We start from the raw sequence: 57,671 nt of genomic DNA on the forward strand, positions 1-57,671 counted from the left end.
ACCACACCCTGCACAGCATCCGCAAGGTGGTCTCGGGCGACGACGCGGCCACCCTGGACAAGGTGGCGGCCCTGTACGAAGGTGTGGTCGAGGCGGGCGTGCACCGGGCTTCGAGCATCAGGGTGGCCGAGGCGGCCAAGGTCATCGAAAACACGCAGCGCGACCTGAACATCGCGTTGATGAACGAGCTGGCCATCATCTTCGACCGCATCGGCATCGACACGCTGGAGGTGCTGCAGGCGGCGGGCACGAAATGGAATTTTTTACCGTTCCGTCCCGGTCTCGTGGGCGGCCACTGCATCGGCGTCGACCCCTATTATTTGACGCACAAGGCGGAAATGCTCGGTTACCACCCGCACGTGATCCTGGCCGGGCGCCGCATCAACGATGGTATGGCCAAGTTCGTGGCGGAAAAAACCATCAAGGAAATGGTGCGCGCCGGCTTCAAATTGAAAGGCTCGCACGTCAACGTGCTGGGCCTGACCTTCAAGGAAAATTGCCCGGACCTGCGCAATTCGAAAGTGGTCGACATGATCCACGAGCTGCAATCGTACGGTGTGCAGGTGCACGTGCACGACCCCGTCGCCGATGGGCGCGAGGCGCTGGAAGAGTACGGTCTATTGCTGGAAAGCTGGGAGCAGCTGCCGCGGGCCGAGGCCATCATCAGCGCCGTTTCGCACCAGGCCCTGCTGGCCCGCCCGCTGGCCGACTTCCAGGCCAAGGTGCTGGAAAACGGTTGCTTCATCGACATCAAGTCGCATTTCGACCCCCGTCCGCTGCAGGACGGCGGCTTGCACGTGTGGCGGCTGTGATGGCGGCCGCTACCATCGGTCCCGCCGGCGGCGACAGCGCGTATGCCCGGGCCTGCGCGCAGCTGGCGCAAACGCCGCGCCGCTGGCTGGTGACGGGCGTGGCCGGCTTCATCGGTTCGCACCTGCTGGAAACCTTGCTGAACCTGGGCCAGGAAGTGCGCGGCCTGGACAACTTCATGACGGGCCACCGCCACAACCTGGAGCAGGTGCGCGCCAGCGTGGGCGAAGCGGCATGGCGGCGCTTCACCTTCATCGAAGGCGATATCCGCGACCCGCAGGCGTGCGCGCGCGCGTGCGGCGCGCCGGTACTGATCGCCAGCGGTGGCGACGGCGACGGTGAGGCAGACGGTGAAGCCGGCGGCGGGACAACTACGGCCGACGGTGGCGGCGGCGCCAGCGACCCCGGCGGCAGCCGGGCCGCGTGCGGCCGTGCCGATCCGGGCGGCTCCGTCGCCGTCGACTACGTGCTGCACCAGGCGGCGCTCGGTTCCGTCTCGCGTTCGCTGGAAGACCCGCTGCTGTGCCACGCCGTCAATGTCAGCGGCTTCCTGAACATGCTGGCCGCCGCGCGCGACGCGGGCGTGCGGCGCTTCGTGTATGCGGCCTCGAGCGCCACGTATGGCGACCATCCGGCCTTGCCGAAAGTGGAGCAGCACATCGGCGCGCCCCTGTCGCCATATGCCTTGAGCAAATATGTCAACGAGCTGTATGCGCAGGTGTACGCGCGCTGCTACACCATGCAGACGGTGGGACTGCGCTACTTCAATGTCTTCGGTCCGAGACAAGACCCGCTGGGCGCCTACGCGGCCGTCATTCCCCGCTGGATCGCCGCCATGCTGGACAATCAGGCCGTGCGCATCCATGGCGACGGCGCTACCAGCCGCGACTTTTGCTTCGTGCACAATGCCGTGCAAGCCAATATCCTCGCCGCCACCGGGACCGACCCGGCGGCCGTCAACCAGGTCTACAACGTGGCCGTCAACGCCCGCACCAGCCTGACCCAGTTGCACGCCACCATGCAGCAGATGCTGCTGGCCGTGCGCCCGCAGCACGTGCCCCAGGCGCCGCACTACGGCGAGTTTCGCGCCGGCGACGTACGCCATTCGCAGGCGGACATCGCCAAGGCGGCCCGCTTGCTCGGCTATGTGCCCACGCACAACCTGGCGCAAGGCTTGCGGCAGACCATCGCCTGGTATGTGGCACAGGCTGGCCGGGCCTGAATCGCGCCCATCCTGCAGGCAAGTCTTGCCGGCAAGTTCCGCCTGCAAGTTCCGCCTCTTAGCGCCGGACGGGCGCCGCCGTCGGTGCCGGTGGTGCTGTCGGGGCGAGCGGCGCGGGCGGCTCCGGTACGCCGTCGGCCTTGCTGCGCAGGACCCGCGGCGTGCCCCGGAAATCGGCCGTATGCAGGGTGACGGGGCGGCGCCAGACGCGGGCGATATACGCCAGCACCTGTTCCGCCCGCTCCAGGTCGAGGCCGCGCCCGTCGCGCTGGTGATCGTGGCGCAGCACCAGGCTGCCGTCGTCGTTGAGCAGGGTGACGGCCACGCATGGCGCGCCATAGTTATATTTGGGCGCCAGGATGGCTTCGCGGATGGCCGTCAAGTCGCGGCTGGCCAGGCGCGTTTCGCCGTCAAGGCGGCTTTCATGCACGAACAGGCCCAGGCGGTCAGCCAGTTCGCCGTCCAGATAATTGCGTATGAAACTGCAGTCGTCGTCGTCGCGGCAGATCTGGCGCGCCCGCGCCAGTCCTTCGCGCTCGATGATGTGTTCCCACATGCAAAAGCCCAAATGATAGGGGTTGACGGCCAGCGCCTGCTGGTGCTCGCCCGCGTAAGGGCGCACCACGTCCGAATGCGACTTGATGGCGGACAGATACAGCGCCGGCGGCAGGAAGTGGGCTTCGCGCAGCAGCCGCGCATGCCAGTACGAGGCCCAGCCTTCGTTCATGATCTGGCAGGCATATACGGGATAGAAGTAAAACGACTCTTCGCGCACGGCGAGGAAAATGTCGCGTTCCCAGTCGGCCAGCTCCGGCCCGTATTGTGCGATGAACCACAGCAAGTCGTACTCCGCTTGCGGCGGCACGAGCGGGCGCTGGGTCAGGCGCGCCCTGGCCGCCCCGTGCGCCGCCAGCGCGGCCGCTTCGCCGGGCAGGCGCTGCCAGCGCCGGGCAAAAGGTTCGTCATCGGCAGCGTTGTCTGGCGTGCCCCCCGCGCCGGCTGGCGCCGATGCCGCGGCATACGGCGGGCGGTGCAGTTCGGCGTGGATGTCCACGTGCTGTTCCAGCGCCAGTGCCGCGTCGAGCACGGCCTCGACCTGTTCCTGCCCGTGGCGCTGCAGCGCCAGTTCGAGACGCTGCGCCCGCGCCGCGCTTTGTTCCAGGATGCGCTGGCCCGCCATGGCGCCGAAACGCAGGAACAGGGCATTGCGGCTGGCAAAGTCGGCATGGCCCAGCACGTGGGCCGTGACGAGGGTGTTTTCCGCCACGGAATTGTGTTCAGCCATGTAGGCATGGCATGGGTCGCCGGGAAACATGACTTCGAACATGTGCGAGTTGCCCATCTTTTGATGCACGAGCTGGTGGATGTAGCGCACGCCGAAGGACCAGTGGCGCATGCGCACGGGCAAACCATAGATGGCGATCTCGGCCATGAAACTGTCCGGCACCAGTTCGAACTCGACGGGGGCAAATTCCAGGCCCAGTTTCCGCGCCAGCGCTTCGATGCGCGCCGCGTAGGCGTCCAGGCCGGGTTTGTCTGGCGCGCTGCCGTGGCGCTGTGCGTCATGCCGCGTCATGCCGCTTCCTCCGTATCGGCCGCCTCGTGCTGGAAAAAGGTGCGGATGGCCGCCCAGATATCGTCATTCCTGCTCAGGATGCTGCTGTGCAAGGGCAAGCCCCGCCTTTCCTGCTCGGCGCACAGGCTGTGCATTTCCGTTTCCAGGCTGCGCGGCACGCCGGGCACGGTTTCCACATAGCCCATGTAGTTGAGCAAGGCGGCCAGCTCACCGAGGGCCAGGCTGGCCGCCGCCCGGTCTTCGCTGAAATTCTCGCCATCGGAGGCATAGAACAGGTAGGCGTTGTAGCGGCCCGGCGCATAGTGTTCCTGCAGCAGTTCGCGGCTCAGGCGAAAGGCGGTGGAGGCCATGGTGCCGCCCATGCCATTGACCTGGAAGAACTCGGCTTCGGAAAATTCCCAGGCCCGCGTCGTATGGGCGATAAAACGTGTTTCCACGCGCGCATACCTGCGGCGCAAGCCCTGCAAGGCAAAGAAAAAGAAGGATTTGGCCAGCTTGCGCTCGGCCTGCGCCATGCTGGCCGACACGTCCAGCACGAAAAACACGACGGCATTCGCGCTGGGCCGTGGCTGTAGCAGCACCTGGCGGTAACGCAAGTCGTCATTGGTGAACGGCACGGGCCGCGCCTGCAAGGCGCGCCGCTTGATGGCTTCCTTGACGGTGCGCCGGCGGTCCAGCCGCGAACGGGCGCCATGACGGTCCAGTCCACTACGCACGAGCCGCACCTCGTCGATGGCGCCCAGGTGGCGCGGTTTCAGGTCCGGCAACTCGAAGGTCTCCCACAGCCAGTCGAGAATGTCGTCGATGGGAAACTCCAGCAACAGGCGCACGGCGCCCTCGCCATTGCCGCCTTCGCCTTGCGCCCCGGCCCCGTCCGTGGCGGGACGCGCCGCGCGCAGGAGATCGCCGGGCTGGCCGTCGCCCTGTCCCGCGCCCACGCTGTTGCGCGCGGGCGCCAGACGGAAGCGCGCATGTTCGAGCAGACGCAGGGGCACTTGCACCGTGCGCTGCTGCGGTCCGCCGATCAGGTCCGGCGTGGCGATCAGCTCGGGCAAATGCGCCTGCACGGCGTCGCGCACTTTCTGGTTGTGGCGCAGCCAGTCGCGCGCGCCGCGCGAGAACAGCGCATACCAGGGCCGGGCCAGGGCAGGCGCGGCGCCCGCCGGTGCTGCCGCGCCGGTGGCGCCGTTGCAGCTCGTGGCGCCAGCCGTGTTTGCCGTGCCAGTCATGCCTGTCGGGCCGTCGCGTACCGGAGGACCCTGTTGCTTGCCGCTGTCTGGCGTGGTCGTGGCGGACATGGCTATTCCTGCGCCAGCAAGGTGGTCACGTAGTTGAGCGCTTCGCGCGCGCTATGGGCGTCGTAGCCGTATTCGTCGACCAGGCGCTGCTCGACGGCGGAGATCCTGGCCCGCACGTCGTCGTCGGGGCGTTTGGCCGAGCCGACCAGGCGCAGCACGTCGCGCCGCTGTTCGAACAGATATTGCTGGATGGCGTCGTGCAATTGGGCATGGCTGCCCAGGCCGAACGCCTCGCCCCGCTTGAAGGCGCTCATGGCCTTGCGCACCACTTCTTGGCGGAAAGACTGCTTGCCCGAATCGCTGATGTGGATTTTTTCTTCCACGGCGCGCAGGAAGCGCTCGTCGGGACGGCGCTCTTCGCTGGTGATGGGATCGCGGATCTGGCGGTTGTCGAGCATGGCTTCGACTTCATCGAGATATTTGTTCAGCAAGTCCTGTGCTTCTTGCTCGAATGACACGAACAAGGCCTTGTGCACGTCGGCCTTGACCCAGCGGTTATAAAAATCCTTGCGCGTGAGCACCAGATAATCGACCCATTTGCGCTTGCGCCGCGGCTCGATGCGCGCATCGCTTTCGATGCCGTCCTTCAGGGCCAGCAGCACGTCCATGGTCGACAGGCTGTTGCGCTGGGCGGAAATGATGGCGTGCGACAGGGCGTTGATGACGAAACGGGGCGACACGCCCGACAGGCCCTCGTCGGGCGCCTTGTCGCGCTCGCGCAGGCGGCGCAGGTCGGCCGGTTGCAGGTCGTCGACGTCCTCGTTGGCATACACGCGCAGCTTCTTGACCAGTTCCGCTTCCTTGTCGTCGCCCTCGGGCAGGCGGCTCAGGATGGCAAACACGGCGGCCGCATGCAGCACGTGCGGATCGAGGTGCACGTCGCGGAAGGCGGGCGCGGCCGCCTGGATCAGCTTGCGGTAGATGCGCGCTTCTTCGCGGTAATTGAGCGTGTACGGCACTTGCACGATGACCATGCGGTCGAGCAGCGCCTCGTTCTCGCTTTCTTGCAGGAATTTACGAAATTCGGCCAGGTTGGTGTGCGCGAGGATGGTTTCATCGAGGTATATCAGGGGAAAGCGCGACACCTTGACATTCTTTTCCTGCGTCAGGGTCAGCAGCAGGTAGAGGAATTCCCGCTTGACCTTGAGGATTTCGATCATTTCCAGCATGCCGCGGCTGGCCGCATACACGGCGCCGGACCAGGACCAGGCGCGCGGGTCGCCTTCGTCGCCGTATTGCGCCACTTTCGACAGGTCGACGGAACCGACGAGGTCGGCCAGGTCGGCCGTCGTGGGATCGTGCGGCGCATACGTGCCGATGCCGCAGCGGCCGGCCTCGGACAGGTGGATGCGTTCGACGGGCATGCGCAGGAAGTCGCCGGCGTACTGCTCTTCCAGGCGGGCGCGGCAATGGGGGCACAGTTCGCCATGCAGTTCGGCATCATAGCTGGCGCGAAAATCGGCGCGCATGCTGTGCGGCACCAGATGCAGCGGCGATTCGTGCACGGGACAGCCGGCGATGCCGTACAGCGCGCCTTCGCTGCTGTGGCTGTACTCTTCCAGCCCCCGCTTGAGCAGGATCACCATGGTCGACTTGCCGCCCGACGGCGGGCCCAGCAGCAACAGCATGCGCCGGCCCACCTCGGAGCCGGCGGCGGCCGCCTTGAAGTAGGCGGCGACCCGGTCGATCGCCTCGTCGATGCCGAACAGTTCGTCGTCGAACAGGCGGCAGCGGAAGCGCCCGGCGGCGTCGGTCTGGCCATTCCAGCGCATCATGTCCCACAGGTACTGGTGCGCGCTGCGCGTCAGCAAGGCGGCGCGGCCGGGCAGGATCTGTTCGATGAAGTCGGCAAAACTGCCGCGCCAGGGGCTGATGCGGTGCTTTTCCGCCCATGCCGCCATGCCGTGCACAAAACCCGCATGCTGGCCTGCGTCTGGGCCGCCGGCATCCGCGGCGCTGTGGCCTGCCTGTCCGCCCGCAGGCGCCTCGTCGTGGCTTGTCGTACCAGGGCTCGTCATTGTTTTCCCATCCATACCGTTGCTGGCGTTGCCGCGTTGTTGCCAACCCTGCCAACCTTGCCGGCCTTGCTGCCGTGGAACAGGCCCGCTTCCCGCCTGTCAGTCAAGTATACGGCGGCGACTCCGGCCGCACGCCTGATCTTGCTCAACCTTGGCAAGGGAACTATTTTTTCCTTTGCTGTCTCCTGCGGCGCAGGGCGGCCATGCGTCCGCGCGGTTCAATCCAGATCAATACCGGCCCGCGCGGGCCGTCCACACTGGTGGTTTGCGGCGACCCACGAGGAGAACACGATGACAGGCAACGAGAATGGTTTCAGCGCCCCGCCTGGCGGCAGCGGCAGGGGGCAAAGCGCGGACGATGAAGAGGCCGTCGGCCAATTCGCCGTCCCCGGCGCAGACGACAATACGATCGAGAGCGCATCCGTCGCGGACGTGCCCGACGCCTTGAGCGGCGTCAGCATGGAATTGCTGGAAATCAAGCGTAGCATCGAAGACGGCATGCGCCAAAGTATCACCCAGGCGGGCGGCGTGCGCGCGGCCGATGCCTTCAGCGACGGCGGCAATATCCAGGGCGTGTCCATCGGCCTGGGCGAGGGCGCCAGCGACAGCTCGTCCGGCGAGCCGGGCTTGCCGGCCCTGACCCTGTACGTGGCCGAAGCCACCTCCGTCGACCGCGCCAAGGCTGCCATCGTGGGCGCCATGGGCGTGCGCGCCGTGGCCAGCGACCATGTCCCCGTGAATATTGTCGTCACGGGCGTGATCGATGCGCAGCCGCACCGGTTCCGCCTGCGCCCGGCGCCGGGCGGCGTGTCGGTCGGGCATTTCCGCATCACGGCCGGCACCATCGGCTGCCTGGCCGTGGGACGCAGCGCGCCGCGCAACGGTCGTTTGATGATTCTTAGCAATAATCACGTGCTGGCCAATTCCAATGGCGGCGTGTTCAACGATTGTATCGTGCAGCCTGGCCCCGTCGACGGCGGCCGCTGCCCGCAAGACCAGGTGGCCGTGCTCGAGCGCTTCGTGCCCATCAATTTCAGCGGCGGCGTCAATTATGTCGATTGCGCCACCGGCTGGGCCTGGCCAGACCGCGTGCGGCCCGAACTGGTCTACCTGAGCGGCGGCGTACCCGCGTATTTCCGCATCAGCAATGCGCTGGTGGCGCCCGCGCTAGGCATGATGGTCGGCAAGTCCGGCCGCACGACGCAATTGACGCAGGGCCGCATCACGGGCCTTGGCGCCACCATCAACGTCAATTACGGCGGCGGCAGGATCGCGCTGTTCCAGGACCAGATCGCCATCACGGGCGTGAGCGGGGCCTTCAGCGCGGGCGGCGATTCCGGCTCGTCCATCTGGACCTGGAACCAGCAGCGCAATCCCGTCGGCCTGCTGTTTGCGGGCGGTAACAACATCACGTTCGCCAACCAGATGCGGCGCGTCGTGGCGGCGCTCGACATCAATTTGTACACCTGAGCACGCTGCCAGGACCGGGCAAGGCGGTGGCGCGCCGCCTTGCCTGACGCCGCTTTTTGCACGATGATGGTGTAGTGGCCACGCATGCTTGCGCCCGGCGAAGGGTGCTGCAGCGCCGGATGGCCGGGTGTATCATGGAATGCATCAGGAGGGTGTGTCATGTCAAACAGTAAATTCGCACAATCGCCATATGCCGTCTTCGAGGACGCCGCCATGCCGTATTTGCCGGATGAGGCTACTGGACAGGGCATGGGGCAGTACGCGCCTGCCGCGCCGCACGGCCGCCTGGAAGCGGCACGACGGCGCAATGAGCGGGCGCTGATGGCCATCGACGGCGTGGAAGGCGTCAGCCTGGGGCAGACGGCCGTGGGCAAGGAGGCGCTCGTCGTGTATCTGCGCGACTCGTCCGTCAAGCGGCGCGTACCGTTGCAGATTGAGGGCTATCCGGTGGAAACGAGCATCACGGGCCAGATCGATATCCAGCGCTGGTAGGCCGCAAGCGGGCCTGCCGGCTGGTATGCCTGCCAGAAAGTATTGCATGGAAGGCCTGTTGCCAGGCCCTCCACGCAGTCTTGCGGCCTGCCTTATTTGCTCAGGCGGGCTATCGCTTCGGCCACGCCCGCGCCATAGGCGGGGTCGCACAGGGTGCAGTTGCCGATGTGGCGTTGCTTGACTTGCTCCGAGGCACCCGAGATGGCGCGCGCCGTGTTGTCGAACAAGGCTTGCTGCTGCGCCGCGGTCATCAGGCGGAACAGGGCGCGCGGCTGCGAATAGTAATCCTCGTCAACCCTGTGGTTCCAGTGGTCGGCCGCGCCCTCGATGCTCAATGGCGGCTCGCGGAAATCGGGTTGCTCGGCCCATTCCTGCGCGCTGTTCGGTTCATAGCCCAGGGTGCCGCCCTGGTTGCCGTCGACGCGCATCTGGCCGTCGCGGTGATAGCTGTGGAACGGGCATTTCGGCGCATTGACGGGAATATGGCTGTGGTTGACGCCGAGGCGGTAACGCTGCGCGTCGCCATACGAAAACAGCCGGCCTTGCAGCATCTTGTCCGGCGAAAAACTGATGCCCGGCACCACGTTGGCCGGGTTGAAGGCCGCCTGTTCCACTTCCGCGAAATGGTTGTCCGCATTGCGGTTCAGTTCCAGCACGCCCACTTCGATCAGCGGATAGTCGCCGTGCGGCCACACTTTCGACAGGTCGAAGGGGTTGAGGTGATACGTGCCTGCCTCTTTTTCCGGCATGATCTGCACGTACAGGGTCCAGCGGGGGAAATCCTTGTTTTCGATGCTGTCATACAGGTCGCGGTGCGAGCTTTCGCGGTCCTTGCCGACCAGTTCCTCCGCTTCCGCATCCGTCAGGTTTTGTATCCCTTGCTGGGTTTTGAACGTGAACTTGACCCAGAAACGCTCGTTTTGCGCATTCAGGAAGCTGAAGGTATGGCTGCCGAAGCCATGCATGTGGCGGAAGCTGCGCGGCAAGCCACGGTCGCTCATCACCACCGTCACCTGGTGCAGCGCTTCCGGCAGCGAGGTCCAGAAATCCCAGTTGCTGTTGGCGCTGCGCAAGCCGGTGCGCGGGTCGCGCTTGATGGCATGGTTCAGATCGGGAAATTTCAATGGGTCGCGCATGAAAAACACGGGCGTATTGTTGCCGACCAGGTCCCAGTTGCCTTCTTCGGTATAGAACTTCAGGGCGAAGCCGCGGATATCGCGTTCCGCATCGGCCGCGCCCCGTTCGCCGGCCACCGTGGAAAAGCGTGCAAACATGGGCGTTTGCTTGCCCACTGCGCCAAAGATTTTCGCCCGCGTGTAGCGCGTGATGTCGTGCGTGACGGTAAACGTGCCGTGCGCGCCCGATCCCTTGGCATGCATGCGGCGCTCGGGAATCACTTCGCGGTCGAAGTGGGCCAGCTTTTCCAGGAACCAGACATCTTGCAGCAGGGCGGGGCCGCGGGGGCCGGCCGTCTGGATATTCTGGTTGTCGACGACAGGCGCGCCAAAGGCGGTGGTCAGCTTTTTCATTGGACTCTTTCTTTCATGGCTAGGCAGAGCAATGGACGCACCGGCGCTACTCAAACACTGGCTGGGTTGAATGCACACTCACCGGGGCTGGTCCAGAGTAAAATTTCTAAAATGCAAATTAGTGTAAACCTTTTCTTGCAGGGCGGCATGTCACGCCGCCTGGGCAAGCTCAGGCGGTGCACTTGCATCATAAGCGCTGAATGGCTTGCGCTCCCGCACGCTTGCAAGTTGCAAGTATATAAAGGCGGGCACCGCTCACGCCACTGGCCTTTTGTCCAGGCCCTAGAACTTGTTCCAGTTGTTATGCCGGTGCTCCGTCGCTTCCTTCATCAGGTGGCCCGCGCGCAGGGCGTCGTCGGCCTGCACCGTCATCGCCAGCTCCTGGAGGGCGGGCGGGTATTCGTGGTGGGCCGCTTCTTCCAGCAACTCACGGCCCTTGGCCAAGTCGCGCGGCACGCCGCGGCCTTCGCGGTAGGCGTTGTACAGCAGGAACATGGCGTGTGGATTGCCCAGTTCGCTGGACTTGGCCAGCCAGTGCGCCGCTATGACGGGATCTTGCGGCACGCCTTCGCCATTCGCCGCCAGCAGGCCCAGCATCAGAGCCGCCTTCGCATGGCCCTGCTGCGCCGCTTGCCGGTACCACAGCCACGCTTGGGCCGGCGTAGCCGCGCGCAGCATCTGGCCCAGCTCGAAGGCCGCTTCCGTGTCGCCGGCGCGGGCCGCCTGTTCGAACAGGCTCAGCGCCTCGGCGCGGCGCTCGGGACGGGACTGGTAGATCAGCGCCAGTTCGCGCTCGGCGACGGGCATGTCCTTGCCGGCCCAGCTGCGCACACGGCGCTCGGCCTGCCGGTCGCCCGCCTGCCGCGCGAGCATGGCCACGGCTTCGATTTCGGCCGCCGTGGGCGGCGGTGACGCCTGGCAGGCGGCCAGGACGCTAGCCAGCACGACGGCGGGGAGGGAGAGTGCGTGTTTCATCTGGATACCTTTCATCAAGACAGGCCGGAACTGCGGCAGTTCCGGCCCATGGACCTTATTTGCTCAGGTCGATGCGGTACTTGGCGAAGCCGCTGGCGTCGAGCCCGCCTTCGGCCGCCACGTTGGCGATGCCGCTGCCTTGCGCCAATGCCAGGTGGCCCGGCGCCGAGCGCAGGATCACGGGGCCGGCCGTGGCCGTCTTGACGAAGCTCCAGCTGCGCGCGCTGCCATTGGCCGCCAGTGTCACCTTGCCGCCCTTGGTGCTGAGCGACGCCAGGTAGTTGCTGACCACGGCCTGGTTCGCATCGGGCGACTTGATGATGGTCTTGCTGCCGTCGATGCCCGGCACGGCGCCGCCGCCGCCGGCGCGGTAATCGTTGGTGGCGACGATGAAATCATCGCCATCGGCGACCGGCGCGCCCTTGTACGCGAGATTGACGATGCGGCTGCCCGGCTTTTTCGTCACGTCGATCTGGTACGTGAGCGCATTGTTTTCCGCGTAGAACACATCATAGTTGTAGATCGTGCCATACGACGGCACCAGGTCCTGCTCGGCCGTGGCGCTCGGGTCGATCTGGGCGAATTGCCTGGCCGACGTTTCCAGCCAGGCCTTCAAGTCCGCGCCCTTGATCTTCACGGCTTGCAAGTTGTTATTGCTATATAAATACAGGTCGCCCGGATTGCGCACCTGCAAGCCGATTGGTGCGGCCGGCGTCGCGCCCGCGGCCACGTCCGTGAAGTCCGACGGCCCGTTGCGGCCCGCCTTGAATGGCGCGCTGCACGAGATGACGGGGATATTCTTGTAGCTGGACAAGGTCGCATCCGTGCTGGTGGCGATGAAGTTCTTCACATAATCGAGCTGCGCCTGGTTCACCAGCTGGATGGCGCTGACGTCGCCCACCAGCGCGAAGTAGGCGGACATCTCGAAATCCGTGCTGATGCCCAGCGGATGCTTGGCGTAGGCGATGGTGGCCGCGTGCTCGGTGGCCACCAGCGGGGCGATGGCCGGGTCGGCTTTCACGAGGGTCGTGCCATCCGTGTACTTGAAGCCGCGCGATTCCACCGTCGTCCTGGCCGGCTGCACCACCCACTTGCCGCCCTGATACGCCAGCGTCAGCTTGATGATGCCCAGGCGGCGCCCCCAGCTTTGCGCCATGACGGTGGGCACGCCGTTCACAAATCCGTTGATGGCGTCGATCTTCGCGCTGGCGGGGAAGGCGGCGAACGAGGCGTCCAGCGCGGCCGCGCCCGTCTCTTTGCCTTTCGGGAAGATCAGGTGCGAGTGGCCGATCATCAGCGCGTCGATGCCCGTGCTGGTCAAGTGATAGCTGCCGTTTTCCATCTTCGGGCTGTAGGCGCTCGTGTCCAGGCCGCCATGCGACAGGGCCACGACGAGGTCGGCGCCCTTGTTGCGCAATTCCGGCACATACTGTTTCGCCGCTTCCTGCACGCCCGTCACGCTGACTTTGCCGGCGAGCACTTTCTGGTCCCATTCGAGGATTTGCGGCGGCACAAAGCTCAGCACGCCCACATTGATTTTCACGGTCAGCTTGCTGCCGTCGGGCGCCGTGGCGGCGAAATCGCGGGGCAGCAGGGCGTAGGGCTGGAAGACGGGCTTGCCGCTGGCCACGCCTACGACATTGCTCAGCACGGAAGGGAAGGCGGGCGCGCCGCAGGTCCCCGTCGGCTTGGCCACGCCGGGAATGCCGAAATCCGTGTTGGTGATCTGGCTCAGGTAAGGCAAGCCATAGTTGAATTCATGGTTGCCCATGCCGCCCGCGTCGTATTTCAGCGCGTTCATGGCCTTGTGCACGGCCAGCGTCCCGGAACAGGGCACGGGCGCGGCCACGGCCTGCAGGTCGGCCAGCAAGGTGCCCTGGATGACGTCGCCATCGTCGAGCAAGACGTTGTTCGGGTTTTCCGCGCGCGCCGCCTGGATCAGGGTCGACGTGCGCTCCAGGCCCAGGCTCGTGTCTTCGGCCAGCGCGTAATAATTGTAGCTCAACACGTTCGAGTGGATATCGGTGGTTTCCAGCAATGCTACGGTGACCGTCGTACCCTCGGGAATGGCTGGCGCCGTGTTGGAACTGCCATTGCAACCGACCAGCCCCGCACTTGCCAGCGCCGCCAGCATGACCCAATTTGTTTTCATTACCGCCCTCGGAAAGATTCAAAGGACGCGACTGTAACGCCGCCATATGACGCGGCGATGACAGCCGTGCAAGGCGCATGGAATCAGGGGGCGCTGCAGGCGGCCACGGCACTGACCAGCCAGGCCGCATCGACGGGCCCCAGGCGCCGCGTGCAGATCTGATGTTGAGAGTTTAGAATCACTGTATACGGCAAGCCATTGATTTGATTGCCAAAGGTGACAAGCAAGGCGGGCGAGCCCAGGGCTTGGCGATAGCTGGCCGGGTGCCGCCGCAGAAACGCCCGCGCGGCCGTCCGCGTATCGATGGCGATGCCGACGAAGGGCAGTTTCGGCTGGCTGGCGGCATGGGCATTGAGAATCGGCAACTCCTGGACACAGGCCAGGCAGTTGCTGGCCCAGAAGTTCAGCACCACGGCCCGGCCCTGGAACTGGCTGAGCCTTAGCTGGCCGCCCGCATCGAGGCGGGGCAGGTCGAAGGCCAGCGGCGCGGCGGCTGCATGGCCGGCCAGCAACAGGAGCAGCGCCGGCCAGCGCGTCATGGCGGCACCACGGCCGCGTCCGTCATGCGGTAGTACAGGCCCATGGGATCGCTGGCCAGCACTTTCAGCTTGCCCTGCATGATGAAGGGCGCATAGCTGAATTTCACGGGCGTGCGGCTGTTGATCTCCACCACGCCTTCCGGGCCGGCCGGCAGGCAAAACGGGCAACTGGCCGAGGTGACGGTGAGCAGGAAGTGTTTCTGCTTTTGCCCCGGCTCCAACGGCATCATGAAGCCTTGCACTTTCACGTTTGTATTGTCGAGCGCGCTGATTTCCGGCGTGTAGTGCGGCACCATGCGGCCCTTTTTCGCTTTCACGGTGGTGGCCTGGCCCAGCAGTTTCCACGAGACGACGCCGGGCAAGTCCGTCAACGGGGCGAAGAACGAGGGCGGTTCGCCGGCGGGCGCGGCTTGCACGCCTGTTGCCAGCAGCGCGCAAGCGCCCAATGCCATGATTTTCAACATGTTTGTCCTTTCAGGGGCGGGCCAGGGTGGCGGCGATATCGGTGCCGTAGGCGCGCAGGGCGGGCAGGACCGCGGCCAGCAGGCCCACGGCGACGGCGATCACGGGAAGCCAGGTTTCGCCAGGGGCGATGCGCCAGGCCTGCAGGTGCAGGTCCTGCATCGGTTCCAGCCAGCCCAGCAAGCGGACAGCTGCATGGCCCAGCAGCCAGCCCAGCGCCGCGCCCGTCAATGACAGCAGCAAGCCTTGCGCCAGCAGCAGCCGCAGCAGTTTGGCGGGCGAGGCGCCCAGGGTGCGCAGGATGGCCAGGTCCATTCTGCGTTCTTCCAGCGCGCCGTAGAGCGCCACGAACAGCGACAAGGCCGCCACCATCAGCACGCCGGCGGCAATGGCCCGCAGCACGGCGATGCCCACGCCCAGCAGATTGAACAGCCGGGCCGCCTCGAAAGCGGGCTGGGCCGCCTGCAGCCGGGCCTGGCCATTCACCCAGCGCGGCAGGCTGACGGCGGCCAGCGGCGAGGCGTATTGCACCAGCACGGCCGTCAGTTCGCGCCCGGGCGCAGCCGTTGGCACGGCAGGCTGCTCGTCGGGATCCGTTTCATGCACTTGCCACACGGAGGCGACGGGCGTGAGGATCAGCCGGTCCAGCACCGTGCCCGTAGGCCGCAGGATGCCCGTCACCGTGTAGGGCGCATGCGCGTGCAGTTCGCCGCCCGCCGCCAGACCGTGCGAGCCGGCGAAACGGGCGCCCAGGGTTGCGCCCGTTTCGCGCGCGGCGCGGGCGCCGAACACGGCTTGCATCGGCTGCGTGAACAGTTGTCCTTGCGCCAGGCGCGCGCCGTAATGATCGAGCAGCGCCGTGGTGCTGCCGGCGATGCGGAAGCCGTGGAAGTTGTCGCCCAGCGCGAGCGGGATCGCCGATTTGATGAGCGGCTGCGCGGCCAGCGCCGCCAGCGCGTTTTCGGGAATATTGCCGGTCGGAATATCGGCGTGGTACACGGACGACAGGATCAGTTGCAGCGGAGAACCCTTCGCGCCCACCACCAGGTCGATGCCCTGCGCGTCGCGCTCGGCGTGCTCTTCCAGCTGCGTCGAGACGCCGAGAATGAAGGTCATCATCGCGATGCCGATGGCGACCAGCAGCAGATTCAGGCTCGATGCCAGCGGCTTGTGGCGCACGGCGCGCCAGGCCAGCGTGGCCGCGTTCATGCGGCGACCCTGGCGCGGGGCAGGCGCAGCACGGCAGCGCCCGGCAAGGCCGCCAGCACGCGCGCGTCATGGCTGGCAATCACCAGCGAGGCGCCAACTTGCGTGGCCTGGCCGGCCATCAGGGTGACGACGGCGGCGCAGGCTTCGTCGTCGAGGTTGTCCGTCGGCTCATCCACCAGGATCAGTCGTGGGCGCAGGAAGACGGCGCGCGCGATGGCGGCCCGCTGCCGTTCGCCGCCGCTCAAGGCATGCGGGTAGGTGGCCAGCTTGCCGGCCAGGCCCAATTGATCCAGCAGGCTGGCGGCGCGGATCGGATCGGGCCGCTGGCCGCTGGCGTAGGCGGGCAGCAAGACATTATCGAGCACGTTCAAGCTGGGCACCAGCGCCAGTTGCTGGGGCAGCAAGCCTACGGTGCGGCCGCGCCAGCTGTCGCGCTGGCGCGGCGTGAGGCAGGGCAGGGACGTGCCCGCCACTTCCAGGCGTCCTCCCTGGGGCGCCAGGATGCCAGCCAGCAAATGCAGCAAGGTCGACTTGCCGGAGCCGGACGGCCCCAGCAGCAGCGCGTGGCGCCCGGCGGGTAAATCAAAGGCGGCAATATCGAGCACGGGGCGGGCTGGATCATAGCCGTACGTCAGTGAGGCAAGGTGGAGCATGGATAGTCTTTCGGGTGGCCGGCGGGCAAAGATTGCCGCACAAATGCAACTGAGCTGCATTATAATTCAAAACGCAATAGACTTGCATTTTAGAATTCGGCGTCCATTGCCACGCTTTTGCTGCCCCTCATCCACGCCATCCAAAGGAACATCATGCCCCAGCGCAAACTCCCCGTCACCGTCCTGTCCGGCTTTCTCGGCGCCGGCAAGACCACCTTGCTCAACCACATACTGCGTAACCGCGAAGGCAAGCGCGTGGCCGTCATCGTCAACGACATGAGCGAAGTCAATATCGATGCTTCGTTGGTGAAAGACAGCGCCGAGGCGGCCGGCGCGGCCCTGTCGCGCACGGAAGAAAAACTCGTGGAAATGTCGAACGGCTGCATCTGCTGCACCCTGCGTGACGATCTGTTGCTGGAAGTGCGGCGCCTGGCGGCCGAGGACCGCTTCGATTACTTATTGATCGAATCGACGGGCGTGGGCGAGCCGATGCCCGTGGCCGCCACTTTCGACTTCGAGGACGAGCACGGCGACAGCCTGAACGACGTAGCGCGCATCGACTGCATGGTCACCGTCGTCGACTGCGCCAACCTGCTGGCCGATTTCCACAGCGAAGACAGTCTGGAGCAGCGCGGCGAGATCGCGGGCGAGGGCGACGACCGCCAGTTGGCCAACTTGCTCACGGAACAGATCGAGTTTGCCAATGTCATCGTCCTCAACAAGGTCGACATGGTCGATGCGGCCGAGCGCCTGCGCGTGCTGGCCGTCATCAAGGCCCTCAATCCCGGCGCGCGCATCATCGAAACCAACCAGTCCATCGTGCCGCTCGACGCCATCCTGGGCACGAACTTGTTCGATCTGGAGCAGGCGGCCGCCATGCCGGGCTGGGCGCAGGAGCTGGCCGGCACCCATACGCCGGAGACGGAAACGTACGGCATCGGCAGCTTCGTCTACCGGGCCAAGGAACCGTTCCACGCGCAGCGCTTGCACGACTATATTTCGCAGCCGATACCGGGCGTGGTGCGCAGCAAGGGATATTTCTGGCTGGCCAGCCGCCCCGAGTGGGTGGCCAGCCTGTCCGGCGCAGGCAAGCTGATGAATATCGAGCCCGTGGGACTGTGGTGGGCGTCCGTGCCGAAGGAGCGCTGGCCCACGGACGCGGCTTCGCTGGCGGAAGTGAAGGCGGGCTGGAGCGAAACGTACGGCGACCGCTACCAGGAGCTCGTCTTCATCGGCCAGGACATGGACCAGGCAGCCATCGAGGCGGACTTGAGGAAATGTCAACTCAACTACACGGAAACGCGCCAGGGCATGGCCGCCTGGCGCAAGCTGCCCGATCCGTTTCCCCAATGGCAACGGATGGAAGAACTCGAAGATTAACCATCGATAGGAAAGCAATATGACAGAACTGATCCCCGTCACCATCATCACGGGTTTTCTCGGCAGCGGGAAAACGACCTTGCTCAAGCGCATATTGCAGGGCGACCACGGCGTGCGCATCGCCGTGATCGAAAATGAATTCGCCGCCGAAAGCATCGACCATGGCTTGCTGGTGCAGGACAGCGGCGAGCAGATCGTGGAAATGAACAATGGCTGCATCTGCTGCAGCGTGCGTGGCGACCTGATCCGCATTCTGGGCGAGCTGCACGCCAAGCGCGCGGCAGGCAGCATCGATTTCGATCACGTGATCATTGAAACGACGGGCCTGGCCGCGCCGGGCCCCGTGGCGCAAACCTTCTTTGCGGAGCCCAGCGTCAGCGAGTTTTACATGCTGGACGCCATTTTGACGGTGGTCGATGCGTGCCATGCGCAGCAGCAATTAACGGCGCACAAGGAAGCGCAGGAACAGGTGGGCTTTGCCGACCGCATCCTGCTGTCGAAGACGGACCTGGTCGGCAAGGATGAACTGGCCGCGCTGCGCCAGCGGCTGGTCGCCATCAATGGCCGCGTCAGCATACAGAAAGTGCGCTTCGGCAATGTGCCGCTGCGCGATATCCTGAACATCCGCGGCTTCAACCTGAACGCCATCGTCGAGCTGGAGCCGGATTTCCTCGGAGAATTGGGACACCGCCATGGCGACGGCGTGCAATCGTTCGTCTACCACCAGGCACAAGCCCTCGATCTGCTGCAGGTGGAAAATTTCCTCGATGCCGTGGTGCAACTGTTCGGCAGCCAGCTGATGCGCTACAAGGGCATCTTGTACGCGGCCGACCTGCATTGCCGCGCCGTCTTCCAGGGCGTGCACATGCTGATGGGCTCGGAGTTGGGCGCGCCGTGGCGCGAGGATGAGACGCGCGCCAGCAAGATCATCTTCATCGGCCGCGACTTGCCGCAGGATATGCTGATCCGGGGCCTGGACCGTTGCGTGGTCAAGTCAGCCAGCCCGGCCCAGGTGGCGGCATGAGCGTCGAAGCGGGCTTGCCCGCCCTGGCGCTGATCTTCCTGCTTGGCATGCGGCATGGCCTGGAACCGGACCACCAGGCCGCCGTCGACGGCCTCACTTTGCGCAGCCAGGCCGCGCATCCCCACTGGACGCCTTGGATGGGCGCGCTGTTTGCGCTGGGCCATGGCCTCACCGTGCTGGCCATCGTGGCCGTCGCCGCGCTGGCTTCGCGGCAATTTACGCCGTCGCCAAACCTGTTCGGCTGGCTGGAATGGCTGCCCATCGCCTTGCTGCTGATGATAGCCGCCCTGAATGCGCGCAGCCTGCTGGCCGGCGCGCAACTGGCCGAGGTGCGGGGCCGGCTGCTGCCGCGCTGGCTGCGGGGCGCTTCCGGGCCGCTGGGCGCCATCCTCGTCGGCATGCTGTTCGCGCTCGTGTTCGACACGGCCCTGCAGGCGGCCGCCTGGGGTTACGCGGCCGTGGCGCTGGGCGGCATGGGGCCGGCCTTGCTGACGGGGACGGTGTTTGCCGTCGGCATGGGCGTGACGGATACCTTCGATGGCTGGGTCACGGCAAAGGTCATGCGCACCGGCAAGATCGATGTCGTGCGCGCGTTCCGGCGCCGGTGGCCGTACGGTGCAGACAATCGAAATCCTCGGGCTGTGCGAGCTGCTGCGCCTCGGCGACGCTCTCGGCGATGGCATCCCAGGACTTGATCGCCTCAATGGCGGTAAACGGATCGCGGCCTGGCTGCTCGGCTTCTATCAGCACCAGGCCGATGCGCCCGAACAGCCCCACTTTGGCGCTAATTGCCTTGCCGGATGCCTGGAACTGCTGTTGATGCTTGTTGCTGGCAGCGTTGAACAGTTAGCCCAGGATGCGGTCATGCAGGTCGATGATTTCGTCGGTGACGGTAGCCATGCCCTCGGTGCCGTAGCGGCGCTGCAGCTCGAACTTCGCCAGGTCGGAGGGCGTCATCTGGTCGCCCTCGCGTGCGATCTTGAGCAGTTGGTTCTGGTGCACCAGCCGCTAGATGCTGATAGGCAGGTCGATCGTCTACCACGTTTTGAGGCGTTCAATGTGTTCCAGCATATGCCCCGAGTTCGGCCTGTCCAGGTACGCCGGCAGCTCAAGCAGATGCTCGCACCGCGTCTCCTCCCGTTCGGCATACTGCGGCCTGCACATCGGGTCGAGCCGTAGTTGCCGACCTATCCAATTCAGCAGAGAGACTGGCAAGGCAAGCAGGCTATCGCGCTCGGAGGCAGACAGAATCGAACGGCGGGGCATACGGTTTCCTTTTTCTGGAAAACGAGGGTTTATGAAAAGCCCGCCAGGGAAATCAACGCGATACGGGAAATCAAAACCTTGTGATTCTCGAAAATGGTTCTTGAAACCATATTTTTGATTACATACAATCTCAACGAGTTTCGCTAAAACAATACTCGACGAACGACAACGAAGGCAAAAACCAGGATGGAATCATGACCGATGATAACAAACCGCAAATACTCGACATATCCCCTGCAACTGGCATAAGCAGCGATATACAAGATATCGATAAATGTATCGCTACATACAAATTTCAACTTGAACAAGGGGATATTCAGAAAGCATATTACTATCTACTACGGTATGTGATGCACTTAAAGGCGCATTTCATCAGTAGCCTTACCAGTAGATTCGTCTGCGGAAATATATCGCCAGGATATATGGACTTTACGTACTTTCCATTCTTTGATGATTATTTACGGGAACGAAAACTGCGTTTTGGCATTGTTTTGAACCATAAAGCCTTACGCTTCGAATTGTGGCTGATGGGGCAAAATGCAGCGATCCAGAAAGCGTATTGGGACACATTGAAGAACAGTCCGTGGAATGCAAAACGTACCGAAATGCCTCAGTACAGTGTTCTGGAGGCGATACTTGTCGAGTCACCAGATTTTACAAATGCAGATCTGCTCACAACACAGATTGAGAAAGAAGCGCTGCGTGTCTCAGAAGCCGTGCTCGACAGCCTCAGAGCTTTTGAGACGGGAGAAAAAACATGTTGATTGGCTATGCGCGAGTCTCGACTCAGGATTAAAATCTGGAGTTACAACATGATGCCTGACCAAAGCAGGGGGCGAGAGGATATTCGATGACAAAGTGAGCAGTACGCAGGCAGAGCGGCCTGTACTGGCACGCCGTCCCGTCGTTTCTTTTTCCCCGTGATGGCCAGCCTCGCCGAAATGGAACCCGAGCTGACAGTCGAAGGCACCCGTGCCGGCTGGAAGTCGCGCGACAACTTGGTCGGAAAGGCGGACGCAAAGTCAAAATGACCGACAGCAAGATCGAATCGGCCAAAAAGCTGCTGGCGAGCGGTGTACCGCCCAGGGATGTAGCCAAGAGCCTCGGTGTGTCCATTTCTACACTGTACCGATGGGTTCCCGCTTCAACGCAGGCTTAGCGTGCGATTTTTCCGTTTTCTGAGACGTCCCCATGAGGGAAGGGCGTGGGTATAATGGCAAAAAACTGCCGAGTCCTTCCATGCCCGCCTCCGATATCGTCATCCGCCTGCTCACGCCAGCCGACGCCACCGCCTTTTGCGCGCTGCGCCTGCGCGCCATCCAGGATTCGCCCAGCTCGTTTTCCTCGTCGCGCGAGGATGAGCTGGCGCGCACGCCCGAGGAACACGTGCAGCGCATCGCTGACGGCGCCATGCAGCGCAGCTTTGGCGCCTTCGATGGCGAGCGTCTCGTCGGTTTTGCCGGCTTGCGGCGCGAGCCGCTGCGCCAGCTGTCGCACAAGGCCGTGCTATGGGGCGTGTTCGTCGATGTGACGCAGCGGGGCCGTGGCGTGGCGCGGCGTCTGGTGAACGCCTGCATCGAACTGGCCGAGACGGACCCTGCCGTCATGCAAGTGCACTTGAGCGTGAATGCGGAAAACAATGCCGCCCTGCGCCTGTATGAATCCTTGGGATTTATCGCGTATGGCACCGAGCCGCGCTCGATGCGCGTGGGCGACTTGTTTTATGACGAGCATCACCTGGCCTTGCTGCTCAAGTGATGTCTTTTTAAAAATTACTTGCAGCGCGGGCACAGGCCCTTGATCAGGTAATCGACTTCGCCGCCGCTGAAGCCTTCCGGCAAGAGCACGGGCGGCGGCAGCTTGACTTCATTGAAGCAGGTCACGTTGGCGCACTTGGTGCACTGGAAGTGCGCGTGCTCGTGCGCCTGGTGGCCGGCGCCGGCGCTGAAGCGCCACACCTGGTCGGCGCCCGCGATGCGGTGCACCAGCTCATTTTCCGTCAGCCATTCCAGCACCCGGTACAGGGTGACGGAATCGATATCGCTGTCCTGCGACAGCGCCTGCTGGATTTCATGGTGGGTCAGCGAACGGCTTTGCGCCATTAAAAAGTCGAGCACCTTCACGCGCGTCTTGGTGACGCGGGCGTTGGTGTTGCGGATCAGCGATTCGGCGTGCGGTGTAGAAGATGATGTCAACATGATAAGCCTGCTTGCGGGGGATCGGCTGGCGGCGTCATCGCCGTGCCTGTGCCACCCTCTGGGCCATATCTTAGCATGCGTGCCGCACCGGATGGAACGGCGTCATGGTTTGAACGTCCAATAGCGGCCCGCCGGCGTATCGACGGGCTCGAGAAAGCGCTGGTCGGCGCGCGCATGGTTGCGTATCAGATAAAACATGTCGGACAGGGCCGAGCGCTTTTCCGCAAAGTACGAGTGCTTCATGAAGCTCGTGTCGACGCCCGTGGCGTCGATGGTTTCCACGCCCGCCACGATCAGCATGCCGGCGCCGCTGTCGCCTGCGCGCGGGTAGCCGTGCACGGCTTTCGAGGCGGCCAGGGCCAGGTCTTGCGAGGAGGCATACAAGGTGACGGGATTGCGTGCGCGGGCCAGTTGCGGCGCGATATCGTGCTTGAAGATGGCCGCGTCGATGTCGGGCGCGGAGAGGATGATTTCCGTGATCTTTTGCGCCAGCTGCGGCTGCGCGGCCAGCAAGCCGGCCACGGCCCGCGCCAGGCCCCGGTTGCCCATGCTGTGGCCCACCAGATACACTTGCGCCGCTTCGGTGCTGGCGAGAAAGTCGGCCAGGAAGGCCGTGATGTGGGGCGTGCTCCATTCGATATTGTTTTCATCGATGGTGTAGGCGGCGATGTCGCCCCGCGACGGCCAGCTGTAGAACACGGGCGCGCCATCGAAACCGAGGTCGTAGGCCATCTGCCCCGTGCGTCGCGCCGCATCCTCGAAACTCACGTTGTAGCCGTGCACGAAGACAAAGGCGCTCTTGCCGGCCGAGGCGCGGATCTGCGTCTTCAAGGCCGCAAAGAAGTTGTCGCGGTCCTGCACCTCGGCCGACAGCAGCACCACGTGCTTGGCCGGGTCGTCGCGAAATTCCAGGCGCCACAGCGACGGCGATTCCAGCTGGCCCATGCGGTGGTCGCGGGGGATGCTGATGTCGCAGCTGCCATAGCTGAGCGGGCCATTGCCGCCGTTGCCGCCATTGCCGTGACTCATTCCTGTGCTGCGTTCGCCGCTGAAGCGCTGGGCCGGCGGCTTGCCCACGTCGCGCTGGCGGTCCGTGGCGAAATACACTTTCACCACGGCATAGTTCGACACGACGGTGCTTTTATCGGCCGGGGCGGGCGCGGTCCCCACCTCTGGCAACGGGGAAGGCGGGCGCTGCAGCGCATCGAGCAAGCCTTGCGCGGCAAACAGGGTTTCCATGTCATCGGGCACTTTCGCCGTGGACAGGGCGGCCGACAGGGCCAGTTGCAGCTGGGAATTGGCAGGTTCGGCCTCCAGCGCGGCGATGGCGGCCAGGATGGCGGCGGCGCCGTCGAACTTGGCGATGGCCAGTTTCAGGCGCTGATAGTGGCTGGCGATGGCTTCCGGCGCGTGGCCGGGCGCGCCATGTCCGATGGCCGCGACGACGGCGGAAGTGATCAAGTCCATGCGCCACCTGCCTCTCTGATCAATATGAATTAAATATCAACTCATATTGCCATAAAAGCACGCGAAAAGCGACTTGTCCAGCAGCGCGCGCAGGCGGTGCGCGGCAGATCAATGCTGGCTGTCGTCGCTGAACTGCTGCGCCAAGGATTGCAGGGGCGCCACCGTCAGGCCGCCGCGGCTCACGTGCTCGGGGATGGCCACGCGCATGGGCTTGCTGTGCATGTTGCTTGATGACAGCACGTTCGTCGTGGTTTCCGGCGCCGCGTTCCACACGGGATCGACGATGCCTTCGAACACATGTTTCAATTGCTCGCCCCAGGTGTCGCGGATCATGCGGAAATACTGGTTCTTTTCATCGATGGTGACGAAGCGCGTGACGGCCAGGCTGCCCGTCTCGTAGACGAGCAAGTCCAGCGGCAAGCCGACGGAAATGTTCGAGCGCAAGGTCGAATCCATGGAAATGAGCGCGCACTTGGCCGCCTCGTCCAGGCGCGTGAACGGGTTGATGACCCTGTCGATGATGGGCTTGCCATACTTGGCTTCGCCGATCTGGAAATACGTGTTTTCATCGCGCGATTCGATGAAATTGCCAGCCGAATACACCTGGAACAATCGGCAGCGCTCGGCGCCTATCTGGCCGCCCAGGATGATGCTGACGTTGAAATCGATGCCGCAGTCGGCCAGGGCCTTCGCTTCGCGCAGGTGCACGGTGCGCACGGCTTCGCCCACGATGCGCGCCGCGTCATACATGCTGGATACGTTCCAGATGCTGCGTCCGTCCGCATCGACGTGTTCGGAGACGATCTGGCGGATCGCTTGCGAGATCGATAAGTTGCCGGCCGTCATCAGGACCAGCATGCGGTCGCCCGGGTTCTCGAACACGCTCATCTTGCGGAAGGTGCCCACCTGGTCCACGCCGGCGTTGGTGCGGGAGTCGGACAGGAAGACCAGGCCTTCGTTCAGGCGCATGCCTATGCAATAAGTCATCGTCGTAAATCAAGTCAAAAGGGCTAGCATTCTACACCAGCCGGGGCTTGAGTATCCGCCGCAAGCCCCGGCCAGCCACGTTCTTGCCGGTTCAGCCAGGCACGATCTGCACGTCCACGTGCAGGGTTTCCGTGCCGCCGCCCTGGCGCACGCCCCGCACGGGCGCCGCCGAATCGTAGTCGCGCCCGATGGCCAGGCGGCAATACGCGTCCGTCATCAGCCGCGCATGCGTGACGTCGATGCTGACCCAGCCCGCGAAATCCGTGTCTTCCGTCCAGGCGTCGACCCAGGCATGGCTGGCCGCATGGCCCGTCGTGCCCGGATCGATGTAGCCGGACACATAGCGGGCCGGGATGCCCCAGGCGTGGCAGCAGGCGAGGAACAGGTGCGCGTGGTCCTGGCACACGCCGCGCCCCAGGGCCAGGGCGTCGCCGGCCGTGGTGGTGACCATGGTGGCGCCGCTTTCATAGGCCACCTTGCCGACGATGTGCTCGGCCAGGCGCAGCAGATGGCCCGTGCCGGCCGTGACGCGGCGGTCGGGCAGGCTGGCGGCCGTCAGTTCCACGATGGCGGGGTTCGCCTGCGTCAGCGGCGTCGGCATGGTAAACAAGAGCGGCGACAAGGTGTCGACCAGGTTCAGCCGCCCCTTGTGCGGGTAGATGGTTTCCACCACGCCCTGGGCGACCAGGCTCAGCGACTGATGGCTGCCGTTGATCGTCAGCATGTGCGACAGGTTGCCGTAGGCATCCGTATAGGCGTGGCACTGGCCCGGCGTGGTGATTTGCCAGGACAGGGCCCGCTGCTGCGGCTCGATACGCGGCGTCAGGTGCAGCTGCTGGATGGTGTAGGCCAGCGGCGCACTGTAGGCGTAGTGGGTTTCGTGGCGGATGGTGAGCTGCATCAGGCCGCCAAGGGAACGAGGAAATCGCGGCTGACCCGGTTGCCCAGCTCATAGATGTTTTCCAGAAACTCCGTCAAGGTATGGTGCAATCCCGCCTTCATGATGTCGTCGATATGGCCGAATTTCAGCTCCGCATGCAGCTTGCCGGCGAAGCGTTCCGTATCGGCCGACACGTCGTTGCGGATATGCTTCAGATTTTCCACCACGTCATCCATGCAGGCCAGGAGCGACCTGGGCATGTCGCCGCGCAGCATCAGCAATTCCGCCACGCGCGCCGGCGTGATCACGTCGCGGTAGACCTTGCGGTAGATCTCGAAGCCGGAAACGGAGCGCAGCAGGGCCGCCCAGTAGTAAAAGTCGCGCTGCGCGACGTCTTTCGAGGTATCGCGCGCGCCGTGGAACTTGACGTCGAGGATGCGCGCCGTGTTGTCGGCCCGCTCGAGGAAGGTGCCCAGGCGGATGAAGTGGATGGCTTCGTCCTTGAGCATGGTGCCTAAAGTGACGCCGCGCGACAGGTGCGAGCGGTATTTGACCCATTCGAAGAAGGCGCTGGGGTCCGTTTCCAGCAGATTGCTTTTCAGGCGCTTCTGCACGTCGAGCCAGGTGGCGTTCTGGATTTCCCACACTTCCGTCGTCAAGGTTCCCCGCACGGCGCGGGCGTTTTCGCGCGCGCCCGTCAGGCAGGCCAGGATGGATGACGGGTTGTTCGGGTCGCGCACCATGAAGTCGAGCACGTCGCGCGTGTGGAAGCGGCCGTATTTGTGGTCGTATGCGCTTTGCAGCTCGGAAATACCCAGCGTGGCGCGCCAGCCTTGCTCCGCGTCCTGCTCGGACTGCGGCAGCATCGAGGTCTGCATGTTGACGTCCAGCATGCGCGCCGTGTTTTCCGCCCGCTCCGTGTAGCGGGCCATCCAGAACAAATGATCGGCAGTGCGGCTCAGCATGTTTTCTCTCCTGCAAAAGCTGCTTTTTCTTCTGATAATGTGGCTTCCAGTACCCAGGTATCCTTGGTGCCGCCCCCCTGCGAGGAATTGACCACCAGCGAGCCTTCGCCCAGCGCCACGCGGGTCAGGCCGCCCGGCACCATGGAAATCGTCTTGCCCGACAGCACGAACGGACGCAGGTCGATGTGGCGCGGCGCGATGCCGGCCTCGACATACGTGGGGCAGGCGGACAGGGCCAAGGTCGGCTGGGCGATGTAGCCGCCCGGATTGGCCAGCAGGCGCTGGCGGAAATCCTCGATCTGCGCCAGGCTCGACGCCGGCCCCACCAGCATGCCGTAGCCGCCCGCGCCGTGCACTTCCTTGACCACCAGTTTCGCCAGGTTCGCCAGCACGTAGGACAGGTCGGCCGCCTTGCGGCACTGGTACGTGGGCACGTTGTTGAGGATCGGTTCCTGCGACAGGTAGAACTTGATCATGTCGGGCACGAAAGGGTAGATCGACTTGTCGTCGGCCACGCCCGTGCCGATGGCGTTGGCCAAGGTGACCCGTCCCGCGCGGTAGACGGACAGCAGGCCCGGCACGCCCAGCGAGGAATCGGAGCGGAAGGCCAGCGGATCGAGGAAATCGTCGTCGACCCTGCGGTAGATGACGTCGACGCGCCTGGGCCCGCGCGTGGTGCGCATGTAGACGGAATTGTCGTTGACAAACAAATCCTTGCCTTCGACCAGTTCCACGCCCATTTGCTGGGCCAGGAAAGCGTGCTCGAAGTAGGCGGAGTTGTACATGCCGGGCGTCATGACGACGACCGTCGGGTCGTCCACGCCCATGGGCGCGACGGAGCGCAGGTTGTCGAGCAGCATGTCCGGGTAATGGTCGACGGGGGCGATGCGGTTGCGCGCGAACAGTTCCGGAAACAATCGCATCATCATCTTGCGGTCTTCCAGCATGTAGGACACGCCGGATGGCACCCGCAGATTGTCTTCCAGCACATAGAATTCGCCCTGGCCCGCGCGCACGATGTCGACGCCGGCGATGTGCGCATAGATGTCGGAGGCGACGGCGATGCCCTGCATTTCCGGGCGGTACTGGGCATTCTTGTAGATTTGCTCGGCCGGAATGATGCCCGCCTTGATGATGTTTTGTTCATGATAAATATCATGGATAAACATGTTCAAGGCTTGCACGCGCTGCACCAGGCCCGTCTGCATCTGCGCCCATTCCGTGGCGGGGATGATGCGGGGGATGGTGTCGAACGGAATCAGGCGTTCCGTGCCGGCATCGTCGCCGTAGACGGCAAACGTGATGCCGACGCGGCGGAACGTCAGGTCGGCTTCTGCCCGCTTGCGGGCGATGGTTTCGGGCGATTGCTGTTCCAGCCAGTTGTTGAATTCACGATAGTGTTCACGTACCTTGCTGTCCGTACCCACTTCATCTGCAGTCATTTCATTGAAAAAATTTGCCATGTTGTGATTTCCCTTGAGCCGTGTCTGACTATAGCTCAGCAGGAAGCGTGCCAATGCCGCACACCCGAAAGTATGTAAAGAATGACCATTATTGTGGCGTAAAACCGTCATTTGCACCGATTTGGTGCACTACGGCATCGATTTTGCCGGCAGATGGGGCGCAGGCAGCCGAGATCAGGCGTCCGGCGTGACAAAGGGCCGGCAGTCGACGGGCAGGTCGATGGTGAACGTGGTGCCCGTTTCCGGCGCGCTGTCGACCAGCGCGCTGCCGCCATGGCTTTCCGCCACGTTTTGCACGAAGGGCAGGCCGATGCCCCAGCCGGGCGCGCTGCCTTCGTGCTCGCGGCGCAGGTATTCGAAGATGCGCTGCGTCTGGTCTTGCGCGATGTTGCTGCCCGTGTTGTGCACGCTCAAGATCATGCGTTCGCGTAAATTGTCGATATGAATATGGATGGGACCGGCGTCGCCATACTTGACGGCATTGCCCACGAGGTTATCCAGGGCACGGCGCAGGGAATTTTCGCACCACCAGCCCGTCACGGAGGTGCCGCTGACCACGCACTTGCCCGGATGGCCGATATTGACGCTGTCGGCGACTTGCCGCGCCAGCGGCAAGACGTCGAAGCGCCGCAGGACCAGCGGCAGCTTTTGACCCCGGTGATAGCTGAGCGTATCGAGCAATTCCTGGATCATGACGTCGAGGCGCTTGCCGTGCTCGAGAATTTTCAGCGCCAGCGCCGCCACGTCCGGCTGTTGCGCGCGCCGCTGCAGCAGCTGCGCACTGTTGAGCATGACGGACAGGGGATTGCGCATGTCGTGCGACAGCCCGGCGGCGACGCGGCGCTGAAAGCTTGCGTGCATGGCGGTAAATTCCAGGATGGCTTCGCGGATGCCCGTATCGATCGAGGCATTGATCACCTTCCAGTCCTTGCGCCGCAGGGGCACGCCCGCCTCCAGCGCGGCGGCGGCGAAGCAGTCGCGGAAAATCTGGTATTCCTGGATCACCTGTTCCGGGCCATAGCTGGTCATGCGCGCCCGTTCATTGCCGTGCACGGCGGGAGCGTTGGTGTTGCTGGTGGCGTCGTCGCGCGGGTAGCCTGGCGTGAGCGCTTCGGCCAGGTTGTCGAAGAAGGCGGGCAAGGTGTTGATGAGGATGGGCGTGAGCAAGGCGTCGGCGCCGCGCACCTTGGCGCGCACCTCGTGTTCCCACTGCGTCAGCACGGCATCGCGCATGCTGAAGATGCGCCGCGTGCGCGCGGGCATGTCCAGCGCGTGCATTTTCTGGTCAGAGGCATAGGTCATCACGGCTCCCCATCGGCATCCCGGCATCCGCGCGATGCAAGGCGGGAGCTAAAGTATCCTCCAAATCGGCGCGCAGGTGGTGTTCAATTCGGCGCGCGGGCACCCGTCATGACGGCGCTCAAATGGCTGAGGGCGGCATCCCATTGCTCCAGCGAAAAATTCTGCGGATCGTCATGACCGTTCGCATAGCCCGTATCGAGCACGGCGTGGAAGGCGGGGATCAGCCACGTGCCCTTGCGCACGCTGGCGGCGATGTAGAGCAGGGCCAGGCGCTCGTATTGCGCGGGAGTGAAGCCGGGATCGGGCGCCAGCCCGTCGTTGCCCTTGCCGCCGCCGGGCACGGAATGGCGCGGCTGCACCAGTTCCACGTGCAGGAACAGGCCCGTCAGCGACGGCTTGTCCTTTTCCAGCTTGCTGGCATAGCTTGCCGTGCCAAAGTCGCGCACGGCCAGGGAATCGCCCAGGCGGTTCACGTAGACATGGCCTTTCGGACCGCCGCCCAGCGCGGGGTTACGTAGAGTGAAATCGTTGAAATCCCAGCTGGCGTCGTTGATGTGGGCGGGAATGGTTTCTAGCAAGAAATTCGGGTAGCTGGTGTCGTGGATGACGAAATAGCGGGCCATCGGCGCGGCCAGCCGGCCCACGGCGCGCGACAGCGGTGCATCGACGGCACCGCCCGCGTCCGCCTCGGCGATATCATGCTGCGCCAGCCAGGCGCGCAGGGCGACGGGGGCGATGTCCGTGCGCTGGCCGACGCGGGTGGCAAGAAAGGCCGGCAGCGGCGCGCTGTCGCCCAGGCGCGCATACAGTTTCACGGGGCGCAGCAGACACGTGGCTTGGGCCCGCGCATCGCCCTTGAAGCCGCTTTTCCAGGCGGCATACGGGCAGGCGGCCTGCTTTTGGGCAAGGGCGGGCAGGGACAGGCAAAGCAAAAGCAGCAGGGCAGGGAGTCGTTTCATGTCGGCATTGTCGCCGAAGCGCGGCTTGCGGCACAGGCGCGCACACATAAAAAAAGCTGCCCGAAGGCAGCTTTTCGTCGTGCGACAGGCGCGCGGTCTTTAAAACGCCACGCTGGCCGACACCACCACGGTGCGCGGCGCGGCCAGCACCAGCGAGCCGATATTGAAGGACGACACGGCCGACGACCAGTAATTGCGGTCCGTCAAGTTGTCCACGCGGGCGCGCAAGGTCACGTCACGGCCCGCCACTTGCGTCAGGTAGCGCGCGCCGATGTCGAGGCGGGTCCACGATGGCAGTTGCCTGGTGTTGGCCAGGTCCGCGTATTGCGTCGAGGTGTAGATGGTGCGGGCGTTCAGGGTCAGGCCCGGCGCGCCGGGCACGTCCCATTCGCCGCCAACGCTCATCTGCGTTTCCGGTGCGCCGATGGGCTTCTTGCCGTTGTTGGCGGCTACGCCGGTATTGCTGAGCTTTGCATCGAGCCAGGTCAAGCCGCCCAGCAGGCGCACGCCCTGCATCGGCGTGCCGAAAATTGACAATTCCAGGCCGCGGTTGCGCTGTTCGCCATCAAGTTCGGCCCGCTTGCCGACCACGGCCAGCAAAGGCTTGCTTGTCGTGAACAGGGCGGCGCTCATGCCCAGCTTGCCGCCGTCATACTTGACGCCGATTTCCTTCTGCTTGGATTTATACGGCGCAAACACCTCGCCCATGTTGTCGACATTGAGCTGCTGGCCGTTTTCCACGTAGGTTCCCGTGGCCGCCGGTCCCTTGACCAGCGCCTCGATGTAGTTGGCGTACAGCGACACATCCTTGCTGGCCTTGAAGACGATGCCAGCCACGGGCGTCGTGGCGCTCTCGTCATAGGCCTTGCCTTGCGGCGCCGAGGTGTTGTAGTCGTAACCGGCATCCTTGATCTGCTGGCGGCGCAAGCCCACGGTCAGCAGCAGCTTGTCGTCGAGGAAGGCCATGGTGTCGGCCAGGGCGTAGCTGTTGAGGATGGTTTTCTGGGTGATGCGCGGGTCGCTCATGATGCCGCCCGCGTATGGCGTCGGCGGCGGGGTCACGTCGACCGGTGCGTAAATGTTGGTGGCAAACTTGTCGCCGATCGCATACGCGTTCTTCGCTTCATTCCAGTGCCCGGACCAGCTGGCCACCAGGGTGTGCTTGACGGCGCCCGTAACGAGCTTGCCGCGAATGCCCAGTTCGCCCGTGCGGATTTCCTGCTTGCGCGCATTGTCGAAGCGTGACACCTCGGCGTCGCCATTGATCGAAGTCAACGTCGGCTCGGCCAGGCTGTTGGCTTCCCTGGTCGAGCGGGAGCCAAATGCGGCCCAGGCCACGACATCCTTGGCCAGATCCACTTCGGCGCGCGCCGTGCCGAACACATCGTGTTCCTTCGAATAGCTCCACGGCTGGGCAAAGTTCTTCGACGCATCGGGTGCGGATGGCAGCACGGCCACGCTGCCAATGCCGACGGACGGGCGCGGCGATGTCAGGTCGAAATTCTGGTAGCCGGCGTCGGCCGACAGGCGGTAGCCGCGGCCCCGGTAGTCGAGGCCAACGGAAAACATGCCCACGTCGTGGTCTTCGCGCTGGATGCCGGTCTCGCCCTGGCGCTTGGCGGCGTTCACGCGCACGCCGAATTCCTTGTTCTCGCCAAAGCGGCGCGCCACGTCGATGGCCGCGTAGGCATGGCCACCCGATTCCACGCCCACGGTCAATTCCGTCAGCGGCGTGTTGCCGGCGCGTTTGGGCATCAGATTGATGGCGCCGCCGATGCCGCTGCCGCCCGGCGCCGCACCGTTGAGGAAGGCGCTGGCGCCGCGGAACACTTCCACTCTTTCCAATAGTTCCGGCGAGACATATTGACGGGGCAGGACGCCGTACAGGCCGTTGTACGCCACGTCATCGGAATCGAGGGCGAAGCCGCGGATCACATACACTTCCTGGAAGTTGCCATAGCCGCGCGACATGCGCACGGCGCCATCGCTTTGCAGCAAGTCGCCCACGCTGCGCGCTTGCTGGTCGGCAATGAATTGCTGCGTGTAACTGGTGCTGCCGAATGGCGAGTCCATCATGTCCACGGCACCGAGGATGCCCATGCGCCCGCCGCGCGCCACCTGGCCGCCCGCATACGCTTTCGACAAGCCTTGCGCCGACGCGTCGGCAGAGGCATTGACGACTACGGTCGGCATGGTTGGCGCGTCGCCAGTCGGCGCGATTTGCGCGTGGGCGGCGGCGCTGGCCAGCAGGAAGGCGGCCAGGGCGAACGGGGTAGGGACGAGGCGGAAGGTGCGCATGGTATTGTTTGGATATTAATGAGAATGATTATCATTATATTCCAGCGCGGCGTCGCGCGTGAGAAAGTGTGAGAAAGCGGCAAAAAAGTCGTCATTTGCACAACAGTTGGCGCACCAGGCACTGGAATCTGGCCAGAGAAGGCGCGCCAGGCGATACCTTATGGATTTATTAATGCCTATGGACAAGTTTCGTTAGAATGGGCCATCGCGCCCGGCGCCCACAGGAAACCGCATGCCATTGCACCGCCATCTACAGTCCGCTTCCCTGCGCATGCGGCGGGGTCTGAGCCTGAAAGGTGCGGCCGTCGCGCTGATCCTGGCCATGCACGCGCTGGGCCTGTATTTTCTCCTGCTGCCGGCGCGGCAGCTCAAGCAATATACGGAAGTGGCCTTCATGACCCTGCTGCCGCCCCGGCCCACGCCGCAAGCGCCGCCGATGGCCTTGCCGCTGCCGGTACCTGTCCCCCGCGCGCGCGCCAGCGTGCCGCCCGCTATCTTCGCGCCACCCGCCGTGGCGGCGGAAGCCATCACCGTACCTGCCGAGGAATCGCCCGCCGCGCCCGCCATTGCGCCGTCCACTACAGACTTGCGCACGCGCGCACGCCTGGCGGCGGGCGCCGCCGACAAGGCCTTGCGCAGTGAACTCAAGCAAGACAAGCCGTGGCTGGCCGCGGCCGACCTCAAAAGCGAAAGCGCCTTCCAGAAACAGGTCGCCTCCGCCTGGCGCGGCGGCCCCGTCATTCGCGTGGAAGAATACCTGACGGCCGATGGGCGGCCCGCCACGCGCGTCGTCAGCGCCGGCGGCGCCACGTGCTACGGCATGGCCGACAATCCTGGTTCCGGCGCCGACCCGGCCAGGACGGGCGGCAAGGTCAAGCGCGTGCCTTGCCCGGGGTAATCTGACAGGCTGCGTGGCGGCGCTTGTCGGCTTACGCCCTGCGGGCTAAGCCGACCTACGATGGAATCGAGCAGGCAAAGACCGCGTGCCTTGCAGGGTTTTAGAGGAGGTAATAAGGGATGCCATCCCCGGCCGGGTCTCGAATATGCTAAGTTGCGTCTGCAAATCTTGTCGACACGACCCTGGACGCCCATGCCACCCGAACTCCTCATCCTCGCCCCCAGCCCTTCGGCTGCCGTCAACGCGCAGCTGGAACAGCAATACACGTGCCACCACGCCTGGCAAGTGCCGGCGGACGAACGCCACGCCTGGCTGGCCGAACGGGCACCCGGCATCCGCGCCGTCGTCACGACGGGCGCGCTGGGCTTGAACGCCGGCGACATGGCCTTGCTGCCGAAGCTGGAAATCGTCGCCGTGAATGGCGTGGGCCTCGACGGCGTGGCGCTCGACCAGGCCCGCGCGCGCGGCATCGCCGTCACCACCACGCCGAACGTCTTGACCGATGACGTGGCCGATGTGGCGCTGGCATTGCTGCTGGCCAGCGCGCGGCACGTCGTGGCGCTCGACCGCTTCGTGCGCGACGGCGGCTGGGAGCGCCGCGAGGCCATCGCCCCCGCATTGAGCCTGCGCGGCAAGACGGCCGGCATCTTCGGTTTCGGCCAGATCGGGCAAGCCATCGCGCTGCGCCTGGCCGCCTTCGGCATCCAGGTCCGCTATTTCCAGCCGCGCGCCATCGCCGGCACCCAGGTGCCGCGCGCGGAGTCTTTGCTGGCCCTGGCGCAGGAAAGCGACTACCTTTTTGTTTGCGCGCCGGGCACGCCGGCCACGCGCAAGATCATCGACCGCAAGGTGCTCGACGCGCTCGGTCCGCAAGGCACGCTGATCAACATCGCCCGTGGCGCCCTGATCGACGAAGACGCCCTGATCGCCGCCTTGCAGGATGGCCACCTGGGCGCGGCCGGCCTCGACGTGTTCGCGGACGAACCGCGCGTACCAAACGCCCTGCGCGCCTTGCCCAACGTGGTGCTCACGCCCCACGTGGGCAGCCTGACCGTGGAAACGCGCCATGCGATGGGGCAACTGGTCGTCGATAACCTGGCCGCCCACTTTGCCGGCTTGCCGCTGCCCACGCCCGTGCGCTGACGCCGCGCCGCCGCGTCAGGGCCGCACCACCCAGCGCACGTCTTCCAGCGACAGCAGCAATTGCTCGGGCGCGCCGTCCGTAAAGAAGTTCAGGCGGAAATCCATGGCGGCGCCGCCGCCCGTGGTCGGCTGCTGCGTGTCATACCATTGCTGCACCTGGGCCACCAGCGCCATCGGCGCGGCGGGCGGCTGGGCCGCATCGATGGGCGCAAGCACGGCCGGCAGCAGGCTGACCGGCAGCGAGGTGCGGGGAAAGTCCGCCACGGCCGGCATCACGCTGTAGGAATAGCTGCCATCCATGGCGATGCGCACGCTGCCCGAGGCGCCCGTGAAGAGGGCGTTGAAGAAGCCCCTCATGTAGGCCGCCACGTCGCTGCCGCCCACCGGTGCGACTTGCCGCAAATCATAGCCTTGCCAGCTCAGGCGCGGCAGGATGGGGTCGCTGAACTTGACGACCGGCGTCTGGTACAGGAAGGCGGACATGGTCGACACCTGCGTCTGGCTGGGCGGGCACAGGTAGCGGTTGCGCTGCACGTACAGCGAGGCCTGGGCATTCTTGTACACCATCACGTTCAGCCCCGGCATGCGCACCTCGCGGCCGGTATTGGCCAGCGCGGCGGCGAACGACAGGTCGGGCGCGCCGGCGGCGATGGCCGCGTAGCGGTAGGCCAGCAGCGCATCGGGCGGCGTGGGCGCGGCCGGCGTGGCCCGGTATTGCTGCGCATCGATGTCGAGCACGGGCACGGGCACGCTGACGGCGCCATTGCTCAGGGTGCCGGCCTGCGGGTCGTAGGTGGCGGGCGCGCCGCCGACGGTGACATTGAGCAGCGCGTACCAGGCGTCGCCGTCGTGGTCTTCCAGGCGCGCGTCGAATTCCACGGCCACGCTGGCCTCGCCTTGCGCCGCCGCCAGCCGCGCGGCGCCGAAATGCCCGCCATAGCTGGCCGCCACCTGGGTCACCAGCTGCTGGAAGGCGGTGGTGGCCAGTGTTGCCTTGGCGATACTATCGACCGTGTCCTGCTTGCCGTCGAGGGGCGCGAGGAAAGCGTCGAGGTCGGCCGAGATGAGCGGATAGTTGCTGACGAAGGCGGCCAGCGCCGTGAACAGGTCGGGACCGGCCGCCGCGGACAGCCTGGCCGCCTGCGGCGGCACGTTGAGCACGACGCTGACGTGCACGGCATCCTGCGCCGCCTGGCGATAGGTATAGCTGAAACCGTAATCCCACTGGGCCAGCTGGGCCGGCTGCAAGCCGTCTGCGGCCAGGCGCAGTCGGCCGGCCTGCGGCGCGGCGGACGCGGTGGCGGTCTGCCGGTTGACCGTGGGCGGCACGGGCAGGGCGCGGTTCAGCACGGGGATATATTGCGTGCCATTGCCCAGCGCTACCTCGAACGGACCGGTGATGAACAGCAGCCACTGGCTTTGCGCGTAGTTTTCGATGCCGGGCACGAACTGCTGGTCGAATTCCATGTGCGTGATCTGATAGCGCAAGTCCAGCGGTACATAGGCCTGGCCTTCGACATTCTTCGAGATGAAGTTGAATGACAGCCGGCTCTGGTCCGGGGCGGCCGCGCCTTGCAGCGGCAGCCGGGTCGGGAACAAGGTGTAGTTCTGGTTGCCGTCGCCGGCCGCGCCGTCCGCGGTGCCGTCGGCGGCGCCCGCGCCGGCCGGCTGGCCGTACAGCGCGGGCGGTCCGGCCGCGTAGATACCGTCCGCGCCCGTGACCTGGTCCACGCCGTACACCACCACGGCGCCGGCGGCAAAGGCCGGCCCCAGGGTGGTCAGCAGCTGCTGCCGCATGGTGGCGGCCGCGCTGACGCGCGTGGCTTCGTCCGCGGCGCTGCTGCTGAGCACGGGGCTGACGGTGGCGCTGATGGCGTCGGCCAGCGTCTGTTTCGCCTTGAGTACGAGGCCCAGCTGGCCGCTTTGCAGCGGATCGGCGATGCCGTTGAGGCGATCGAGGATGTAGGCGGGCGGCGCATACGTTGCCGAGAGGAACTTGTCGACGGCGTCGAGACAGCTTTGCAGCCACAGGTTCAGGTCGACGCTGTTGAACGTCAGCGCATGCGGCGCATTGCCAGGATAGGCGTCGATGCTGACCGTGCGGCTTTCCAGCGAATTGGCGACGGGCAGCGGCGCATAGTAGCTGGCCTGCTGGCCCAGGCGGAAATGGATGCCCTGGCCGGGCGTGTCGCTGAAACGCACGGCGAACAATTGCTGCGTCTGCTGGCCGGCGCTGCCCACGCGCGTCAGCCCCGCGCCCGCGCGCATCGACCATTGCGGCGTCTTCAGGCACGCTTCGAGCGCCTTGGCAAACGTGGTGTAGCTGGACGCGCCGCCATCCGTGTCGGCCTGCGGCAGCACGGCGCTGACCACGCTGGCGCCGTCCGGCAGGGCCGCCAGCACGGGATCGAGCAGGATGGCCTGGCGCGTCAGCACCAGTGCCACGTCGAGCGCGATGCGGTTGGCGCCGGCCAGTTGCGCCAGCGGCACCGGCACCGACAGCGTGGCGGCGGGCGCCGTGGCGCTGCCGCCGCCGGCCAGGGTTTGCAGGTAGATGGCGCAGGCGGCGGCGAAGTCGCGCACCTGCCGCGCTTGGGCCTCGCCCAGCGGCTGCAGCGGCGTGGCCAGCAGGGAGTTGCTGAGGCAGATGCTCACCGCATTGCCGCTCAGTCCGGGCACGCCCAGGCCCGTATAGTCCTGGTGCAGCTGGAAGTACAGGCGCTGGTAGGTGGGCAAATCTTGCATCGCATCGGCGGGCGTGGCGTAGGCCAGGCCATCCATGCGCAAGGTCAGCAGCAGCGCGGGCGCGCCGCCCGCATCCGTGCCATACAGGTAGCTGGCCTGGACTTTCGGCCAGGAGGACAGGCCCAGCAGGCGATCCGTGTAGCGCAGCGCGGCGGGGGCCTGGTCCAATGCACCCGTGTAGCCGGCCGGCGGCGCCTCGAACGGCGTGACGGTGGTGTTGCCGAACAGGTCTTGCCAGCGCAGGGCCAGCGACGCATGGCCGCCCACGCCCAGGTAGGGATTGTCGGCGGCGGGCGGCAGGCCGGCCGGCGGATTGGCCGGCGCCGCATTGAGCGTGGCGAACGGCCGTCCCTGGCTGTTGTTGCCCAGGTAGCCCAGCGCCTGGCGGTAGTCGTAATCGGCCAGGGCCGCGGCCGCATAGCGCCGGCGGTGCGCTTCGCCATCGCCGTCGCCGTCGCCGTCGTTCGCATGGTCCTGCGGTCCGAAGGGCAGGCTGTAGGGACTGGGCAGGAAATACGGGTTGGCGCCCAGGCCGGCCGACAGCGTGTTGTACAGCGCGGACAGGGTCGCTTGCGCATACTGCCGCTGTTGCTGCGGCGTGGGATCGGGCGGCAGCACGGGCACGCCGTCGTTGGTGCGCTCGAGCTGGAATGACAGGTTGCCCGGCGCCAAGGTCGCTTGCGCATCGAGGGCCAGGCTGTTGACGTCGAGCACGGCGCCATCGGCGTACAGGCCTTCGGTGGCGGCCGCGCCCAAGGCCAGGGCGTCCACCGACAGGCCATAGTAGGCGGCCAGGGCGGCGAAGGTATTGCCGGGACCGTCAGAGGCGGCGGGCACGCGATAGACGAGCGGCGGAATGCGCATGGTCGCGCCCAGCGCCACCGTCACGCCGGGATTGTAGGCGGCGATCTGCGCCGCGCTCAGCGGGGTGGCGCCGGCCGAGTAATACGCGGCCAGCCGCTCGAGCGCCTGCGCGGGCGCGGCCATGTCTTGCTGGTTCAGCTGGTGCAGGATGCCGGCCACGGGCACGCTGGCGCCGGCGCGCAGCGGCAGCACAGCGTTTTGCCGCGCCAGCTGTCCCACGCCCATGCCGTATGTGGCGGCCAGGGCGGCCAGGGTAGCCGTGGCGGCCCGCGCCAATGGCTGGGTCCTGGCCGGCTTGCTCAGCGATTCGAACACCAGCACGTCCTGCTGCGGATCGATCGCCTGCGTCGTCAGCAGGGCGTTGACGAAGTTCGGCACGGTGCCGGCGGCGCCGGCCGCCTGGCGCGCCAGCGGAACCACCAGGGTCAGCGTGGCCGTGCCCGTGGCGTCGAAGACGGAAGGGGGCAGGCCGGCGCCCGACACCATGTCCTCGAAATACAGATAGTAGCCGCCGCCGCGCACCACCGATTGCTCCCACAGCAGCTTGATGAATTGCGAGGGGCTGTTGGCTATGCCGCGCGGCAAGGCGGTATTCGCCGCGTCCAGCAGCATGCGGCTGGCCGGCGGATGGCTTTCCGTGGACAGATTGGTTTGCGTCAGGAAGCACAGGTAGTCGGCATCGGCCTGGCCCGTCAGCGCCACCTGGTCGCTGCCGCCTTCGCTGTACAGCAGGAACAGGCCGGCCGCCAGGGTTTCGCCCACGGCGGCCATGCCGCTCAGCAGGTATTGCAGGCGCTGGGCATCGGCGGCCGACGGTCCCACCAGCTCGTAGACGTGGGCCAGGGTAGCGGCGCTGGCCAATGCGGTGCCGCTGGCGTCGTTGGTGGCCACGGTGGCGGCCGGCATGCGCGTGATCTGGAAGTCCACCCGCGTGGCGTAGGCATAGCCGCTCACGTCCTGGAACACCGTGCTGCTGCTGTTCGGTGGCGTGTTGCCGATGCGGGGACGATAGGCGGGCATCAGGGCCAGCATGTCCGCGTATTGCGCCTGGGTGTACAGCGCCTGCAGCGTGTCCTGGCGCTGGGCGATGCTGGCCAGCATGGCGTCGGGCAATTGCCACAGATACGGCGCGGGCGTGGCCTGGCTGGCGGCGGCGCGCGCCGCCGTAGCGTCGCCCGACGTCACGGCCGTCAGGCGCGCCAGGTCGGCGGTGATCCAGGCGGCGTAGCCTGCCGCAGGGAATTGCCGCGGCTGCAAGGAAGCCAGCGGCAGGATCTGCAGCGTTGGCGATGGCACGAAGCTGCCCGCCTGCGCATACGCCAGCACGCCCGACAGCAAGCCGTAGGCGGCGTCCAGGTCGATGGGCAGGCTGGTGCCGGGCGCGCCGGCGAAGGTGATGAAATCGAGGGCGACGCCATGCGACATGGCATTGCGTCCCAGGCCGATGCGGTAGCCGCCGGCGGCGCTGGCGGGCGTGGGGAATTGCTGGCCCGTCAGCTGGTACAGCGCGTAGTCGGTCTGCGTCTTGCTATACAGGAAGGACGGCGACAGGCTCAGGCCCGGCGCCACTGGCAGACGCAAGCCATAGGTGACGAAGCGCGCGACCTGGCCGGCGGCCTGGGCCACGGCGCCGCTGGCCTGCACGCCTTGCCACAGCTGCTCCAGCGGCAAGGCGTCGAGGCGGGCGATGGCGAGCCGGCCCGGGGCCGCGGCGAACAGATTGGCGACGCCGGCATTGTCGCGCCCCAGCGCGGCGACTGTGGCGGCGAAGCGGCTGGCGATGCCGGCCAGGGTATCGCCGGCGGCCGAGGCATAGGCCAGCGGCGGCACGGCGAGGATGGCCGTCGGCAGCAGCAGGTCGGCGCGCGCATACAGCGACGCCTGCTGCGCCAGGGCGGCCAGCGGCACGCCCAGCGCGGCGGCGATGGCGCCGAAGCTGTCGCCGGGCGCGGTGACGTGGCTGACGGCGCCGGCGCCGAAGTCGAAGACCAGCGTCACGCCCGTGCGCAGCGCGCGCGGCGCCGCATTCGCGCCGATCAGCTGGGCCGCGGTGGTTTGCCAGCGCCCGCCGGCGCCGGCCGGATCCGTGTAGCGGGCGGCGATGGCGGCCAGCGTATCGCCGGCCTGGATCACGGCGGACAGGCCGCCGACCTGCAGCGGCAGCGCGCCGTTCAGCGGGTACGCGGCATTCGGCAGCGACACGTCGTCCGCGTCGATGGCGTTGCCGGCCCCGTTGAAGGCGGCGACGATGCCGGCGATGCTGTCGCCCGGCTGCAGCGCATAGCTGTAATTGTCGAAGGCATCGATGGCCGATTGCAGCAGCGCGCGGCCGATCAGGCTGAAGACGTCGACGAAGATGAAGGCCGCCATCGATTCGGGCTCAGCATCGTCCTGCGCCAGCAGCGCGGGCCTGGCGGGCGCCTTGCCCACCTTGGCGGCCACCTGGCGCAGCACGCCGGCCACCGTGCTGCGGTACTGTTCCGTCGCCGTGGCGTAGGTCTCAAGGTCGATCGCCTGCGTGCCGGCGCCCCCTTGCGGGTCGGGCACGTCCAGCCGCAGGCCGTCGAACAGGGGGAATAGCGTGGCGCCGTCCATATTGGCGCCCGGCGCGCTGATGTTCACGGTGAAGCTGTCGGCGAGCAATTGCAGCAGGTCGCCCATGCCGAATGGCTGCATGGCGGGGTCGGCCAGCACCTGGATGCCCGCCACCAGCTGCGCCAGCGTGACGCTGGCGGCCGCGGCGGCAGCCAGGTCCAGCGCCGCGCCGTCGTCCCGCGCCGCCGGCTGCAAGGCGTCGAGCAGCCACGGGAAATACGCCGTGCACAGCAGGTCGAACGAGGTCGTGCCCGTTCCCGCGCCGCCGGCGGCCGGGTCCGGCGCATCCATGGCGAACAGGCAGACGAACGCGCCTTGCTGCGCGCTGCTGGCCGTGGCGCCCTGCGGCGCCAGCACCGTGAATTGCGGCGCCGTCACCAGCTGCAGCACCGGCTTGGCACCGGTGCGCAGCACGCGGCGCGGCTGGCGGCGCGGCCCGGCGCGCAGCATGGCGGCCTGCAATTCCATCGGCAAGGTGCGCGCGCGGCCGCGCGCCAGGCTGTCCAGGCGCAGCGCGCCGCCGCCATCCCACGGCGCGCGGCTGTCGCTGCCGATGCGGAATTGCGCGCTGACGGTGGCGGAAAAGCCCACGGAAATGGTGAAGCTGAAGATGCCCAGGTCGATCTTGACGCGCAGGCTGATGCGCACCGAAGCCGTCACGGACAGGGGGATGGCGCGGTAGGATTCGTAGCCGATCTGCACCGACACGGTGATGTTGACGAGCAGCGAAGCGCTGATGATCTTCAAGTCCACTTCGCCGTACAGCATGCCGATCACGCCGAACGTGCCCGTCAGCTTGAAGTAGCTGCTTTCCTGGACGCTGCCGGACGCTCCGGCATTCGCCAGCGCGACGGCGTTGGCGCGGTCGTACGGATGGTAGGTGGCGATCACGCCTTCGATGATGCCGAACACGGTCAGCGCGAAGCCCGCTTTCAGCGGCCCCTTGACGAAGTTGTAGCCCAGGCCGAGCTGCAGGCCCAGGCCGAAGACGATGACGGGATTGAAATAGCCGAGCTCGGTTTTCGGCACCTGCGTCGCCGTCGCGCTCGACAGCTTGCCGAAATACACGCCGCCCGAGCCCATCACCGGCACGCCGTAGACGATGGCGCTGAAGCTGAACGAGCGCGTAAAGTCCATATTGTAGGGAAAGCCGATGTCGATCAGGAAATCGCCATTCGTGTAGATCTTGATGCCGATCATCGGCAGCACCACGCTGACGGCGCCGAAGTTCAGGTTGCGTATGCTGTCGGGGAAGGTGAAGTCGATCTGGAACAGGCCCACGTCGTCGCTGATCTTCTTGTACAGGATATCGACCACCAGGCCGGCCAGGCCGCCCATCTTGGGGCTGCCCAGGGTCAGGCGCAAGCCGTACAGGTTGGGATCGTTGAAGACGATCTGCACGTCGACGGCCCACACGCCGGCGGTCTGCAGCACGCCGAAATGCGCGGCGATCAGCCAGTTGCTGTCCGGCTGGTAATACGGCTGGCCCGGCACGCCGCTGCCCGGGTTGACGGGATTGTTCTTGCCCGTGGTGGGCGGCACGCCGGCCAGCGCGTCGATGACGGCCTTGGTCGAGCTGAAGTCGGTCGCGCCGTTGATGGCCACGCGCTGGCCCAGCATCAGCAGGAAGACCTTGAAATAGCTGGAACCGGCGCCCGGCACGCTGGGCATCTCTTCCACGTCCTGTCCCTTGTTCGGGTCCAGCAAGTCGCCCATGCTGCCTTTGAGCAATGGCGGTACGCTGGCGTCCAGCGCCAGGGTCACCTTGCCGTCCGTATTGCGCTTGAAGACGATGCTGCGGATGACGATGAATCCCAGGTTGAGGGGCGAACTGAGCGTGTAGGTGGCGCTGAGGCGGTTCTTTTCGCCGCTTTTCAGCGACACGTTGATGGACAGGCCGTCCAGCGTGACCTGGTTCAGCAAGTCCCACGGCGACGGCAGCACGAAATACGGATCGCCCAGCGTGCGCACGAGCGCCTGGATCAGGCTGCCCAGCGACCAGCCCGCCAGGGTGAAGCTGAGCATCTCGTTGCCGCTGGTATAGGTTGCCGTGAAGCCTTCCCAGCTCACGTACAGCGTGTGGTTCGGCCCCTTGTCCGTCGGCTGGAACGCATAGCCGAAGCCCAGTTTCAGATTGATGGCGGTATAGATCCAGACGGCATCGGCCTTGCCCGAGAATTGCTGCGCGGCCGGCTTGGCGCCGTCATACTGCACCGAGAGCGTGGCTTTCTGCAAGCCGATCTGTTGCTGGCCGAGCAGGAACAGCCAGGTGAAGGTCGTGTCGACCGTGTAGCTGGTGGCCAGGTCCGTGCTGGGCTTGCCGCTGGGAATGACCGCTTCGATGGCGAACGCGGAAATCTTCAGGTTGCCCGGCAAGAAGACGGGGAAATCATAGATGCCGCCGGCGGCAAAGAATTGCTTGATCATCTCGCCCACGTCGAGTTCCTGCGCGAGCGAGGCGGAGAGGGTCCAGCGGGGCGGCGTTTCCTGGCTGCTGTAGGCCACGCTGACGGCCGCCTGCAGGCTGGCGCCCACGCCCAGCAAGCCGGAAATGGAACCGGCCCAGGCCGTGCCGGCGCCTGCCTTGCCGGTGTCGGCCAGGACCAGCGCGCCTTCCTGCTTGTCCGCGGCCACCGTGGCGCTGATGCCCGACAGGCTGATCTGGCCTTCCGAAATGCTCAGGATGGGCGCGCCGCCCACCGTCAGGAAGGACAGGCTGATGGCGTAGTCGCTGGAAAACGCGAAGGACTGGGCCGCGCCGTCTATGCTCAGCACGATATTCGACACCTCGGCCTGGATGCTGTCGGGCAGACTGACGAGGCCGTTCGAGACGACGGACAGGAAATCCGACAGCGTGGCCTTGCCGGGAAAGCTGGCCTGGAACAGCTGCGCCGAGTTGAACTGCACCTCGAATTCGCCTCCCGGCGTGCCGTCGAGGTTGCGAAATACCGTGGGCAACAGGGTGAAGGTGGTGCCGAACAGGTATTCATAGCGCGACTTTCCGCTGGCCTTGCTCGCCAGCGGCTGGTACGCCGTCCAGTCGAGGAAGAACGAGGTGACGGTAAAGCTCAGCGCCGGCGTGGGCGCCGGGATGGGCTGCCAGCTGAGATCGCGCACGCTGCGCAGCTGCAGCGTGACCTGGTCCACCGTGGGCACCGCCTTGGGCGGGATGCTGCCGCTGATGGTCATGCCGCCGAGGCCGAACGACGTCAGGAACTCCTGCAGCACGGCCGGGGTGGCGCGGAAATAGCTGGCGCCCCCGCCGATCAGGCTGATGGCGGCGCCGGGACTGAGGGGCGGCCCGTCGCTGCCCGCTTCCAGGCTGACCGTGTAGTTGCCGTCGCCGTCGGCGTTCGATGGCTGCAGCAGCAGCGACAGCGTGTAGTCGGCGGCGCCCGCGCCTTCCACGCTGAGCGTGGCCGTCAGGGCCAGCGTGGCGGCCTGGTCGCCGTCGGCCGCTTCCTCGTCGGCCGGTTCGCCTTCGCCGCGCTGCAGCAGCTGCATGCCGTCGTCGAGCAGCAGGGCGTCGGGCGGCGGCGCATCGACGGGCGGCGGGATCGTCACGGTCAGGCTGGGCGCGGCCACGCGCAGGTAGCCGGCGAACGTGCAGTCGAGCTCGCTGAGCGTGGCCGACAGCACGCCGCTGGGCATCAGGCCGCCCAGTTCGAACGTCTTGCCGTCGTACAGTGCCATGTCCAGGTAGCCGCCGATCTGCAGCTTGCCCGGCGGCGCCGCCAGGTCGGAAAACAGTTCCAGAAAGGGCGTGACGAAGGCGGGCAGGGCCACACTGGCGCTGAGGTTCTGCTTGGCGCCGCCCGTGACGGACAGCGCGCCGTCGCCGCCCCAGGGATAGACGCCGTCGGCGCTGGAAAACACCAGCAGCGCGTCCGCCAGCGGCAACTCGCTGAACGGCCAGCCGCCCATGAAGGGAAAGCTGCTGTCCCAGTTCCAGTCGGCGGGACTGGCGGCCACCTGCACCACCAGCACGGCCGCGTCATCCCCGTCGTCATCGTCGTTGGCGCCCGGCGCGCGCGCGGCGGCAGGCTGCGTGGAAAACACCAGCGTGGCCGGGGTGTGCAGCAGGCCGCCGATGAAGGGCAGGCTCGCCTTGCTGACCGTAAACACGCCGTCGCTGACGGCGCCCACGTCGGCGGCCGCGCAGCTGATCAGGAACCGCGCCGCGTCGATCTGGAAGGCCTGGCCGATGATGGCGTCGAATTTTTCGGGCGGCGCGACGTCCGGGTCGGCCAGGCCCGCTTCCAGGAAGGCGGCATCGAGGGCGAACGGGCCGCTGCTGGCGGCGTTGACGATGGCTTGCTGCAGGTTTTCCAGCGCGGTATCGGTGGTGGCCATACGAACTTGCTCCTTGAATCAGTCATGATGTCCAGGGCGGACGCTCGCACCCGCCCGGACGCTCTGTCTACAGCACGGCAAACAGCGCCAGGTGGTCGCTGGTGCTGCGCAGGTAGCCGTAATTGGCCCAGCCGTTCAGCGTGCGCGCCTGGCCCACGGCATACACGGCCGCCGGCGATTGCGGCCAGGCCATGCCGGCAGGCACGTTCGGAAATTGCGCGGGCAGCGGGCGCGTGCCGGTGGGCACGCCAGGGGGCATGGCGCCCGCCAGCGCGAACGGCGTGCCCGAGACGGGATTCATCACCGTGAACTGGTAGTTATTCGCCGGCACCAGCGGGTTGACGAGCATATTGTCGATCGAGAAAAAGTTGCTGACCATATCGCTGCCGATATAGTTATAGCCGGGATACGGCGACGCCAGCAGCGGGCCGCCGGCCGTATTGTCGGACCACAGGAAGCGCGATTGCTGCGTCAGCTGCTGCTTGGTGCGCTTGGGGCGGATATGCGTGGCCAGGTAGCCCTGGTAAGCGTCCAGCGTCAGGTTGGCGGCCGCCGGCATGACGGGCGGCGGGTCCAGCAGCGGTATGTAGTTGATCGCGCGCAACTGGTCGTAGGCCGTGGTCCGCCCGCCCGCCGCGGGCGGCTGCGCGTAGATGGCGTTCAGGTTGAAGTCGCCGCAGATCAGCTTGATTTCATTGTGCGGCGCGCCGGCAGGCGCCGCCGCCACGTCGAGCACGCCGCGCAGCAGGATATTGATGAAATTGGTGGCGCCGCCGTGGTTGGGCGGCGCATGCACGGCAAACAGGGTCAGGTTGCGCGTGATGGCGTTGGCCTGGTTGGTTTCCACGAAACTGACCATGAAGGGCTGGCGCAAGCCGTTGAAATTGACCAGGCCGCCAGCGATGGGCGGCGTGGCTGGCGCCAGTGCGGGCGCGAAGGCGATGCGCGCCGCCGCCATGCCCTCGGCCAGGCCGCCGTTGTACTGCGCGCCGGCCGGGATGGTGCGCGCCGGCTGGCCCGGCGGGTTGAGCAAATCCTGGATGTTGGACGCGCCGGCGCCCCCGGCCGGGTAGGCGGCGGGCACGGCGCCGGCCGCCACGGCCGACACGCCGCCGCCCGTCCACACGTTCGGCCCCGTGAAATAGCGCCGCACTTCCGTGGGCGTGCCAACCGTGCCCGATATGCCGCGGTACAGCACGGCGACCGATTCCGTGCGCCCGCCCGTGCCCACTTTCAGCGGCGGCACCATGCGCCAGGCAGCGCGGTTGGGGTCGGCGACGTCGTTGCGCAGCTGTTGCAGCAGGAAGATCGCGCCCTGCAGGCCGCCCGTGTCGGGCGCCAGGTCGCCGGCGCCGGCCGCGCTGGCCGACACCTCGATCAGGACGAAGATATCGGGCTGCGTGGCGCGCAGGATGGTCAGGATGTGGTTGCAGCGCTGCTGCGCGGCCACGGCCGGCAGGTTGCCGCCGCAGCGGCCGCCTTCACCATAGCGGGGCCGCTTGCGGCTGGGATTGTTGACCTTGTTGATGCCGAAGTTCTCGATATTCCAGTACACGACGTTGGTCATGCTGCGCTCCCCAATGAAATGGCAGGCAATGGCAGCGCGGACAGTTCCGGCTCCTGCCGGGCGGCCGCATCGGCGATGTACGCGGCATACCAGCCCAGGCTGCCCGTATTCTTCGGGTCGCCAAACAGGAAGAACTGGATGTTCGCGTCGGGCGGCAGCTTGGCGATGCCGAGGAACTTGATGGCGATGTTGTCGAGCCGCAGGCAATAATAGTAGGAGTCGCCGCCGGGCACTTTTTGCCGCATCAGCCCGATATTGTCGATGGCCAGCTTGAAGATGCCTTGCAGGCTGATCAGCCTGGCGCCCGGTGCCGCGCCCGGCAGCGACAGGCCGACGAAGACGGCTTGCTCGTCGTCGCCGGCCGTGCTGGCGGGCGACCAGGCCAGCAGCAGGGTCGAATGGAAGCCGGCGGCCGAGACGAGCGCGCCCGGCCCGCCCATGGTGACGTCGTACACGACGCCGTGCCAGGGCCCGCCAAGCGTGCCCAGGTTCAGCGCCGTGCTGACGGGCAGGAAGCCGAAATCGGCCGGCTTTTGCCCGTCGGCGGCGGCGATAAAGCCCGACAGTTCCAGGCCGAAGCCCTTGAACAGGCTGTCCGGCCTGGCCTGGCTGGCGTCGAGGTCGTAGGCCAGGTTGGCCGTCACCTCGTCGAAGCGCACGGCCGACGGCGTCGTCTGCGGATAGCGCATGTCGATCACCAGGTTGGAAAAGGCCAGGCCTTCGCCGTCCGGCGGCAGGTCCGGCGCCAGCGCGCCGAACGACAGCAGGTCCAGCGCGGCGCCCGTGCGGTCGTCCAGGCTGGCGAAGTCCAGCGTGCCCCAGACGGAAAAACGGTTCAGCACGGTCGCGCCCGCGTCCGTGGTGCCCAGGCAGTTGAACTGGATGCGCTGGAAAGCCACGTGGCGCAGCAGGTTGCTGTCGAGACTGAATATCGACGGCGTGGCTTGCTCGAAGATGTAGATGCCGGTGCCATTCTGGTCGATATAGCTGCCGTCGAGGACCACGCCGTTGTTCGGCATCGCATTGCCGCCGAAGGTGGTGGCCGTCACGCGCGAGCCGAGCAGGCCATTCACGGCCAGCTGCACGTAGCTCTTGAAGGTCTTGATGACGGCATTGTCGAACAGCACCTGCAATTGCAGCACGCGGAACGCATAGTTGTCGGTGTCGGGCAGGGCGATGGGCGTATCGGGCGGCAAGCCGTTGCGCTGGCCGGCGGCGAAGGCCGGGTCCTGGTAGTCGACCAGGCCGAAGGTGCTGGAATTGCCGTCGAGGGTGATGCTGCCGTCGCCATGCACCGTCACGCGGCTGGCCGTGAAGCCGAAATGGTGGGCGACGAAGCGCGTCAGGTCGAGGCCGGCCGCGATGCCCTGCAGGCCAGCGGGCAGGCTGGACGGATCCAGGTCCGCCTGCAGCACCAGCACGCCCGTCCAGGCGGGATCGCTGACCAGTTCCAGGAAATGCCGGTACGGCGATTCGGGCTTGTCCGCCGCCAGCACCTCGGCCGCTTCGATGAGATCCTGCAGCCACTGCGACAGCCCCGTGTAGGCGATGCCCTGGACGCCGGGGCCGGCGTCGGCGGCCAGCGAAAAATCGGGCGCGCCCGACCAGGCGTTCGGATTGGCGACGCGTTCCCTGACACTGCCGCTGCAATACTTGAGCAGCATCACGTTGCGGTAGGACGTGGGCGTCACGCCGACGCCCACCTGCGCTTGCATGGTCCAGCCCGCGATGCCCACGGTATTGTCGAAGCGCGCGCCGCCGTCCGACAGGTGGGCCGCGTTGACGGCCACCAGGAACAGCTGGTTGGTCTGCAAGGCATCCTGCAAGGTGGCGTCCGGGAAGCGGAAGCCGAACGGCAAGACCTGGCCGCCGGCGCCCAGGGTCTGGCCCAGGGTCACCGACAGGAAGGCGTCCTGGTCCTGCGCCTGGCTGGACACGGTGGCGACGGCGCCCTGCGGCGTGGTGCGGTAGTGCGGCGCTTCCGCCACCGCTTCGCCGGCGGCCAGCCCGCGCACGCGGCGGCTGGCGGCCGCGCGCGCCTGCCAGGTGGCGCCGGCGCCGCTGGAAATGACGGCCTTGCGCGTGGCGGCCACGATGCTGCTTTCAAAGCTCGACAGCAGGGCGGCATCGATGTCCAGCGGGCCGCCGCTGACGGCGCCGCCGTACGGCAGCAGGGGAAAGGCGTGCGCGGCGCCCTGCGGCACGGGCAGCGCGGGCGGGGTCGAGGCGAGCACGGTGTCGGCGGCCACGGCGCGCAGCAAGGCGGCCTCCCGGGCGGCCGGCGGCAGGCCGTACATGGGACTGCCCGCCGGCTCCGCATGGTATTGCGGCATGGCCGCGCCGCCCTTCAGCACGCTGGCCCAGCAACTGAGGTAATCGGCCGTCAGCGGCGTGGCCACGTTGCCGGAATCGGGCAAGTCCAGGGTCGCGGCCTGGAACGGGAAGACGGGCGCGAAGGCGGGCGAGGCGGGCACGAACAGCAGGCTGTCGTTCTCCGGCGCGGCGCCGTCATAGGTGGTCATGCTCAGCTGTTCAGAGCCGAAGATGCCGCATAACAAGTTTATCTGCGTCCCCGCCGCCTGGCCGCTGGCGCTCAGGCCGAAGCGCCCGGCCGGCGTCACCAGGGCCTTGCTGGTCGCGGGCGCAGACGGTGAGCGCGCGGCGCAGCCAAAGGCCAGGGCGCCCGACTGCAGGCCGATCACGGGCGGCTGCCCGCTGGCGGCGCCCAGCGGCAGCAAGGCCGTCGCATGGCCCAGCGCCGTGCGGTAGGTGGACGGCAAGGCGGGCTGGCCGGCCGGCAGCAGGCCGCAGCGCAATACGCCTTCCAGCCTGGCCTGGGCGGACAGCTTCTGATTGTAGGGATCGAGCGGGTCGACCGTGCCGACCCAGGCCAGGCTGGCGGGCAGCGCGGCGGGCGCGCTCAGCGCCGGGTAGAACAGCTGCTGCAGCTGGCCGCTGGCCGTGTCGCGCGCGCTCAGGGGGAAGCCGACGGCCAGGCCGCCGGGGCCGAAGGTGACGGCAGGGTTGACGGTGGCCGTAAACGTCAGGCAGCCCGCATTCGCGCCCTCCAGCGGCACGAAAGTGCGGATCGTATTGCCGCTGCCCGTGACGCGTATGCCGATATCGCCGGCGTTGCGCTGGAAGGCCAGCGCCGGCGGCGTCGCCAGCGGCGCGGACAGCCGCAGGCTGCCGTTGGCGGCGTCGATGGACAGGCCGACGCCGGACAGCACGTTGAACAGCAGGTCCTGTCCCAGCCGGAAATTGACGTTGGTGCTGGTGGCAAAGCCCTTGGTCAGCGGGTTATAGCTGTAGCTGCAGCCGTAGTTCTTGAAGGGATCGGCCGGCGCCGCATCGGCGTCGCGCAGCCACAGCAGCGCGTTCAGGTTCAGTCCCGGCGCCGACGACTGCAGGTCGATATACGCGGCGAGGGCGGCGATGAAGGGGCCGGGCGCCGCCTCCAGTGCCGCCGGACGGGCGCTGGCGAACACGTAGCTGCCCATGCGCTGCGGCGACAGGCTGTCGGCATAGCCGATGCTGTCCGGGGGCGTGGCCGGCGGCGCGACGGGCGGCAGCAAATAGCCGGCCCAGGCATGGCCCGCCCGCGGCGGCGCTTCATACAGGCTGACCTTGCTGGCGGGATCGGTGGCGACGAAGCTGAAACCCATGACAACCTCCACTCAAGACGCGACTCGGGCTGCGATGCGGCGGCATGGCGCGCCGCGCGGCATCGCAATCGTTTACAACGGGTGGGCCCGGAAAGGGCGGCGGATGGCCAGGCGGGCTGCCTGGATGCGGTGGCGGGCGGCCATCCGGGGCGCCCGCCCGCAGGCGGACGCGGAACCGCCGCTTACTGCGAGTTGGAGGTGAAGGTGGCCAGCACGAAGCCCGTGTAGGTGTACACGGTGCCGCTGTCGACGATGTCGCCGGACAGCAGCACGTTGTACAGCCCCGTGCTTTGCGGCGAGTAGGTGACCGTCAGGCCGGCTTTCCACGTGACGACGCCATTGCCCGTGTCGCTGGCCAGCTTGGCCGTGGTGAAACCGGTGCTGACGCTGGGATTCCAGTACGTGGTGCGGCCCTGGAACTGGAAGGCGATGCCGGTCTGGTTGTTGCTGTCGCTGCTGGCGATGGACAGCGCGAGGCTGTTCGGCGTGGTGTTGGTAGTGACGCTTTGGCCGGCGGCCAGCGTATGGTTGGTGACTTCGACGCGAGGTAAGTTAGACATGACATTCTCCATGAGGTGATATCGGCCTGCACTTGCGGTGGGCGCCCCGTGGCCGACAGGTCCGGGGCAGTTGGGTAAGTCGGTGGAAAACGGTATGGCAACGGCTTTGCGACCATGCCATAAAAATATGGCAGGACAATACGCAATTTCAAATAAAGACAAGACATTTGATATTCATCAATCCGGAATGGATGAATATATTTCTTATTTACTTATTCAAAAAATAGTTTCCGGCTATTCGGCATATAAGCATGCCGGTTGATGCGCATCACGAGTAGCGATTCTATGCCTATTTTTTTGCGCGATTCTCTCGAATTGTCGCAAAGGCAAGAATGGCGCGGCATCCGGGTGCGGCGGCAGGCAAGCCGGGGCTAGGCAGGCAGGGAATGCAATTGAATATAAACGGTTTATTGATTTAAATAGAGGGCATGCGGGGATTTACTGCGCATTTATCGACCCTTTACGGCGCGGTTGGCGCGGGCAGGGCCGGACAACGCTCAAAAACGGCCACCACCTTGCCAGTCAGCGTGTATTGCGTGCCGTCATCGAGGATGGGGCCATCGATGAGGATTTGATATTGCTGCGGACCGAGCGCCTGGAAACGCAGGGTCAGTCCTTTCTGGAACGTCACGATGGTATCGCCGCGGTCGGCGTCCAGCTGCAGCAGGATAGTCGCTGTCGACAATAAAACCGTCCAGTACGCGGTGCCGTTGGCGCGCAGCGCCACCAGGGTGTTGTCATTGATATCGTTGCTGGCCGTGGCGACGGCGTCGCTGTTGACCGTCAGCGCCATGGTTTGCGGCGCCCGGCACGCGGGGGCCGGTTCGGCCAGCTGGCGCGCCAGCGCCGGGGCGTCGCCGCCGAGCGATAGCAGCAGCACGGCAGCCAGCCAGGGGCCGCGCCAATTCAGCTGATACATGGTGGAGGTGGTGTCCCGCGCATGCGGCCCATCGTAGCGAAATTCGGCCGGAAGAGCAAACGCATGGCGGCCGCGGCGCGGCGCCACGACCGCCATCCCCATCTGCTATCATCGTGCCGTTTTGGCCGGCGCCGCGGGCGCCGCTCCCGTATTTATGCAAGGAAAAAAATGAATAATCGCATTTCCCTGCTGCGCCAGCGCGGCGCGCAGGACAGCGGCAAGGTGGGCATGATCGAGCTGTTCTTCGACCTCGTGTTCGTGTTTGCCGTGACACAGCTGTCGCATGGCTTGCTGGCGCACCTGAGCGCCATGGGCTGGCTGCAGACGGGCTTGCTGCTGATGGCCGTCTGGTGGGTGTGGATTTTTACCTCGTGGATCACCAACTGGCTCGATCCCGAGCGCATTCCCGTGCGCATCAGCCTGTTTGCGCTGATGCTGGGCGGCCTGATCATGTCGGCCTCGATTCCCGAAGCGTTCGGCACACGGGGCCTCGGTTTCGCGCTCGCCTATGTGGCCATGCAGGTGGGCCGGCCCCTGTTCGCCTGGTGGGCCGTGCGCCATGAAGCGCTGGCGCGCCGCCGCAATTTCCAGCGCATCGCCCTGTGGGCCGTGCTGTCCGGCATCTTCTGGATCGCCGGCGGCATCGCGTCGCCCGAGCAGCGCATCTTCTGGTGGGCCGCGGCCCTGGCGATCGACCTGGCCGGGCCCTGGATGCTGTTCGGCATGCCGGGCCTGGGCCGCTCGACGACGGCCGACTGGGACGTCGACGGCAGCCACATGGCCGAACGCTGCGGCCTGTTCGTCATCATCGCCCTGGGCGAATCCCTGCTGGTGACGGGCGCCACGTTCGCGGGCCTGGAATGGACGGCCGGCAACTGGCTGGGCTTCTTGTCGGCCCTGGTCGGCAGCATCGCCATGTGGTGGATCTATTTCGACACGGGCGCCGAGGCGGGCCACCACCGCATCGCCCACTCGAAGGACCCGGGCCGCATCGCGCGCAAGGCCTACACGTATATCCACGTGCTGATCGTGGGCGGCGTGATCGTTTCCGCCGTGGCCGATGAACTGGCCCTCGTGCATCCGGACGAAGCGAGCTTCGCCGGCATCAGCGCCTTGCTGGGCGGCCCGATCCTGTATCTGCTGGGCAATGCGCTATTCAAATGGGTCAGCAGCGACCGCGCCGCGCCGCCCCTGTCGCACCTGCTGGGCATCCTGATCATCCTGGCGCTGATCCCGATGGCGTACGGACGGCTGTATGCGCCCCTGACCCTGGCCTGCATCACCAGCTGCGTGCTGGTACTGGTGGCCGTGTGGGAACACATGGCGCTGCGCCGCCCGCCGCCGGAGATCGATCCCTGATGCCGGCGTGACCTTATCCGGCCGGCGCGATGCCGTCCGGATCGCTGCGCGCATCGAGTTGCAGCTGCAGGAACGCCAGGTCCAGCCAGGCGCCGAACTTGGTGCCAACCTGGCGCATCAAGCCCACTTCCTCGAAGCCCAGCTGCTTGTGCAGGGCGATCGAGCCGGCATTGCCCGCCTCGATGCCCGCCACCATCACGTGCTTGCCCAAGCCGCGCGCCCGTACAATCAATTCCCCCATCAAGGCCTTGCCGACCCCGGCGCCACGGCTGTCGGCGCGCACATACACGGAATGCTCGACCGTATGGCGGAAACCTTCGAACGGGCGCCAGTCGCCGAACGAGGCGTAGCCGGCCACATTTTGATCCGCATCGATGGCGACGAGCACGGGATAGCCGGCCCGCTCGCGGTCGGCCAGCCAGGCGGCGCGGTTGGCCGCGTCAACCGTCCGTTCATTCCAGATGGCCAGCGTATTGCTGACGGCATCGTTGTAGATGGCCGTGATGGCCTCGATATCGCCCGCGTGGGCGTCGCGTATGCGCATGTTGCTCTCCTTGCCAGTCGTCTACTATAATGGACAAATCATAGAGTGCCGCTCATTACTTGTCCAATAAAATCCGAATGGATGCCGATACATGTCCACTAAACCAGACGAATTGAACCAGCGCATCGGGGCTCGGGTGCGCCTCGAGCGGGAAAGCCTGGGCTGGTCGCTGACGGAGCTGGCGGCCCGTTCGGGCGTGTCGCGCGCGATGGTGCACAAGGTGGAGCGGGGCGACTGCAGTCCCACGGCCACCTTGCTGGCGCGCCTGTCGGGCGCCTTCGGCCTGAGCATGTCCGAACTGATCGCCCGCGCGGAAATGCGCGAGGGACGCTTGCTGCGCAAGCTTGAGCAGCCCGTGTGGGTCGACCCGCAGAGCGGCTATGTGCGACGCCACGTGTCGCCGGCCTCCGACATGCCGCTCGACCTCGTGCACATTACCTTGCCGCCGGGCGCCGTGGTGGCCATGCCGGCCGCCGCCTATGTGGCGCGGCGCCAGCTGATCTGGGCGCTGTCCGGCAGCCTCGTCTTCATCGAAGGCGACACGCGCCACGTGCTGGACGCGGGCGATTGTCTGGAACTGGGTCCGCCGGCCGACTGCGTATTCCGCAATGAAACGGCCACCGCTTGCACCTATGCCGTGGCCGTCTTGAAGAACCGAGATTAAGCCAGTGCCGCCGCGCACAGCTGGGCGATGAAGGCGCGCGCGGCGGGTGCCTGTTCGTGGCGGCGGAAGGCCACGGCGATTTCAGAGCTGATCTGCGGCCCTTGCAGCTCGCGGAACACCACGCCAGGCAGGTGCACGCTGGCCATCACGGAATGGGGCACGATGGCGCAGCCCACGCCCAGCGACACTTCCGTCAGCACGGCCACCAGGCTGCCCGGGCGCGACACAACCTGCGCCGCAAAGCCGCCGCGCCGGCTCACCTCCAATGTCCCCAGTTCCTGTTCCGGCACGATGAAGGCCTGCTGCGCCAGCGCGGCCGGTGCCGCCACGTTGATCCCGGCGAGCCGGCTGTCGGCCGGCACGGCCAGCACGAAGCGGTCGCGCAGCAACACCACGCTGTCCAGTCCGTCCGGCAGATGCAGTGGCGGGCGCACGAAGGCCAGGTCGACGCGGCCCTGGTCCAGCAAGCCGGGCAGGGCGTCCATCGCGTATTCGCGCGCAGCGATATGGATGCCCGGGTGGCTGGCGCGAAAGCGGGCGAACTGGCCCTGCAGCACGCCGGCATAGGCGGCCGAAGCCACGTAGCCGATTTCCAGCCGTCCCAGCTCGCCCCGTCCCGCCCGGCGCGCCACGTCCTGCGCCTGCGCCAGCTGCTCCAGCGCGCGCGCCGCTTCCAGCACGAACAATTCTCCGGCGGCCGTCAGGGCCACGGCGCGCTTGCTGCGCTGGAACAGCCGCGTGCCCAGCAGCTGTTCCGTTTCCTGCACCTGCTTGGTCAGCGCGGGCGGCGAAATGCCGAGTTCCGCCGCCGCCCGTGCGAAGTGCAGGCTGTGCGCGACGGCCAGCACGCAGCGGAAATGCCGCAATTCCATGTCTTTTTCCGTATTCACCATGAGTGAATTATAAGGCGCTTGTCTTATAACAGGAAATAACACCAGCCTGCTTACAATCGAGGCATGAAGAATACCAACTGGACTTTATATACGTGCTCGGGCGTGTGCGCGCTGATCATGCTCGACACCAACGTCGTCGCCGTCTCGCTGCCGTCGATCGCCCGCTCGCTCAACGCCAGCTTCGTCGACGTGGAATGGGTGGTCAGCGCCTACATGCTGGCATTCGCCTCGTTTTTGCTGCCGGCCGGCAGCATCGCCGACCGCCTGGGACGGCGCAAGGTCATGCTGTTGGGCCTCTCCGTGTTCGCGCTGGCCTCCTTGCTGTGCGGCCTGGCGTGGACGCCGTTCGTGCTCAACGTGGCGCGCGCCGTCAAGGGCCTCGGTGCCGCGCTGCTGCTCACCTCCGCGCTGGCCGTCATCGGCCACACGTTTCACGCGGAAAAGGAGAGGGCGCGTGCCTGGTCCGTGTGGGGCGCGGCCATGGGCGTGGCCATGACGGTGGCGCCCCTGTTGGGCGGCCTGGTCACGAGCGCCATCAACTGGCGCTGGATCTTCTACCTGAACCTGCCTGTCGTCGCCATATTGATGTGGTTGGTGCGCAAGCATGTGGACGAATCGAAGGATGCGTCCAACGCCAGCTTCGACCCGGCGGGGGCGCTGCTGTTTTCCGCCGGCCTGTTCTGCATCATCTGGGGCCTGATCGACGCCAGCGTGGCGGGCTGGTCCAGCCATGCCACCATGCTGCGCTTTGCGGCGGGCGCGGCGCTGCTGCTGGTCTTCGTGCTGGTGGAGCGGCGCCAGCGCGCGCCCATGGTCGATTTGAGCCTGTTCGGCCGGCGCGTGTTCGTCGGCGCCGTGCTGGGCATGTTCGGCTACGCCATCGCCGCGCAGGTGATGATGACCTTTTTGCCGCTGTACCTGCAGAACGGTTTCGGCTTTTCCGCCGTCCTGGCCGGCTGCGCCATGCTGCCGTTCGCCGTCGCCATGGTGACGGCGTCCCGGCTGGCGCCGCGCGCCATGCGGCTGCTGGACGACCGCGGCATATTGGTAACGGGCTTGCTGATCGTCGCCGTGGGCAACGTGGCCACGGCGCTGGCCGCCGCCAGCCTGCAATACGGCTGGGTGGCGGCCGGCATGGTGGTCACGGGCGCGGGGGCGGGATTGCTCAACGGCACGACGCAGAAGGCCATCCTCGCCTGCATTCCCCGCGAACGCACGGGCATGGGTTCCGGCATCAGCACCACCACGCGCTTCGTCGGCATCGTGCTGGCCGTCGGCGCGCTGGGCGCCGTGCTGGCCATGCGCACGGCCGCCTCGTTCGAGCAACTGGCGTGGCTGCACGGCTTGAAAGCCTCGCCCGAGATGATCGGGCGCATCGTGGCCGGCAACGCGGCCGACGCCTTCAGCCAGCTGCCGCCCGCGCTGCAAGCCGTGGCGCAGGAAGCGGCCCGCCACGCCTTCATCGACGGCTTTGCCAGCGTGCTGTATCTGGCCGGCGGGCTGGCGGGCGTGGTGGCGGCGCTGGTGTTCGTGCTGGCGCGGCCGGCGATAACCGTGGAGAAACAGCTGGAAAAAGTGTAACTCTTCAGCAAGATCCGCGTGCGCCGCCTCTGCCTGTAATATGATGCCATTGAGCAATACATGGCAATCATATAACTACCACAGGTATTCGCATGCGCAGAAAACGCATTATCATCACGAGCGTGCTGGTGGCCGTCATCGGCGTGGCCGCCCCCCTTAGCCTGGCCTTCTATCTGTCGTCCGTGCGCGCCGAGCAGGGCGAGCAGGAACGCCTGCGCCTGCTCGCCGGCTACGCGCTCGAGCGCGCCCACCGCTCCATCGCCTCGGCCGGGGGCGCCCTGCGCAGCGCCGATGCGCTGGACCTGGCGCCGTGCTCGGAGGCGCATATCCAGCAGTTGCGCCGCATCACCATCACCACGCGCAGCATCGACGATATCGGCTACGTGGAAAACGGCTTGCTCAGATGCACGTCCACGGGCATCGAAGAAGCGCGCATCGCCGTCACGCCCGCCGATTTCACGCTGGCCAACGGCATGGGCATCGATTTCAACCTGCGCCCCGTCGTCAGCGGCGGCAAGCGCATGGTGGGACTGTCCCACCGCGCCTACAAGGTGCTGATCGATCCCGTGCGCTTTTCCGACGTCATCGTCGACAGCGATATCCAGATGGCCGTGGCCATCGGCAAGGAAGGCGTGCTCGACACCTTGCACCATCCCGACCCCGCGCTGGTGCAAAGCTTGCTCGCCGGGCTGCCGGCGGCCGTCGACGCCGCGCCCGACGGCAGTAT

The 57,671-nt window shown here is 66.1% G+C and carries 42 protein-coding genes and 2 pseudogenes (2 of these 44 only partly in view); 17 read left to right on the forward strand and 27 right to left on the reverse strand.

The window, feature by feature from the left end; genetic code table 11:
• Both AC07VH_RS02010 and AC07VH_RS02015 read left to right on the forward strand, forming a co-directional pair.
• On the forward strand, nucleotides 1-812 hold the 3' portion of the coding sequence (locus AC07VH_RS02010) for a nucleotide sugar dehydrogenase (protein ID WP_494786594.1). The gene continues 493 nt to the left of window position 1, outside the view; only the last 812 of its 1,305 coding nucleotides appear in the window; its start codon lies off the left edge, out of view; it ends in the stop codon at nucleotides 810-812.
• Nucleotides 812-2,032 (forward strand): SDR family oxidoreductase, encoded by a 1,221-nt coding sequence (locus AC07VH_RS02015; protein ID WP_494786595.1) that lies wholly within the window; start codon nucleotides 812-814, stop codon nucleotides 2,030-2,032. Before AC07VH_RS02010 ends, AC07VH_RS02015 begins: the two co-directional genes overlap by 1 nt.
• A 58-nt stretch (nucleotides 2,033-2,090) precedes the next feature.
• Here AC07VH_RS02015 and AC07VH_RS02020 read toward each other — a convergent pair whose 3' ends face one another.
• The 3 genes from AC07VH_RS02020 to AC07VH_RS02030 are packed head-to-tail and all read right to left on the reverse strand — an operon-like array spanning nucleotide 2,091 to nucleotide 6,924.
• Complete coding sequence (locus AC07VH_RS02020) at nucleotides 2,091-3,608, reverse strand: SpoVR family protein (RefSeq protein ID WP_494786596.1); 1,518 nt, start codon at nucleotides 3,606-3,608, stop codon at nucleotides 2,091-2,093.
• Complete coding sequence (locus tag AC07VH_RS02025) at nucleotides 3,605-4,906, reverse strand: DUF444 family protein (protein WP_494786597.1); 1,302 nt, start codon at nucleotides 4,904-4,906, stop codon at nucleotides 3,605-3,607. The genes AC07VH_RS02020 and AC07VH_RS02025 overlap by 4 nt, the downstream gene beginning before the upstream one ends.
• 2 nt (nucleotides 4,907-4,908) lie before the next feature.
• Nucleotides 4,909-6,924 carry a serine protein kinase gene (locus AC07VH_RS02030; protein WP_475416022.1) on the reverse strand — a complete coding sequence of 672 codons (2,016 nt, stop codon included), beginning with the start codon at nucleotides 6,922-6,924 and terminating at the stop codon, nucleotides 4,909-4,911.
• Between the two features lie 291 nt (nucleotides 6,925-7,215).
• Here AC07VH_RS02030 and AC07VH_RS02035 point away from each other — a divergent pair, with 291 nt between their 5' ends.
• Both AC07VH_RS02035 and AC07VH_RS02040 read left to right on the forward strand, forming a co-directional pair.
• The gene (locus AC07VH_RS02035; protein ID WP_489627409.1) at nucleotides 7,216-8,394 is read left to right on the forward strand and encodes a chymotrypsin family serine protease; all 1,179 of its coding nucleotides are present in this window, start codon (nucleotides 7,216-7,218) and stop codon (nucleotides 8,392-8,394) included.
• 159 nt (nucleotides 8,395-8,553) lie between these two features.
• A complete protein-coding gene (locus AC07VH_RS02040) occupies nucleotides 8,554-8,886 on the forward strand; it encodes a hypothetical protein (RefSeq protein WP_489627408.1) in 333 nt (110 codons plus the stop codon).
• Between the two features lie 92 nt (nucleotides 8,887-8,978).
• Here AC07VH_RS02040 and AC07VH_RS02045 read toward each other — a convergent pair whose 3' ends face one another.
• The 7 genes from AC07VH_RS02045 to AC07VH_RS02075 form a co-directional block, all read right to left on the reverse strand.
• On the reverse strand, nucleotides 8,979-10,415 hold the full coding sequence (locus AC07VH_RS02045) for a catalase (RefSeq protein WP_475416019.1): 1,437 nt from the start codon (nucleotides 10,413-10,415) through the stop codon (nucleotides 8,979-8,981).
• 282 nt (nucleotides 10,416-10,697) lie between these two features.
• The gene (locus tag AC07VH_RS02050; RefSeq protein WP_494786598.1) at nucleotides 10,698-11,390 is read right to left on the reverse strand and encodes a tetratricopeptide repeat protein; all 693 of its coding nucleotides are present in this window, start codon (nucleotides 11,388-11,390) and stop codon (nucleotides 10,698-10,700) included.
• A gap of 55 nt (nucleotides 11,391-11,445) precedes the next feature.
• A complete protein-coding gene (locus AC07VH_RS02055; protein ID WP_494786599.1) occupies nucleotides 11,446-13,542 on the reverse strand; it encodes a bifunctional 2',3'-cyclic-nucleotide 2'-phosphodiesterase/3'-nucleotidase in 2,097 nt (698 codons plus the stop codon).
• An 83-nt stretch (nucleotides 13,543-13,625) separates the two neighbouring features.
• On the reverse strand, nucleotides 13,626-14,081 hold the full coding sequence (locus AC07VH_RS02060) for a TlpA family protein disulfide reductase (RefSeq protein WP_489627405.1): 456 nt from the start codon (nucleotides 14,079-14,081) through the stop codon (nucleotides 13,626-13,628).
• On the reverse strand, nucleotides 14,078-14,545 hold the full coding sequence (locus AC07VH_RS02065; protein ID WP_475416015.1) for a DUF3299 domain-containing protein: 468 nt from the start codon (nucleotides 14,543-14,545) through the stop codon (nucleotides 14,078-14,080). The genes AC07VH_RS02060 and AC07VH_RS02065 overlap by 4 nt, the downstream gene beginning before the upstream one ends.
• Before the next feature lie 10 nt (nucleotides 14,546-14,555).
• Complete coding sequence (locus tag AC07VH_RS02070; RefSeq protein WP_494786600.1) at nucleotides 14,556-15,752, reverse strand: ABC transporter permease; 1,197 nt, start codon at nucleotides 15,750-15,752, stop codon at nucleotides 14,556-14,558.
• Nucleotides 15,749-16,405: an ABC transporter ATP-binding protein gene (locus AC07VH_RS02075; protein ID WP_494786601.1), complete on the reverse strand. Its 657-nt coding sequence runs from the start codon at nucleotides 16,403-16,405 to the stop codon at nucleotides 15,749-15,751. The genes AC07VH_RS02070 and AC07VH_RS02075 overlap by 4 nt, the downstream gene beginning before the upstream one ends.
• A 153-nt stretch (nucleotides 16,406-16,558) precedes the next feature.
• On the opposite strand from AC07VH_RS02075, the gene zigA reads away from it, so the two are divergent.
• From zigA to AC07VH_RS02090, 3 genes are read left to right on the forward strand one after another with little or no spacing between them, the layout of a single operon-like run.
• The gene (gene zigA, locus AC07VH_RS02080) at nucleotides 16,559-17,785 is read left to right on the forward strand and encodes a zinc metallochaperone GTPase ZigA (protein ID WP_475416012.1); all 1,227 of its coding nucleotides are present in this window, start codon (nucleotides 16,559-16,561) and stop codon (nucleotides 17,783-17,785) included.
• A gap of 19 nt (nucleotides 17,786-17,804) precedes the next feature.
• The gene (locus AC07VH_RS02085) at nucleotides 17,805-18,809 is read left to right on the forward strand and encodes a CobW family GTP-binding protein (protein WP_494786602.1); all 1,005 of its coding nucleotides are present in this window, start codon (nucleotides 17,805-17,807) and stop codon (nucleotides 18,807-18,809) included.
• The gene (locus AC07VH_RS02090) at nucleotides 18,806-19,504 is read left to right on the forward strand and encodes a HoxN/HupN/NixA family nickel/cobalt transporter (protein WP_494786603.1); all 699 of its coding nucleotides are present in this window, start codon (nucleotides 18,806-18,808) and stop codon (nucleotides 19,502-19,504) included. Before AC07VH_RS02085 ends, AC07VH_RS02090 begins: the two co-directional genes overlap by 4 nt.
• Here the strand turns inward: AC07VH_RS02090 and AC07VH_RS02095 are convergent.
• Nucleotides 19,389-20,075 (reverse strand): annotated as a pseudogene (locus AC07VH_RS02095) (Tn3 family transposase); the annotation flags it as partial. The gene AC07VH_RS02090 and the pseudogene AC07VH_RS02095 sit on opposite strands and share 116 nt — an antisense overlap.
• Nucleotides 20,076-20,269: 194 nt before the next feature.
• On the opposite strand from AC07VH_RS02095, the gene AC07VH_RS02100 reads away from it, so the two are divergent.
• The 3 genes and pseudogenes from AC07VH_RS02100 to AC07VH_RS02110 all read left to right on the forward strand — a co-directional run bounded on the left by AC07VH_RS02100 (nucleotide 20,270) and on the right by AC07VH_RS02110 (nucleotide 21,833).
• On the forward strand, nucleotides 20,270-20,839 hold the full coding sequence (locus AC07VH_RS02100; RefSeq protein WP_494786604.1) for a DUF7000 family protein: 570 nt from the start codon (nucleotides 20,270-20,272) through the stop codon (nucleotides 20,837-20,839).
• Nucleotides 20,840-20,874: 35 nt separating this feature from the next.
• Nucleotides 20,875-21,234 (forward strand): annotated as a pseudogene (locus tag AC07VH_RS02105) (recombinase family protein).
• Between the two features lie 80 nt (nucleotides 21,235-21,314).
• Nucleotides 21,315-21,833: a GNAT family N-acetyltransferase gene (locus AC07VH_RS02110; protein ID WP_489627398.1), complete on the forward strand. Its 519-nt coding sequence runs from the start codon at nucleotides 21,315-21,317 to the stop codon at nucleotides 21,831-21,833.
• A 14-nt stretch (nucleotides 21,834-21,847) separates the two neighbouring features.
• Here the strand turns inward: AC07VH_RS02110 and AC07VH_RS02115 are convergent, their stop codons facing one another.
• From AC07VH_RS02115 to AC07VH_RS02155, 9 genes are all read right to left on the reverse strand, one after another.
• Nucleotides 21,848-22,273, reverse strand: a complete 426-nt coding sequence (locus AC07VH_RS02115; protein WP_070218730.1) for a Fur family transcriptional regulator — start codon at nucleotides 22,271-22,273, stop codon at nucleotides 21,848-21,850.
• Nucleotides 22,274-22,375: 102 nt separating this feature from the next.
• Complete coding sequence (locus tag AC07VH_RS02120) at nucleotides 22,376-23,740, reverse strand: alpha/beta hydrolase (protein ID WP_494786605.1); 1,365 nt, start codon at nucleotides 23,738-23,740, stop codon at nucleotides 22,376-22,378.
• A gap of 108 nt (nucleotides 23,741-23,848) precedes the next feature.
• Nucleotides 23,849-24,727 carry a proteasome-type protease gene (locus tag AC07VH_RS02125; RefSeq protein WP_494786606.1) on the reverse strand — a complete coding sequence of 293 codons (879 nt, stop codon included), beginning with the start codon at nucleotides 24,725-24,727 and terminating at the stop codon, nucleotides 23,849-23,851.
• A gap of 91 nt (nucleotides 24,728-24,818) precedes the next feature.
• Nucleotides 24,819-25,628 carry a transglutaminase family protein gene (locus tag AC07VH_RS02130; protein ID WP_475417618.1) on the reverse strand — a complete coding sequence of 270 codons (810 nt, stop codon included), beginning with the start codon at nucleotides 25,626-25,628 and terminating at the stop codon, nucleotides 24,819-24,821.
• Nucleotides 25,628-26,572, reverse strand: coding sequence for an alpha-E domain-containing protein (locus AC07VH_RS02135; protein ID WP_475417619.1), 945 nt, complete (start codon nucleotides 26,570-26,572; stop codon nucleotides 25,628-25,630). The genes AC07VH_RS02130 and AC07VH_RS02135 overlap by 1 nt, the downstream gene beginning before the upstream one ends.
• Entirely contained in the window at nucleotides 26,566-28,035 is a 1,470-nt protein-coding gene (locus AC07VH_RS02140; protein WP_494786607.1) for a circularly permuted type 2 ATP-grasp protein, read from the reverse strand. The genes AC07VH_RS02135 and AC07VH_RS02140 overlap by 7 nt, the downstream gene beginning before the upstream one ends.
• Before the next feature lie 174 nt (nucleotides 28,036-28,209).
• Nucleotides 28,210-29,337, reverse strand: coding sequence for a sensor histidine kinase (locus AC07VH_RS02145; protein WP_494786608.1), 1,128 nt, complete (start codon nucleotides 29,335-29,337; stop codon nucleotides 28,210-28,212).
• An 83-nt stretch (nucleotides 29,338-29,420) separates the two neighbouring features.
• On the reverse strand, nucleotides 29,421-30,296 hold the full coding sequence (locus tag AC07VH_RS02150) for a hypothetical protein (protein ID WP_494786609.1): 876 nt from the start codon (nucleotides 30,294-30,296) through the stop codon (nucleotides 29,421-29,423).
• 99 nt (nucleotides 30,297-30,395) lie between these two features.
• Nucleotides 30,396-32,594, reverse strand: a complete 2,199-nt coding sequence (locus tag AC07VH_RS02155) for a TonB-dependent receptor (protein WP_494786610.1) — start codon at nucleotides 32,592-32,594, stop codon at nucleotides 30,396-30,398.
• A 232-nt stretch (nucleotides 32,595-32,826) separates the two neighbouring features.
• On the opposite strand from AC07VH_RS02155, the gene AC07VH_RS02160 reads away from it, so the two are divergent.
• Both AC07VH_RS02160 and AC07VH_RS02165 read left to right on the forward strand, forming a co-directional pair.
• Complete coding sequence (locus tag AC07VH_RS02160; protein ID WP_494786611.1) at nucleotides 32,827-33,492, forward strand: hypothetical protein; 666 nt, start codon at nucleotides 32,827-32,829, stop codon at nucleotides 33,490-33,492.
• Between the two features lie 192 nt (nucleotides 33,493-33,684).
• Complete coding sequence (locus tag AC07VH_RS02165; protein WP_494786612.1) at nucleotides 33,685-34,635, forward strand: 2-hydroxyacid dehydrogenase; 951 nt, start codon at nucleotides 33,685-33,687, stop codon at nucleotides 34,633-34,635.
• 15 nt (nucleotides 34,636-34,650) lie between these two features.
• On the opposite strand, the gene AC07VH_RS02170 is transcribed toward AC07VH_RS02165, so the two are convergent.
• From AC07VH_RS02170 to AC07VH_RS02185, 4 genes are all read right to left on the reverse strand, one after another.
• Complete coding sequence (locus tag AC07VH_RS02170; RefSeq protein ID WP_494786613.1) at nucleotides 34,651-45,192, reverse strand: LysM peptidoglycan-binding domain-containing protein; 10,542 nt, start codon at nucleotides 45,190-45,192, stop codon at nucleotides 34,651-34,653.
• A 67-nt stretch (nucleotides 45,193-45,259) separates the two neighbouring features.
• Nucleotides 45,260-46,759 carry a hypothetical protein gene (locus tag AC07VH_RS02175; RefSeq protein ID WP_494786614.1) on the reverse strand — a complete coding sequence of 500 codons (1,500 nt, stop codon included), beginning with the start codon at nucleotides 46,757-46,759 and terminating at the stop codon, nucleotides 45,260-45,262.
• Complete coding sequence (locus tag AC07VH_RS02180) at nucleotides 46,756-50,424, reverse strand: hypothetical protein (RefSeq protein WP_494786615.1); 3,669 nt, start codon at nucleotides 50,422-50,424, stop codon at nucleotides 46,756-46,758. Before AC07VH_RS02180 ends, AC07VH_RS02175 begins: the two co-directional genes overlap by 4 nt.
• 182 nt (nucleotides 50,425-50,606) lie before the next feature.
• Nucleotides 50,607-50,984 carry a hypothetical protein gene (locus AC07VH_RS02185; RefSeq protein WP_230538010.1) on the reverse strand — a complete coding sequence of 126 codons (378 nt, stop codon included), beginning with the start codon at nucleotides 50,982-50,984 and terminating at the stop codon, nucleotides 50,607-50,609.
• A gap of 94 nt (nucleotides 50,985-51,078) precedes the next feature.
• Between AC07VH_RS02185 and AC07VH_RS02190 the strand changes: the two genes are divergently transcribed.
• The gene (locus AC07VH_RS02190) at nucleotides 51,079-51,246 is read left to right on the forward strand and encodes a hypothetical protein (RefSeq protein WP_475417629.1); all 168 of its coding nucleotides are present in this window, start codon (nucleotides 51,079-51,081) and stop codon (nucleotides 51,244-51,246) included.
• A gap of 198 nt (nucleotides 51,247-51,444) precedes the next feature.
• On the opposite strand, the gene AC07VH_RS02195 is transcribed toward AC07VH_RS02190, so the two are convergent.
• Nucleotides 51,445-52,005 carry a hypothetical protein gene (locus tag AC07VH_RS02195; RefSeq protein ID WP_475417630.1) on the reverse strand — a complete coding sequence of 187 codons (561 nt, stop codon included), beginning with the start codon at nucleotides 52,003-52,005 and terminating at the stop codon, nucleotides 51,445-51,447.
• Nucleotides 52,006-52,071: 66 nt separating this feature from the next.
• On the opposite strand from AC07VH_RS02195, the gene AC07VH_RS02200 reads away from it, so the two are divergent.
• Nucleotides 52,072-53,262 carry a low temperature requirement protein A gene (locus tag AC07VH_RS02200; protein ID WP_489627386.1) on the forward strand — a complete coding sequence of 397 codons (1,191 nt, stop codon included), beginning with the start codon at nucleotides 52,072-52,074 and terminating at the stop codon, nucleotides 53,260-53,262.
• 13 nt (nucleotides 53,263-53,275) lie between these two features.
• Here AC07VH_RS02200 and AC07VH_RS02205 read toward each other — a convergent pair whose 3' ends face one another.
• Nucleotides 53,276-53,806 carry a GNAT family N-acetyltransferase gene (locus AC07VH_RS02205; RefSeq protein ID WP_494786616.1) on the reverse strand — a complete coding sequence of 177 codons (531 nt, stop codon included), beginning with the start codon at nucleotides 53,804-53,806 and terminating at the stop codon, nucleotides 53,276-53,278.
• A 91-nt stretch (nucleotides 53,807-53,897) separates the two neighbouring features.
• Between AC07VH_RS02205 and AC07VH_RS02210 the strand changes: the two genes are divergently transcribed.
• A complete protein-coding gene (locus AC07VH_RS02210; protein WP_494786617.1) occupies nucleotides 53,898-54,470 on the forward strand; it encodes a helix-turn-helix domain-containing protein in 573 nt (190 codons plus the stop codon).
• Here the strand turns inward: AC07VH_RS02210 and AC07VH_RS02215 are convergent.
• Nucleotides 54,467-55,342 (reverse strand): LysR family transcriptional regulator, encoded by an 876-nt coding sequence (locus AC07VH_RS02215; RefSeq protein WP_494786618.1) that lies wholly within the window; start codon nucleotides 55,340-55,342, stop codon nucleotides 54,467-54,469. The genes AC07VH_RS02210 and AC07VH_RS02215 overlap by 4 nt on opposite strands.
• 84 nt (nucleotides 55,343-55,426) lie before the next feature.
• On the opposite strand from AC07VH_RS02215, the gene AC07VH_RS02220 reads away from it, so the two are divergent.
• Both AC07VH_RS02220 and AC07VH_RS02225 read left to right on the forward strand, forming a co-directional pair.
• Entirely contained in the window at nucleotides 55,427-56,944 is a 1,518-nt protein-coding gene (locus AC07VH_RS02220; RefSeq protein WP_494786619.1) for an MFS transporter, read from the forward strand.
• Nucleotides 56,945-57,036: 92 nt separating this feature from the next.
• Nucleotides 57,037-57,671: the beginning of an EAL domain-containing protein gene (locus AC07VH_RS02225; protein WP_494786620.1), read on the forward strand. 934 nt of this gene lie beyond the right edge of the window; only the first 635 of its 1,569 coding nucleotides appear in the window; the start codon lies at nucleotides 57,037-57,039; its stop codon lies off the right edge, out of view.

The sequence above is a fragment of the Janthinobacterium sp. GW821-FHT03C10 genome (assembly GCF_059420865.1).

Coding starts and splice junctions, on each gene's coding strand:
- AC07VH_RS02015 (WP_494786595.1), top strand. CDS start 812: ATGGCGGCCGCTACCATCGGTCCCGCCGGCGGCGACAGCGCGTATGCC.
- AC07VH_RS02020 (WP_494786596.1), bottom strand. CDS start 3,608: ATGACGCGGCATGACGCACAGCGCCACGGCAGCGCGCCAGACAAACCC.
- AC07VH_RS02025 (WP_494786597.1), bottom strand. CDS start 4,906: ATGTCCGCCACGACCACGCCAGACAGCGGCAAGCAACAGGGTCCTCCG.
- AC07VH_RS02030 (WP_475416022.1), bottom strand. CDS start 6,924: ATGACGAGCCCTGGTACGACAAGCCACGACGAGGCGCCTGCGGGCGGA.
- AC07VH_RS02035 (WP_489627409.1), top strand. CDS start 7,216: ATGACAGGCAACGAGAATGGTTTCAGCGCCCCGCCTGGCGGCAGCGGC.
- AC07VH_RS02040 (WP_489627408.1), top strand. CDS start 8,554: ATGTCAAACAGTAAATTCGCACAATCGCCATATGCCGTCTTCGAGGAC.
- AC07VH_RS02045 (WP_475416019.1), bottom strand. CDS start 10,415: ATGAAAAAGCTGACCACCGCCTTTGGCGCGCCTGTCGTCGACAACCAG.
- AC07VH_RS02050 (WP_494786598.1), bottom strand. CDS start 11,390: ATGAAACACGCACTCTCCCTCCCCGCCGTCGTGCTGGCTAGCGTCCTG.
- AC07VH_RS02055 (WP_494786599.1), bottom strand. CDS start 13,542: ATGAAAACAAATTGGGTCATGCTGGCGGCGCTGGCAAGTGCGGGGCTG.
- AC07VH_RS02060 (WP_489627405.1), bottom strand. CDS start 14,081: ATGACGCGCTGGCCGGCGCTGCTCCTGTTGCTGGCCGGCCATGCAGCC.
- AC07VH_RS02065 (WP_475416015.1), bottom strand. CDS start 14,545: ATGTTGAAAATCATGGCATTGGGCGCTTGCGCGCTGCTGGCAACAGGC.
- AC07VH_RS02070 (WP_494786600.1), bottom strand. CDS start 15,752: ATGAACGCGGCCACGCTGGCCTGGCGCGCCGTGCGCCACAAGCCGCTG.
- AC07VH_RS02075 (WP_494786601.1), bottom strand. CDS start 16,405: ATGCTCCACCTTGCCTCACTGACGTACGGCTATGATCCAGCCCGCCCC.
- zigA (WP_475416012.1), top strand. CDS start 16,559: ATGCCCCAGCGCAAACTCCCCGTCACCGTCCTGTCCGGCTTTCTCGGC.
- AC07VH_RS02085 (WP_494786602.1), top strand. CDS start 17,805: ATGACAGAACTGATCCCCGTCACCATCATCACGGGTTTTCTCGGCAGC.
- AC07VH_RS02090 (WP_494786603.1), top strand. CDS start 18,806: ATGAGCGTCGAAGCGGGCTTGCCCGCCCTGGCGCTGATCTTCCTGCTT.
- AC07VH_RS02100 (WP_494786604.1), top strand. CDS start 20,270: ATGACCGATGATAACAAACCGCAAATACTCGACATATCCCCTGCAACT.
- AC07VH_RS02110 (WP_489627398.1), top strand. CDS start 21,315: ATGCCCGCCTCCGATATCGTCATCCGCCTGCTCACGCCAGCCGACGCC.
- AC07VH_RS02115 (WP_070218730.1), bottom strand. CDS start 22,273: ATGTTGACATCATCTTCTACACCGCACGCCGAATCGCTGATCCGCAAC.
- AC07VH_RS02120 (WP_494786605.1), bottom strand. CDS start 23,740: ATGGACTTGATCACTTCCGCCGTCGTCGCGGCCATCGGACATGGCGCG.
- AC07VH_RS02125 (WP_494786606.1), bottom strand. CDS start 24,727: ATGACTTATTGCATAGGCATGCGCCTGAACGAAGGCCTGGTCTTCCTG.
- AC07VH_RS02130 (WP_475417618.1), bottom strand. CDS start 25,628: ATGCAGCTCACCATCCGCCACGAAACCCACTACGCCTACAGTGCGCCG.
- AC07VH_RS02135 (WP_475417619.1), bottom strand. CDS start 26,572: ATGCTGAGCCGCACTGCCGATCATTTGTTCTGGATGGCCCGCTACACG.
- AC07VH_RS02140 (WP_494786607.1), bottom strand. CDS start 28,035: ATGGCAAATTTTTTCAATGAAATGACTGCAGATGAAGTGGGTACGGAC.
- AC07VH_RS02145 (WP_494786608.1), bottom strand. CDS start 29,337: ATGACCTATGCCTCTGACCAGAAAATGCACGCGCTGGACATGCCCGCG.
- AC07VH_RS02150 (WP_494786609.1), bottom strand. CDS start 30,296: ATGAAACGACTCCCTGCCCTGCTGCTTTTGCTTTGCCTGTCCCTGCCC.
- AC07VH_RS02155 (WP_494786610.1), bottom strand. CDS start 32,594: ATGCGCACCTTCCGCCTCGTCCCTACCCCGTTCGCCCTGGCCGCCTTC.
- AC07VH_RS02160 (WP_494786611.1), top strand. CDS start 32,827: ATGCCATTGCACCGCCATCTACAGTCCGCTTCCCTGCGCATGCGGCGG.
- AC07VH_RS02165 (WP_494786612.1), top strand. CDS start 33,685: ATGCCACCCGAACTCCTCATCCTCGCCCCCAGCCCTTCGGCTGCCGTC.
- AC07VH_RS02170 (WP_494786613.1), bottom strand. CDS start 45,192: ATGGCCACCACCGATACCGCGCTGGAAAACCTGCAGCAAGCCATCGTC.
- AC07VH_RS02175 (WP_494786614.1), bottom strand. CDS start 46,759: ATGACCAACGTCGTGTACTGGAATATCGAGAACTTCGGCATCAACAAG.
- AC07VH_RS02180 (WP_494786615.1), bottom strand. CDS start 50,424: ATGGGTTTCAGCTTCGTCGCCACCGATCCCGCCAGCAAGGTCAGCCTG.
- AC07VH_RS02185 (WP_230538010.1), bottom strand. CDS start 50,984: ATGTCTAACTTACCTCGCGTCGAAGTCACCAACCATACGCTGGCCGCC.
- AC07VH_RS02190 (WP_475417629.1), top strand. CDS start 51,079: ATGGCAACGGCTTTGCGACCATGCCATAAAAATATGGCAGGACAATAC.
- AC07VH_RS02195 (WP_475417630.1), bottom strand. CDS start 52,005: ATGGGGATGGCGGTCGTGGCGCCGCGCCGCGGCCGCCATGCGTTTGCT.
- AC07VH_RS02200 (WP_489627386.1), top strand. CDS start 52,072: ATGAATAATCGCATTTCCCTGCTGCGCCAGCGCGGCGCGCAGGACAGC.
- AC07VH_RS02205 (WP_494786616.1), bottom strand. CDS start 53,806: ATGCGCATACGCGACGCCCACGCGGGCGATATCGAGGCCATCACGGCC.
- AC07VH_RS02210 (WP_494786617.1), top strand. CDS start 53,898: ATGTCCACTAAACCAGACGAATTGAACCAGCGCATCGGGGCTCGGGTG.
- AC07VH_RS02215 (WP_494786618.1), bottom strand. CDS start 55,342: ATGGAATTGCGGCATTTCCGCTGCGTGCTGGCCGTCGCGCACAGCCTG.
- AC07VH_RS02220 (WP_494786619.1), top strand. CDS start 55,427: ATGAAGAATACCAACTGGACTTTATATACGTGCTCGGGCGTGTGCGCG.